The 57,671-nt window shown below is 39.4% G+C and carries 38 protein-coding genes (2 of these 38 cut by a window edge); 23 read left to right on the top strand and 15 right to left on the bottom strand.

The window, feature by feature from the left end; all coding sequences use genetic code 11:
* Positions 1–1,068: the 5' portion of a DEAD/DEAH box helicase gene (locus HWV03_RS12205; RefSeq protein WP_211671815.1), read on the bottom strand. It extends 273 nt beyond the left edge of the window; only the first 1,068 of its 1,341 coding nucleotides appear in the window; it begins with the start codon at positions 1,066–1,068; the stop codon falls past the left edge of the window.
* A 208-nt stretch (positions 1,069–1,276) separates the two neighbouring features.
* Here HWV03_RS12205 and HWV03_RS12200 point away from each other — a divergent pair, with 208 nt between their 5' ends.
* From HWV03_RS12200 to tamB, 3 genes are all read left to right on the top strand, one after another.
* Positions 1,277–1,915 (top strand): deoxynucleoside kinase, encoded by a 639-nt coding sequence (locus HWV03_RS12200; RefSeq protein WP_211676154.1) that lies wholly within the window; start codon positions 1,277–1,279, stop codon positions 1,913–1,915.
* Between the two features lie 186 nt (positions 1,916–2,101).
* The gene (locus HWV03_RS12195; RefSeq protein ID WP_211676153.1) at positions 2,102–3,835 is read left to right on the top strand and encodes an autotransporter assembly complex protein TamA; all 1,734 of its coding nucleotides are present in this window, start codon (positions 2,102–2,104) and stop codon (positions 3,833–3,835) included.
* Positions 3,835–7,632: an autotransporter assembly complex protein TamB gene (gene tamB, locus HWV03_RS12190; RefSeq protein ID WP_211676152.1), complete on the top strand. Its 3,798-nt coding sequence runs from the start codon at positions 3,835–3,837 to the stop codon at positions 7,630–7,632. Before HWV03_RS12195 ends, tamB begins: the two co-directional genes overlap by 1 nt.
* A 68-nt stretch (positions 7,633–7,700) precedes the next feature.
* Here the strand turns inward: tamB and cspD are convergent, their stop codons facing one another.
* Positions 7,701–7,922, bottom strand: a complete 222-nt coding sequence (gene cspD, locus HWV03_RS12185) for a cold shock domain-containing protein CspD (RefSeq protein WP_045110286.1) — start codon at positions 7,920–7,922, stop codon at positions 7,701–7,703.
* Between the two features lie 263 nt (positions 7,923–8,185).
* Between cspD and clpS the strand changes: the two genes are divergently transcribed.
* The 3 genes from clpS (at position 8,186) to HWV03_RS12170 (ending at position 11,278) form a co-directional block, all read left to right on the top strand.
* Positions 8,186–8,500, top strand: coding sequence for an ATP-dependent Clp protease adapter ClpS (clpS, locus tag HWV03_RS12180; protein ID WP_019440075.1), 315 nt, complete (start codon positions 8,186–8,188; stop codon positions 8,498–8,500).
* Positions 8,501–8,548: 48 nt separating this feature from the next.
* On the top strand, positions 8,549–10,825 hold the full coding sequence (gene clpA, locus HWV03_RS12175) for an ATP-dependent Clp protease ATP-binding subunit ClpA (RefSeq protein ID WP_211676151.1): 2,277 nt from the start codon (positions 8,549–8,551) through the stop codon (positions 10,823–10,825).
* Positions 10,826–10,912: 87 nt separating this feature from the next.
* Complete coding sequence (locus HWV03_RS12170; RefSeq protein WP_211671810.1) at positions 10,913–11,278, top strand: hypothetical protein; 366 nt, start codon at positions 10,913–10,915, stop codon at positions 11,276–11,278.
* Positions 11,279–11,390: 112 nt separating this feature from the next.
* Here the strand turns inward: HWV03_RS12170 and HWV03_RS12165 are convergent, their stop codons facing one another.
* The gene (locus HWV03_RS12165) at positions 11,391–12,239 is read right to left on the bottom strand and encodes a CvfB family protein (RefSeq protein ID WP_211671809.1); all 849 of its coding nucleotides are present in this window, start codon (positions 12,237–12,239) and stop codon (positions 11,391–11,393) included.
* Positions 12,240–12,500: 261 nt separating this feature from the next.
* On the opposite strand from HWV03_RS12165, the gene rluF reads away from it, so the two are divergent.
* Entirely contained in the window at positions 12,501–13,697 is a 1,197-nt protein-coding gene (gene rluF / locus HWV03_RS12160) for a 23S rRNA pseudouridine(2604) synthase RluF (protein WP_211676150.1), read from the top strand.
* Positions 13,698–13,705: 8 nt separating this feature from the next.
* Entirely contained in the window at positions 13,706–14,362 is a 657-nt protein-coding gene (locus HWV03_RS12155) for a hypothetical protein (protein ID WP_211676149.1), read from the top strand.
* Between the two features lie 98 nt (positions 14,363–14,460).
* On the opposite strand, the gene HWV03_RS12150 is transcribed toward HWV03_RS12155, so the two are convergent.
* Complete coding sequence (locus HWV03_RS12150) at positions 14,461–15,513, bottom strand: hypothetical protein (protein WP_211676148.1); 1,053 nt, start codon at positions 15,511–15,513, stop codon at positions 14,461–14,463.
* Positions 15,514–15,516: 3 nt separating this feature from the next.
* Complete coding sequence (locus HWV03_RS12145) at positions 15,517–15,996, bottom strand: hypothetical protein (RefSeq protein ID WP_211676147.1); 480 nt, start codon at positions 15,994–15,996, stop codon at positions 15,517–15,519.
* Between the two features lie 95 nt (positions 15,997–16,091).
* Here HWV03_RS12145 and HWV03_RS12140 point away from each other — a divergent pair, with 95 nt between their 5' ends.
* A complete protein-coding gene (locus HWV03_RS12140) occupies positions 16,092–18,761 on the top strand; it encodes a hybrid sensor histidine kinase/response regulator (protein ID WP_211676146.1) in 2,670 nt (889 codons plus the stop codon).
* Between the two features lie 7 nt (positions 18,762–18,768).
* Here HWV03_RS12140 and HWV03_RS12135 read toward each other — a convergent pair whose 3' ends face one another.
* Positions 18,769–19,557, bottom strand: coding sequence for a potassium channel family protein (locus tag HWV03_RS12135; protein WP_211676145.1), 789 nt, complete (start codon positions 19,555–19,557; stop codon positions 18,769–18,771).
* Positions 19,558–19,676: 119 nt separating this feature from the next.
* Here HWV03_RS12135 and HWV03_RS12130 point away from each other — a divergent pair, with 119 nt between their 5' ends.
* A complete protein-coding gene (locus HWV03_RS12130) occupies positions 19,677–20,000 on the top strand; it encodes an NGG1p interacting factor NIF3 (protein ID WP_211676144.1) in 324 nt (107 codons plus the stop codon).
* Between the two features lie 19 nt (positions 20,001–20,019).
* Here the strand turns inward: HWV03_RS12130 and HWV03_RS12125 are convergent, their stop codons facing one another.
* The 3 genes from HWV03_RS12125 to HWV03_RS12115 all read right to left on the bottom strand — a co-directional run bounded on the left by HWV03_RS12125 (position 20,020) and on the right by HWV03_RS12115 (position 23,003).
* Positions 20,020–20,757, bottom strand: a complete 738-nt coding sequence (locus HWV03_RS12125; RefSeq protein WP_211676143.1) for a copper homeostasis protein CutC — start codon at positions 20,755–20,757, stop codon at positions 20,020–20,022.
* Positions 20,758–20,876: 119 nt separating this feature from the next.
* Positions 20,877–22,688 (bottom strand): long-chain-acyl-CoA synthetase, encoded by a 1,812-nt coding sequence (locus HWV03_RS12120; RefSeq protein ID WP_211676142.1) that lies wholly within the window; start codon positions 22,686–22,688, stop codon positions 20,877–20,879.
* A gap of 63 nt (positions 22,689–22,751) precedes the next feature.
* The gene (locus HWV03_RS12115) at positions 22,752–23,003 is read right to left on the bottom strand and encodes a hypothetical protein (protein ID WP_255546794.1); all 252 of its coding nucleotides are present in this window, start codon (positions 23,001–23,003) and stop codon (positions 22,752–22,754) included.
* 189 nt (positions 23,004–23,192) lie between these two features.
* Between HWV03_RS12115 and HWV03_RS12110 the strand changes: the two genes are divergently transcribed.
* On the top strand, positions 23,193–24,197 hold the full coding sequence (locus HWV03_RS12110; RefSeq protein WP_211676141.1) for an AraC family transcriptional regulator: 1,005 nt from the start codon (positions 23,193–23,195) through the stop codon (positions 24,195–24,197).
* Between the two features lie 77 nt (positions 24,198–24,274).
* Here HWV03_RS12110 and HWV03_RS12105 read toward each other — a convergent pair whose 3' ends face one another.
* The gene (locus tag HWV03_RS12105; RefSeq protein ID WP_211676140.1) at positions 24,275–25,690 is read right to left on the bottom strand and encodes a 3-oxoacyl-ACP reductase; all 1,416 of its coding nucleotides are present in this window, start codon (positions 25,688–25,690) and stop codon (positions 24,275–24,277) included.
* 275 nt (positions 25,691–25,965) lie between these two features.
* On the opposite strand from HWV03_RS12105, the gene HWV03_RS12100 reads away from it, so the two are divergent.
* Positions 25,966–26,961, top strand: a complete 996-nt coding sequence (locus HWV03_RS12100; protein ID WP_211676139.1) for a zinc-dependent alcohol dehydrogenase family protein — start codon at positions 25,966–25,968, stop codon at positions 26,959–26,961.
* Between the two features lie 113 nt (positions 26,962–27,074).
* Here the strand turns inward: HWV03_RS12100 and HWV03_RS12095 are convergent, their stop codons facing one another.
* Positions 27,075–27,854, bottom strand: coding sequence for a DsbA family protein (locus HWV03_RS12095; RefSeq protein ID WP_211676138.1), 780 nt, complete (start codon positions 27,852–27,854; stop codon positions 27,075–27,077).
* 558 nt (positions 27,855–28,412) lie between these two features.
* Between HWV03_RS12095 and HWV03_RS12090 the strand changes: the two genes are divergently transcribed.
* The 3 genes from HWV03_RS12090 to HWV03_RS12080 all read left to right on the top strand — a co-directional run bounded on the left by HWV03_RS12090 (position 28,413) and on the right by HWV03_RS12080 (position 32,262).
* Positions 28,413–29,903, top strand: a complete 1,491-nt coding sequence (locus tag HWV03_RS12090) for an adhesion domain-containing protein (protein ID WP_211676137.1) — start codon at positions 28,413–28,415, stop codon at positions 29,901–29,903.
* A 247-nt stretch (positions 29,904–30,150) separates the two neighbouring features.
* Positions 30,151–30,669, top strand: coding sequence for a GNAT family N-acetyltransferase (locus tag HWV03_RS12085; RefSeq protein ID WP_211676136.1), 519 nt, complete (start codon positions 30,151–30,153; stop codon positions 30,667–30,669).
* 312 nt (positions 30,670–30,981) lie between these two features.
* On the top strand, positions 30,982–32,262 hold the full coding sequence (locus tag HWV03_RS12080; RefSeq protein WP_211671782.1) for an acetyl-CoA C-acetyltransferase: 1,281 nt from the start codon (positions 30,982–30,984) through the stop codon (positions 32,260–32,262).
* 107 nt (positions 32,263–32,369) lie between these two features.
* Here HWV03_RS12080 and HWV03_RS12075 read toward each other — a convergent pair whose 3' ends face one another.
* The 4 genes from HWV03_RS12075 to asnB all read right to left on the bottom strand — a co-directional run bounded on the left by HWV03_RS12075 (position 32,370) and on the right by asnB (position 38,117).
* Complete coding sequence (locus HWV03_RS12075; RefSeq protein WP_211676135.1) at positions 32,370–33,671, bottom strand: anaerobic C4-dicarboxylate transporter; 1,302 nt, start codon at positions 33,669–33,671, stop codon at positions 32,370–32,372.
* A 362-nt stretch (positions 33,672–34,033) separates the two neighbouring features.
* Positions 34,034–35,068, bottom strand: a complete 1,035-nt coding sequence (locus HWV03_RS12070; protein WP_211676134.1) for a M48 family metallopeptidase — start codon at positions 35,066–35,068, stop codon at positions 34,034–34,036.
* Positions 35,065–36,198 carry a YjgN family protein gene (locus HWV03_RS12065; RefSeq protein WP_211676133.1) on the bottom strand — a complete coding sequence of 378 codons (1,134 nt, stop codon included), beginning with the start codon at positions 36,196–36,198 and terminating at the stop codon, positions 35,065–35,067. Before HWV03_RS12065 ends, HWV03_RS12070 begins: the two co-directional genes overlap by 4 nt.
* 251 nt (positions 36,199–36,449) lie before the next feature.
* Positions 36,450–38,117, bottom strand: coding sequence for an asparagine synthase B (asnB, locus tag HWV03_RS12060; RefSeq protein WP_211676132.1), 1,668 nt, complete (start codon positions 38,115–38,117; stop codon positions 36,450–36,452).
* A 554-nt stretch (positions 38,118–38,671) separates the two neighbouring features.
* Between asnB and lpxM the strand changes: the two genes are divergently transcribed.
* The 8 genes from lpxM to HWV03_RS12020 all read left to right on the top strand — a co-directional run.
* A complete protein-coding gene (gene lpxM, locus HWV03_RS12055) occupies positions 38,672–39,613 on the top strand; it encodes a lauroyl-Kdo(2)-lipid IV(A) myristoyltransferase (RefSeq protein WP_211676131.1) in 942 nt (313 codons plus the stop codon).
* Between the two features lie 404 nt (positions 39,614–40,017).
* Positions 40,018–41,430 (top strand): pyruvate kinase PykF, encoded by a 1,413-nt coding sequence (gene pykF, locus HWV03_RS12050; RefSeq protein ID WP_211676130.1) that lies wholly within the window; start codon positions 40,018–40,020, stop codon positions 41,428–41,430.
* Between the two features lie 103 nt (positions 41,431–41,533).
* Positions 41,534–42,370 (top strand): patatin-like phospholipase family protein, encoded by an 837-nt coding sequence (locus HWV03_RS12045; protein ID WP_211676129.1) that lies wholly within the window; start codon positions 41,534–41,536, stop codon positions 42,368–42,370.
* Between the two features lie 65 nt (positions 42,371–42,435).
* Positions 42,436–42,654 (top strand): VF530 family protein, encoded by a 219-nt coding sequence (locus HWV03_RS12040; RefSeq protein ID WP_211671773.1) that lies wholly within the window; start codon positions 42,436–42,438, stop codon positions 42,652–42,654.
* A 262-nt stretch (positions 42,655–42,916) separates the two neighbouring features.
* Positions 42,917–43,318, top strand: a complete 402-nt coding sequence (locus tag HWV03_RS12035) for a thioesterase family protein (RefSeq protein ID WP_211676128.1) — start codon at positions 42,917–42,919, stop codon at positions 43,316–43,318.
* Positions 43,319–44,099: 781 nt separating this feature from the next.
* Positions 44,100–52,337 (top strand): type I polyketide synthase, encoded by an 8,238-nt coding sequence (locus HWV03_RS12030; RefSeq protein WP_211676127.1) that lies wholly within the window; start codon positions 44,100–44,102, stop codon positions 52,335–52,337.
* A gap of 164 nt (positions 52,338–52,501) precedes the next feature.
* Positions 52,502–55,072, top strand: a complete 2,571-nt coding sequence (locus HWV03_RS12025; RefSeq protein ID WP_211676126.1) for a PfaB family protein — start codon at positions 52,502–52,504, stop codon at positions 55,070–55,072.
* Positions 55,073–55,184: 112 nt separating this feature from the next.
* A protein-coding gene (locus HWV03_RS12020; protein WP_211676125.1) for a beta-ketoacyl synthase N-terminal-like domain-containing protein crosses the window boundary here: on the top strand, positions 55,185–57,671 show its 5' portion. It continues 3,399 nt past the right edge of the window; the window shows 2,487 of its 5,886 coding nt (coding positions 1–2,487); it begins with the start codon at positions 55,185–55,187; its stop codon lies off the right edge, out of view.

The raw sequence follows: 57,671 nt of genomic DNA, 5'->3' as shown, positions 1-57,671 counted from the left end.
CAGACCGTGTTCTTCTTCACGCGATACAAATGATACAGCATTACCTGTTTCGCCTGCACGGCCTGTACGACCGATACGGTGAACATAATCTTCAGCTAGGAATGGTAAATCAAAGTTAACTACATACTTAAGACCTTGAACATCAAGACCACGAGCAGCAACATCTGTTGCAACTAGCGCGCGGATTTTACCTTCTTTAAACTCACCTAATGCACGACGACGTGCGCCTTGGCCTTTATCACCGTGACAAACGTCAGCTTTAATACCATCAAGTTTTAATTCCTTAACGATGTTATTAGCCGCTTCTTTAGTGTTAACAAAAACTAATACTTGTTTCCAGTTTTTAGTACCGATTAACTCAGATAAAAGCTCTTGTTTACGGCGTTGCTCAACAGGGTGAATAACGTGTTTAATTGTTGACGCTGTCGAGTTTTCTTTTGAAGCAGAAACAACCACTGGGCTAGACAGTAATTCATTTGCTAGGTGCTTCATTTGTTGAGATAACGTTGCAGAGAAAAGCATTGTTTGGAAATCATTCGATATAGACTCTAAGATCTTACGGATATCGGTGATGAAACCCATATCAAGCATACGATCTGCTTCGTCTAGTACTAAGTGTTCAACGTTAGCAAGGTTGGTGTTGTTGAGTTGTAGGTGTTCTAATAAACGACCTGGCGTTGCAACTAAAACATCAACACCTTGTTTAAGCTGTTTAGTTTGCGTTTCCATTTTAACGCCGCCGTATACACTCACAACGTTAAGTTCCATGAATTGGCTGTATGCTTGAATGTTGTCTGTTACTTGTGCTGCTAGCTCACGTGTCGGTACTAAGATTAGTGCGCGTACGCTGCCTGAGTGGATGTCTTTTGGCGTATCTGCGATTTGCTGCAAGATAGGTAAAGCAAACGCGGCTGTTTTACCAGTACCTGTTTGTGCGTTAGCTAGAATATCTTTACCGCGACCAGCTGCTGGAATAGCTTGCTGTTGTACAGGCGTCATTTGGTCATAATTACAAGCATCTAGCGCGCGTAAAATTTCGGGAGTAAAACTATATGATGAAAATTTCATTGGATATCCTAGCAATTGGGCAATATGCCTCATTAAGGCGGCATATTATACAGTAATAAATAACTTAGGTGAATGTATGATTTACGTTAACAGGTAAAAAAATCAGACTTAATTTATTAAACTGCTTATATTTTAAACGTGCTTGAGCTTGGATAGAGTGGTCAATATGCTATAATATTCCGCTTGTATTGGCATGATAGGTTTTAAAATGAGTAATGAGCAAACGTTTAAGCTAGTCGCGATCGAAGGCAATATTGGTGTTGGCAAGTCAACATTATTACCCTTACTGGCTGAAAAATTAACTGAACATGATAATTCTGAGTGGCGATTAATTTTAGAAGACGTGGATTCAGATCCTGAATTTAAACGATTGTTACAAGCGTTTACGGTAGACTCGACACGCCGCATTGAATTTCAACGCTACATTACCAATAAAAGAGCGGATATCTGTAAAGATTTAGATCCTAAATTTAATTATATTATTGAACGTTCGTTGTTCTCTGATCTTGTTTTCTGTCAAGCCAACTTAGCAGAAGCGTGCCGTCCAGATGGTAAAGATCTTGATTATTATTATGATATTCAAACCAAATTAAAAGATTACCCGCGTGTGTCTGCCGTTGTTTATTTACGCTCTGACGCGGAAACTGCGTATACGCGTATGCTTTCACGTGCTCGTGATGCAGAGCAAGGTACATCTCGTGATTATCTACAATTAATATCTGATTGCCATGATACATTTTTACCACATATCTGCCGTAAATATGACACCGTTCTGTTAACGGAAAACTGGACACACTTTGGTTGTTCTAGCACATTAGCTAAACGTATCATTAGTGAAGGTATTTAGTTAATTTACCCAAACCATTTCAAGGTGTTGATTACGCAGCTTGAAGTAGTTTGGGTGTATACAATGGTGTGGTAAATATTGCGCCATTGAATTTATATTGTAATTAGACTAATCTGTTATTCATCATTTTCTTTTACATGGAAAGTACGATTCTATATTGAACTGTGCTAAGTAAGGTCTCAGTTAGTGAAACTATCAGTTTTATACGCATTTATTCTATTTTTATATTCTTCAGTTTTCTCTCCTTCCGCGTTTGCTGTTTCAAGTGTTGCTTTCGATATTAATGGTGTTTCAGGTGATATCAAAGATAACGTTAATTCTTACTTATCGACGATCTCTATTCCTAAAGGTAACAATTACAGTTATTTTGAATCTAAAGTACGTAAAAACCTTATCGAGTCGCTCCAAGTTTTTGGTTTTTATCGCCCCGAAATTACGGTCCACCTGACTGTTGATGATGATGAACTTCTCGTCTTTATTGATATTCAATTAGGGGAAAGGGTGACGTTATCCGTTGTTAATGTGGAAATTAATGGTGGTGCAAAAAATGATACGGCTTTTATTCATTTATTGAATGAAATACCATTGCACAGAGGTGACAATTTATCACATGCGGACTACGACAAATTTAAGGCGGATATCAGTAAACTTGCGCTAGCGCGGGGTTATTTTGATGGTAAATGGCTAAAAAGTGAAGTGCGCGTTAGTGTTAAAAAAAATAGCGCAGAAATCGATCTTATTTTTGATAGTAAGCAGCGTTATGTTTTCGGAGAGAGTGTTTTATCCAATCCAACCAAATCTGAATTTATAGTCACTGAACTAGCAACATTTGAGGAGGGACAAGCGTATGATTCTTATTTAGTCGCTGAATATAGTTTAGCATTATTTAATAGTCGGTATTTCCAGTCTGCATCTGTTGTGCCTAATATTAATGGCAGAGCAGATGGTAAAGTCCCAATGGTAATAACAGTCATAAATCATCCTAGCAACACGTATGAAGTTGGTATTGGCTATCTCAGTGATGTGGGTGTTAGAGGCACGTTAGGCTGGAAAAAACCTTGGATCAATAGTCGTGGTGATAGTGTTTCCGCAAAATTTGAATATTCAAAAGTACAGCAGGAGTTTACTGCTAACTATGATATTCCGATCGAAGATCCCATTACCAACATAGCTAAAATCCAATTAGGTTATCAGCGTAAAGATAGCAAGGATACAAAGAGTGATTTGTACACTTTACAGTTACAACGTCAATTTGAATTAGAATCTAAGTGGTTGCGTACTTGGTTTATAAAATTTGAGCAAGAAAATTTCACCCAGGCTAGCCAAAAAGGTAATACCATCATGGTATTACCTGGTGTTAGTTTTGCGAAAACAAATCAACGCGGCGGTGTTGATCCTTATTGGGGGAATCAGCAGCTTTTTAGTTTTGAGGTCGCGAGTCGTGGTTGGGGGGCTGACATTAATATGGCTAAAATACAGAGCCGGACAAAGTATTTACGCTCTATCGATAGAACTCACTTTTTCACAACGCGTTTTGATTTAGGCGCTATTTATGTCGATAAAATAGAGAGTGTGCCAGCATCAATGCGTTTTTTTGCTGGTGGTAGTCAAAGTATTCGAGGTTATCAATATGAAACGGTTACAGCTGTTGATGATAATAAAAAATATATAGGTGGTCGCTATTTAACGGTTGGCTCGTTTGAGTACGGTTATCAATTTGCTGAAAAATGGCGTGTTGGACTTTTTACCGATGCGGGTACATCAACCAATGATTTTTCTGAACCTATTAGTGTGGGTGTTGGGACTGGTCTCCGTTGGATGACTCCTATTGGCCCTGTCAAAGTTGACTTTGCTGTACCTGTTAATTCAGATACAGATACTAAGTATACTTTTCATTTGTATATTGGGCCTGAATTGTAATGCGGCTTATTCAATTGTTTTTTGTAAGTTTAATTCTGCTTGTTAGCAGCTTAACAGCCTTACTCGGCAGTCATGCCGGAAACCAGTTCATCATTAATCAATTAAATAACACAGAATTACCGCTACATCTGGTTCTGGAAGAAGGCACGGTTTTTAATCAAGCACATTGGAAAACAATTGATTGGCAAGGGGAACTATTTCAACTTTCAATTTCAGACTTAGCATATGACATTGATTTAAGTTGTTTATTTAGTGCAGAAGTCTGCATTAATAAACTGGATTCTAGCGCAGTATCTTTCAATATGCCTCTAACGGAAGAACTTAGTACACTTCTCGGTATTGATTTGAATGACACACTATCACGTATCGCTAAGCTCGATGATAAAATTGAAAATGATACTTGGCAATTAAATATCCCTATTTTAATCAGCGCTTCAAATATAGATATTCGAGATATTAATGTTATTGTTGCTAATACCAGTGTGACTGCTGATCGTCTTGAGGCTGTAGCTAATTTATCAGGGCGAGATATTACTGTTACCAAGTTGATAACACATAATGTAGATGTTCAAGTATCAACTGAATCAGCAGGAAATAAGGTAGCAAGTGGCGCTATAAGCTCGAAACCTACCACCTTGGTTGAAGAAACAAATAAACAATTAGATATCGTTACTGATCTATTAAATGAGTTCGAACTTTATCAGGTTTCAATTCCACTACGTGTAGATGTGCATGATGCAAAGCTTATTCAGTCTAAACTTCAAGTAAATGATTTATCCCTATTTTTCAATTCGATAGACTTAGTCGGTTATATTGATTCTGGAGAAGTTGGGATCGAAAAGCTTATCGTTAATATGCCGCAGGCTGATACCAGTATTAAAGGACAAATTGTATTACAAAAAGATTACCCCTTGTATGCGACGGTTAACACAACATTAAAAAAACCAACGTTGTTAAAGCAACTTGCTGTCAATATCAACGCGACGGGTAGCCTTGATAGTATGAATTTAGCTATCAATACATCAGGGCCGATTAATACGCATATCGATGCATTACTCGCGCCGTTACGTCCAGCCTTACCCTTTACTATCAATGCTAATTGGCAACAATTAAGCTGGCCATTACTGAAGCCTGCATATATCAACTCAGTGGATGGAAAGTTATCAATGCAAGGTAATCTTGATGCCTACACTATAGCCGTTTCAGGACTGTTAGATATTGATAATGCACCGTTGTTGGATCTTGATGCAAAAGGTAAAGGGAGTCTACAAGGTTTATCATTTTCTCGGATTAACGCTAAAACGCTGAGTGGACATGTTTCAGCATCTGGGCAACTAAAATGGACAGATGGTATTACGGTAAAAAGTAAAGTCGCAGCAGAAGGCATACGATTAGATCAATTTTGGCCAGATATAAAGTTACAGCCGCATGGAAGCGCTACGGTTAACTTTAACCTCAAACCCGAATTAGATAATGATTGGAAACTTGATATTGATGATATCGACGTCGTCGCCGATTTTAAAGGTTATCCACTCACTTTACAGGGAAGGATAGCACTCGATCAAGATCTGTATTGGAGTCTAGATGGTTTTTCACTTTCTCGTGGAGCAGACTCAATCAAACTAGACGGTACTATTAACGAGCAGTTTAAGATTGGAGGGGAAGTTGATATTGAATCTCTAACGGCTTATCTTCCAGAAAGTAAGGGGAGTGCGTTTGGTTATTTCACTATTATGGGTCAGAAGAGTAAGCCTTGGCTTAACTTTGATTTATTCACTGATAATGTTTTATTTGAAAATAATAAATTACAGCGAGCAGACCTTACTGGACTAATTAGCTTAACTGAAAGTCCGCAGGGAAACATATCGTTTACTGGTGAAAAGTTAATAATCGGCGAACAGGTCATTGATAAAATTGCTTTAGAATATATAGCGGGCCAAACTGACAGTAGTATTAGTTTAAGCCTGGATAATGAAAAAAATAATGCGCTATTAAAGCTAAGCGGTTTTTGGAAAGGTGATACCTTACAGGGAAAGGTGACTAAAGGGCGAGTTAATTCAGAATATGGTAATTGGGTCATTGACCCGAATGTTAATTTCACTTTCTCTAAAAAAGATTATTATCTTTCGATTGCGCAACACTGCTGGAATGAAAAGACAGCCACGCTGTGTCTAGGTTTTGACGGGAAAGTTGAAGGCGCAGGCAATTTTGAATTTAAACTGCAAGATTTCGATATAAATAAATTAGGTTTAGCAAGGGAAAAAAATATCAAGATCGAAGGTTTACTTAACATTATGAGTAAAGTAGCTTGGCGTAAGGACGAGTCATTGCAAATGACGTCTAAGATAGAGATCATTGATTCATCATTACTCATCTATAATGATGAAGAAAGTAGTATTGCTAATTTTGATAAGTTAGTAGCGGATGTAAGATTGGACGAATCGAATCTAACTACGAAGATTAATATCAACTCACATGAATTGGGTGGAATGACATCTGATATTCGTGTGGATGATATCTTTGGTAAGCGTGAATTGAGTGGTGATATCAATATCATCGATATGGAACTCGCCTTTATTGAGCCGCTTATTTATCAGGTAGATGTACTTAATGGTGTTGTATCCGGTGCTGGTATTGTAGATGGGACTTTAGACAAGCCTGAGTTCATCGGGCAGTTCAATGTCAACAATGGTTATTTAGCTGGAGATGAATTACCTGTCACGCTAGACAATTTTCAATTTAGTATAGAATCTAGTGGTCAAAAAGCGAGTATTACTGGTAGCGCTAATTCAGGTAAAGGGCTAGCTAAAATCGTCGGTAATATTACTTGGGGTCATGAATTTAACTATCAAATGCTTCTACAGGGTGACAACTTTGAGTTTGACGATAGTAAGGGGGTACATCTACATTTTAGTCCTAACATAAGCATTAAAGGCAACACTCTAGGGACTAAAATTAGCGGTGATATTGTAATACCGTATGCGCGAATTAAAGTAGAGAAATTGCCGCAAACCGCGATCCCAGTTTCTAATGATGTGGTTATTGTTGACGCTGATGACGTCAATGAAAAACAGAACTACCCACTCGATGTTGAAGTGAATATTAAATTATTAGACAATGTGAAAATAGATTCATTTGGTCTTAAATCTAATATTACTGGCGATGTAAATGTTATTCTTGATGGCGATGGTAATTTATTTTCTGATGGGATGCTTCAGTTTGAAAGTGGTCGTTACCGTTCGTTTGGTCAAGATCTCTATATTCGAAAAGGACAAATTGTATTTTCTGGCCCCATCGAAAACCCTTATATAAATGTAGAAGCTATTCGTAATTCAGAGGTGACAGAAGACAACGTTATTGTCGGTGTCCGATTAATAGGACCTGTTAAAAAACCGCTGTTTACGATATTTTCAGAGCCTGAAATGCCGCAAACCCGTATGATTTCCTATTTATTACGTGGACGTGATATAGACTCGGAAGATGAAACGAGTCAAGACGTTGTGATAAAGACAATGCTTGTTGGTTCGAGTCTTGGGCAAGGTAAAGACGTTATCAGTTTCTTGGGTGATACGCTGGGAGTTAAAGATTTTTCCATCGATACTAGTGGACAAGGTAATGATACTAGAGTCGAAGTGAGTGGGTATGTATTACCTGGTATACAAATTCGTTATGGTATTGGTTTATTCTCTGATCTAAGTGAGGTCATCGTACGATATGAGATTATTCCGAAGCTCTATATAGAATTAGTGTCTGGTGTAGATAAGGCGGTTGATTTATATTATAAATTTAGCCGTTAAGATCTTTAAATAATAGCCATAAAAAATAAAAGCAGCCAAGCTGCTTTTTATCAAAATAGGCCTACAAGCTATTTTATCTCGCTTGTTTCATGGGCTGAAATAGAAACAGCATGAGATCCTTTTGGGCCTTCATCTATTTCATAGTCAACGACTTGTCCTGCTTTTAATGTACGATATCCATCCATTTGTATAATAGAAAAATGAGCGAACACATCATCACCACCAGATTCAGGACAAATGAAGCCGAATCCTTTCGCGTTATTGAACCATTTAACCGTACCGGTTGCCATACCTCTGCATCCTTTCTGTAATTGCAAATTGTTTGATTACTGAACATACATCACCCATTTAACTCATGGGTTATAAGATGGTTATAATAATACATATCAAGGTAACTCAAATGTAAACTACTTTAACGCATCTTGTTAATAAATTTAGTTTATTCGCCACTATAGTCAAGTTAATATTCCTAAAAATGATTAAAATGAGGTAAACTTAGACGAAAGGTTGAAACTTATTAGCCCAAATCTGTGATAGGTACTAAGATAGAATTATGAGTAAGTTAGATGAACTGATTGATTTCAAAACAAGTATAGAAAGTGAGCAAGAACTAAAACCGCCTTCGTTTTACAAAGTGTTTTTGAATAATGATGACTATACTCCAATGGATTTCGTTGTAGATGTACTACAAAGGTTTTTTTCTATGGATATAGATAAGGCTAACCAAATCATGTTAACTGTTCATTATCGGGGCAGAGGTGTTTGTGGCGTATTTACGGCTGATATAGCCGAGACAAAAGTATCACAGGTAATGCAATATGCAAAAGACAACGAACAGTCCTTATTATGTACCATGGAACAAGCATAAACGTAATGCTGACAATATTACGCAACACGTAGTTATAGGGAGATGCCTATGTTAAGCAAAGATCTTGAAGTAACGCTAAATGAAGCGTTTAAAACTGCACGTGAAAATCGTCATGAATTTATGACGGTCGAACATTTGTTGGTTTCACTACTGAGCAATAAATCTGCTTGCGAAGCGATTAAAGGCTGTTCTGGTGATATCGATGCTATTCGCGATGAACTATTGCTTTTTTTAGAACAAACGACACCTATTTTACCTGAATCGGATGAAGAGAAAGAAACACAGCCTACGCTCGGCTTTCAACGTGTGTTACAGCGTGCTGTGTTCCATGTGCAATCTTCAGGAAATAATGAAGTGACAGGTTCGAATGTACTTGTTGCTATCTTCAGTGAGCAAGAATCACAAGCTGCTTATATATTGAAAAAAGCAGGTATGAGCCGATTAGATGTGATTAATTTCATTTCGCACGGGATTCGTAAAAATGATGAAGAACCGGGTGCTGAAGATAGTCATGACGCTTCGGAACAAGTCATTAATGATAGTGAAGATCAATCAACTCAACTTGAAAACTTCTCTACTAATCTCAATAAATCTGTTGTCGAAGGGCGAATTGACCCATTAATTGGACGTAATGAAGAACTAAATCGTACTATTCAAATATTATGTCGTCGTCGTAAAAATAACCCATTATTGGTTGGTGAAGCCGGTGTGGGCAAAACGGCGATTGCAGAAGGCCTTGCATACCGAATCGTCAATAAAGAAGTCCCTGATGTGATGAAAAATACGCAGGTATTCTCACTCGATTTAGGCGCTCTGCTTGCTGGTACCAAGTACCGAGGTGATTTTGAAAAACGTTTTAAATCATTATTGAAACAGTTACAAAAACACGATGATGCTATTTTATTTATTGATGAAATTCACACTATTGTTGGGGCCGGTGCCGCGTCAGGTGGTCAACTTGATGCCGCAAATTTAATTAAACCATTATTAAGTAATGGTACGTTACGTTGTATTGGTTCGACTACATATTCTGAGTACAGCCAAATCTTTGAGAAAGACAGTGCGTTAGCACGCCGTTTCCAAAAAGTGGATATTGTTGAACCCTCTATTGATGATACGGTTAAAATTCTGCAAGGTTTGAAGTCTCGCTACGAAGAACATCATGATGTACGCTATACGACTAAAGCGCTACGTGCAGCAACAGAGCTATCTGCGAAGTACATTAATGAACGTCAATTACCTGATAAGGCGATTGATGTGATGGATGAAGCGGGTGCTAAACAGCGCTTGTTACCGATAAATAAACGTAAGAAAACGATCGGTATTGGTGAAATTGAATCTATTATTGCAAAAATGGCTCGCATTCCAGAAAAATCAGTTTCTTCTAATGATCGTGATGTACTTCGAAACTTAGAACGTAACTTGAAAATGGTTGTGTTTGGGCAAGACCCTGCGATTGAAGTATTAACCGATGCGATTCGTTTATCGCGTTCTGGTTTAGGCGCTGAAACAAAACCAATTGGCTCTTTCTTGTTTGCTGGTCCGACAGGTGTTGGTAAAACAGAAGTGACTCAACGCTTAGCTAAAATTATGGGTGTTGATCTGATCCGTTTTGATATGTCGGAATACATGGAGCGTCATACTGTATCTCGTTTGATTGGTGCGCCTCCTGGTTATGTTGGTTATGATCAAGGTGGTCTATTAACGGATGCGGTTATTAAACAACCACATGCTGTTGTGTTATTGGATGAAATTGAAAAAGCACATCCAGATGTATTTAACTTGTTATTACAAGTGATGGATAACGGTACATTAACGGACAACAATGGCCGTAAAGCTGATTTCCGTAATATTATTTTAGTGATGACAACTAACGCTGGTGCAACGGAAACCGTTCGTCAATCCATTGGTTTTAAAGAACAAGATAATAATAGTGATGCGCTTGGCGAAGTGAATAAACTGTTTGCACCTGAGTTCCGTAATCGTCTTGATAACATTATCTGGTTTAATCATCTTGATATGAATGTTATCCATATGGTTGTTGATAAATTCTTGGTTGAATTAGAAGCACAGTTAGATGACAAACAAGTTACCTTACATGTATCAAACGATGCTCGTAAATGGTTAGCTAATAAAGGTTACGATAAAACGATGGGCGCCAGACCAATGGCGCGTGTTATTCAAGATAAAATTAAACGTAATCTTGCCAATGAGATCTTGTTTGGTAAATTGTCAAATGGTGGCGCTGTTGATATTCAATTGAAGGGTGATGAGCTCGCGTTTACGTTTACGGATGTGAAAGTGACAGCGACAGAAACAGAATAAGTTAATTTTTGAATAGAACTAGAAGGTTGTTTTTTTTCGTATTAGTGTTACTTTGTATCTATGCTTGACTTAAAGAGGGAATGCAAAATGGATATTTCCGCATTAACTAGGGTCGAAATTAGTATCCCAGATGGGATTAGTTTTGACTCCTTAGGACTTGAACTTGATTATGATGGCAGTATTTCCTTTGACATTGAAACATTGGAAGCAGTGGCATTAGAAAGTGGTATTGATGTAGCTTTATTAGATGAAGACTATGTATTACAAGTATTACTTATCAGTTTTTATCAGTGGCACAGAGTACAGAATGGTGACGTCAACGCGGTCATGGAAGATATTATTGAACAAGCTAACGATTTATCTGCTTATTCTGACGATGAGTTAATTATGATGTTGGGCTCTGCTGAGATGGACAAACAAGCTAATGTTGCTATTTCGCAAATTGTTCATTAATTTAAAATGACTAAGCATAAAAAATGGAAGCCAATTGGCTTCCATTTTTATTACTATTAGTTTGATTACTCTTTATATCTTATTGTTCGTAATCAACGACTGATAGTATACATTATTCACTGTCTTTAACTTGTAAGCCAACGTTACCTGTCTTAACGATATCAATGATACCTTTCTTGAATAGTTGGCCTACAGCGCTTTTGAATGTCTTTTTACTCACACCAAATAAGCGAGAGATTGTTTCAGGGTCTGTTTTATCTGTAACCGCCATGAAACCACCATTTTTATTCAGTTCTGATAATAGCACTTGGCTAAAATCAGATACTTTTCCATGACCAGGTTCATTAAGTAAGATATCAATTTTACCGTCTTCACGTACTTTTTGAATGTATGCTTTTTGTTTTTCACCACGGTTTAATTTCTTAAACATTTCATTTTTGTAAACAACGCCCCAATGGCTATTATTTACAATTACTTTATACCCAAGATCAGTTGGATCAACAGGGGTGATCTCGACTTCTTCGTGTATTTTGTAACGCGCAGGCGTGTTGTCAACGTGACGATCTAGTTTTGTTGTTGCTGTAATACGTCCGTGAATGCGATCTAAGTAAATAGCGACAAGGTATTCACGACCCACTTGTAATGGAATGCGCTGTTCACTGTATGGAACTAAAAGATCTTTGTCTAAGCCCCAATCAAGGAATGCACCTACATTGTTTACTTGCTTTACTTTTAGCATGACGAATTCGCCGACAGCACCAAGTACTTTTTGTGTTGTTGCAATGATACGGTCTTCTGAATCAAGGTAGATAAATACCTCAAGCTCATCACCGATATCGATATCTAATGGTGAGTTTGTAAAAGGTAACAGTATTTCACCTAATACACCGCCGTCCAGGTAGAAACCCGATCCAGTTTCTTTGATAATTTCTAGGGTATTTAACTTACCTAATTCTGCCATAGTTCTTTGCTCTGTCTTGAAATAATGAGGGTTATTATAGATCACCCAATAATGCGGGCAATGTACCACGAAGCGTGAAAAAAACCCAATATTTGCGGATGAATTAGTATTAATTACTTGAAAGGTTAAATATATACACTAATATTGCTTGATAATAATGCCTTCTGTTATACTCCACACACATAATTGCGGTCTTTCTGAAGTATAAGTTCTCAAAACCTTTCGCAATTCCTAATTCCCTTAATATTAGTATAAATTATCATGACGCAACAAGACATCAAACTAACACGACTTAATAAATATATCAGTGACACGGGTTATTGCTCTCGCCGAGAGGCAGACCGCTTAATTGAACAAGGTCGCGTAACCATTAATGGTAAAATTCCAGAGATGGGAACGAAAGTGTCAGATGGCGATATGGTTTCTGTAAATGGAAAACCCGTTAAAGAAAAACAAAAACGTATCTATATTGCCCTAAACAAGCCGGAAGGTATTACCTGTACGACAGAACGTCACATTCAAGGTAACGTGATTGATTTGATTGATTACAGTACGCGAATATTCCCAATCGGTCGTCTTGATAAACCATCAGAAGGTCTAATCTTTCTAACCAATGATGGTGATATTGTTAATAAAATTCTACGTGCTGGTAACGCGCACGAAAAAGAATACATAGTTAAAGTTGATAGTACCGTTACTGACCGATTTTTAAAGGATATGGCGCGCGGTGTGCCAATTTTAGACACGATCACTAAACCCTGTAAAGTGACGCGCGAAGGTCGTTTTGAATTCAAAATAATTTTAACGCAGGGTCTAAATCAGCAGATTCGACGCATGTGTGAGCATTTTGGTTTCCAAGTGAAATCACTAACGCGTACACGTATTATGAATATTGATATGAAAGGTTTAGCAACGGGTCAATGGCGTTTACTGACTGATAAAGAAATGGCTGAAATCAATAGCATGGTTGAAGGTTCAAGCAGTACAGAAGAAGCGTCTGACTATGGTCAAGAAAAGCCAAAAACCAAAGGTGTACATTCAAAACGTGGTGTTAACAGTGCTGCACGTCAGAAGCGTTTCGGCTACGGTGACTACGCCGCAACACCTGGTCAAGTTTTGAATGAAGAAGCAAGTTCAAATGTTTGGAATAAAGATGAAACAACCGCTGATCTAGATAAGAACGATGAGCCGACATCTAATTTCTGGACGCAAAATGCAGCATCGTCTGATGCTGATATGTCTTCAGAGATAGCCCAGCAAGATAAACCAGTGTCTTATTCTGATGAACAAATTGCATCAAGAGCGCGTTTTGACTCTGCTGAAAAGAGAAAAGAACGAAAAAAACCTGTTACTCGTTTCAGTATTATTGCGGAACGTGAAAAAGCGAAACTGGCTAATGTAAAGGCTACGTCCGCTACACCTCGTGTTAAAGGCACCTTATCGTTGAAAAAGAAGTAATTAGATAAATGTCTGTCGATAATTATCCTCAAATTGACATACCATTTGACGTTCGCTACACATGCTTGTTTTGTGGCGAACCATCAGATGCCACGATCAATATACCGTTCTCTGTGGATGATATAAATAAAGCGCCCCATGAGCCTTTATCTGTCCCAGCATGCGCAGAATGCCTGTCTTTTGTGAAAAAAGCCCGCAGCCAGTCTATCTATCAATATCGTAATGCCGTAAAAGCAGCACTAACACGGAAATATCAAAAAGCATTAAGTATTGGTTCAAATTGGACCGAGCAAGAGTTGCAAGAGTCTGAATTTGAAGGTGCTGCGTTTGAAGGTTTTAAGCGTAGTGCATGGATGATGTATACCATTGCAAAGGAAAGAATTAACTATTCTGGTTGGCCGTTATGTCTTGAGGGCGTCCCACTTGCTGCAGATGATGAGGCGGGTGGATTTACGTTTGATGGTACAGAGTTTGTCAGTGTTGAACACGCAATGGAACATTATATCAAAACCTTTCATCTTGACGATACGCTATTACCTGAACTTGTTAAACGATTAGGTACAGATAAGTTTGGTTATGCCATTCGCATTAGTCGTCTTTATTTAAATATATCGCCAGCAGAGCGAACGCAGATAATCGCTGATATAGTAGATAACCAGTCCTAATTTCTGATGTTAATAATTATAATAACTCAAAGCCGTGCTTGATTCCTTTTCATAACGACTTTGAGTTATTCAATTTTCTATTCAAATAACACAGTTTATCAGAAGATAAAATTAAGCATTATAGTATATAGTTGAGCATCAGTATCGCCATCGGCAGGACTTCTGATCAACTCACCATGACTCCCACCTTTTGCATTCGTGTATTTCCACTCTGTATTAAGTGATACAGTTGTCGTTAAATCATAACGTAGTCCGATTAACAGAGAGTTATTTTTTTGGCTGTGGTGTGATTCAGCATAGGTTACGTAAGGGGTAAATTTATCAATATTATAAGCTAAGCTTGAATACCAATTGAAATGCATCGTATCGATAAGTACTTCAGCCGTCAGTAGCCATTGGTCAAGTGAATATTCTGTGCCTAATGTGTAAATACTAATGTTGTCTGCAGGATGTTGCATAGTTCCTTGCGGTGTTGTTACATCGACTACATATTCGAAATACGCATAATTAAACATAATGCGATAATCAAATCCGCTTAATTCACTGTGCATACCTACAGTTTTCTCTATATTAAAAGCATATTGATTGTCACCTATGTCAACCTCACCATTACTTTCTATACCAATATAGGGTGTTACCGCTAAATAACTCTCATCATTTATTTCGATATCCCAAGTCCCAGAAAGTCCATCATAAGACGTGAGCCCTAAGGTCGAGTTATATACCTCTTGTGGAGGTCTCGCTGACGTATATGCTTGTCCAACATAGTAGTATTCAGAGCTTAGAAACAAGGGTAACCGTAACCGCCCAACTTTTAAGTTAAAATCTGATACGCTATAACCTACGTAGGCCCATTCTAACCTCGGTGATGACCAGCTATCTTGAGGTCGTTTTACAATCTGAACCGAAGTATTGAAGTTATCATTAAAGCGGATATCACCTTGCAACCCTAAAGTTGTATCACAATCGTAACAAGTGTTATCTGTGATCTCTCGGTTGACATAGAGTGGTGTTGCATTGCTAGACTGGACTATGGAAGTCGAGCCAAAACCACTTAACGAAATGTTATCGGTAAGATTTAGTTTTGCATTTACTGCGAATGTACTGATTGATAGTGTTGTTGCTATAAAGCAAATCTTTGATATATGCATGCTTTATTCCTCCGGGTCTAAAACGAATAAAACATTAACATCTTTTGGTAATGACTTTATGGTGGCGTAAGCAATGCCGTTTGGGTTTTCTTCCAACCAATCGAGTATGGATGTAATATCATTATTTGATATGGTGACGGGTAGGTTCCCTTTTCCCGAAAATGCTAAACTGGCTCTATAACCATTCATCTGGGAGAGCGATTTACCAAGTAGCTTTTGATAAAAATAGGCCTTGTCATCGCTATCTTCTGTTAAATCAACAAGTTCAACATTTTCATTGTTAATACGTTTTACCTTTCCTTTATATATCATTCTTACCTTGCTTTTACTCAACTTAGGAAAAGAATTATTCAATGAAAATACGGCAAAACTTCGTCCTTCATCTTTTCCGATTTCTTCTTCAGCTGAGATATTAAATGGGGGCGAGAGTGAAAAAATGAGTAGTCCAACGCAAAAATTACGTAAGTTTAATCCTTTAAACATGTTTACCTGCTAATTTTAGTTCTGTTACCTATCATTCAAGTTAGTAAGAAAAAGAGTAAATAACAAATTAATTTTTACATGGAAGTCAAAAACTTATGCTTAATACGTTATCGATCAAAAAACGGCTAATAATTTTATTGTTATGTCCATTATTGTTACTTACGTTGTTGATTGGCGATCGAGTCAGTGAGTCTGTGTTTACATTAAACCAACTAAATAAGCTTCAATATAGAATTGAACTACTCACTGAGTCGTTACACTTAAATACACTACTGCATAGTATAAGAGTCAACAAACTTTCGAATGATACGGTAGCCAATGAAGATGAACTTACTTCATTCACGAACGCTGTCAATAAATTAAAAAAATTAGCACCTTTAGCCTTGCAAAAGAGTAACAACGCGATTGATTTATTATCCGATTTAGACGGTGCTGCTGAAGAGCTTACGAGCCTTAGCGCCGAAGATGTTAATGATTGGTCTAGCTGGATCTCGGATTCTACGAGTCAACTACTCCTTATATTAGAAAAAAACAACCTCGATTTTAACGATAAAGAAATAGAAAGTAATATTGAGGTCTTGTATCAATTACAGTGGCTTTATTTTTGGGCTAATGAAGAAAACTGGTACATAAACCTTATTTTTTCAGGTGCTAGTGTTGATGTTAAATCCTTATTGCCCGCCATCGTTGAAAGGCAACAGCTGTTTATTGAACGGTTTATTGCGATTAGTGCCGATAACAGCCAAATCTCTCTTTTGCAAAGTACATTTTCTGATAAGGCATTTTTAGACAGTTATGCATTACGTAATTTGATTCAAAATGAGCACTTCAAAACAAACGCAAGTAATTACGACATATCAGTGTTAGACAAACGTTTAACATTAATTAGACAAGTTGTGTCAAATGTAGGTGCGAACTTATCAATCAAGATTAAAACAAAAGTCGCTGAAGCTAAAATGCATGTGATGGCATCGAGCATTTTCATTACGGCATTATTACTCTGTGCGTCTTACTTAGGTTGGATGCTGATTCAACGTATTCTTGGCAACTTGAAAGAAATTATTGCTACGTTAACGCGTATTGAAGATACTCATGACTATTCACTAAAAGTGAAAATCGATGGTAATGATGAATTTAGTGCGTTCGCTAAAATGTTAAATAAGCTAATTGAAGAGCGCTACACAAACGAAAGTCAGATAATTCAGGCTAAGGAGTTAGCCGAACAGGCAAACGTTGCGAAAAGTTCATTTTTAGCGAATATGTCACATGAAATTAGAACCCCGTTGAATGGTGTCATTGGTATGTCCGATATCTTAGCTAGCACTAAGTTAACACCGTCACAGCAGGAGCATCTTGCGATTATTGAAAACTCCTCGCAAACATTACTTATATTAATTAATGATATTCTGGATTTTTCTAAAATTGAATCTGGTCACCTTACCATTTCTAATCATAGTTGTAATCTACGAGAAGTTATTTACGATACTGTGGCAATTGTTATCCCCGCTGCAGCATCCAAGAATTTAGATATTATCGTCAATATAACTCCAGCGCTACCGACAGAGTTATTATTAGATGAGCATAGATTACGCCAGGTCTTGATGAACTTATTATCTAATGCTGTTAAATTCACCAATCGTGGTCAAGTTAGTTTATCACTCAGTTGTAAATTACTCTCAAATAAGCGATGTGAGTTGTCGTTCTCTGTTGCTGATACTGGTACTGGTATTGAAGGCAATAAGCAACAGAAAATTTTTGAACCTTTCACTCAAGAAGATGGTTCAATTACACGAGAGTTCGGGGGGACTGGGTTAGGGCTAGCGATTAGTAGCCAATTAGTTGAATTAATGGGTGGGGAAGTCGATATTGATTCCGTAAAAGGTGAGGGGAGTAATTTCTATTTTACGATTTACGTAGATTCAGTTACCGGTATTCGCGCTCAGCAGATGGTACCAACAAATACGAAGGTAACGGTTATTACTAATGAAATGGATTTTAGTCATGGTATTTGTGCGGAACTATCACGTAATAATTTTTCTGATATAACGACTGTGGCTTATACGCAAGATTTACCAAACAACGCGATGGATAAAGATATTAATCCGTTGCTCATTTATTGCCAAAATAGTGTTCCGCTAACGCTAAAAGACATAGATTTTTTAAGTAAACTAGCACTCAACTATACTTTTATTTTAGTACAGTCACATACAGATGAGAAATATGATTTTGATAATAGAATTGATGGTTTAGCTACCATACCATTACTTGGTAACCGATTACTTAAAACCATGAAATCAGCGCTGATGAACAAGGCTGAATCAGAGAAAAGCATAGCGCCGAGTTTGGATAATGAGGTAATGACTGAAGATATTGCAGTAGATAATATGCTTATCCTTATTGTGGAAGACAATTTGATTAATCAAAAAGTAGCCACCTTGCTATTAAAGCAGTGTGGTTATGATAGCCATATTGCTAATAACGGTGAAGAAGCAGTCGCAATAGTATCTTCTGGTAAACATAAGTATAAGGCTATATTAATGGATTGTATGATGCCTGTTATGGATGGGTTTACAGCGACAGAGCATATCCGGAAATGGGAAACGTCATTTTCGGTACCACAAACTCCCATTATTGCATTAACTGCAAGTGTGCTGGATGCTGATATCCAACGTTGTTTTGATGTGGGTATGAATGATTATGTACCGAAACCATTTAAAAAAGATCTACTTGTCGAGAAGATTGAGCGGCTAGCAAGCGCTGCTTAAGCAGATATTATCGCTCTTGTTTAGCCTCTGAAGTAGGACGTTGCTGACGTAATAACATTTTCAGCTCAGCAATATCCTGCTTTAACGCAATGACTTCTATATATAAGTTCTCTACATTGGGGGTTTGTTTTATTTTAGATTTTTTTCCACCATCAACAAACCACGAAGAAATAAATCCAGTAAATGTACCGAATAAACCAACACCGGCTGTCATGAGTAGTGCAGCGATAATACGCCCACCTGTTGTTACAGGATAATAATCACCATAACCAACCGTTGTTATGGTCACAAATGACCACCAAAGCGCATCCACACCATTGTTGATATTACTGCCTATTTGCGCTTGTTCTAGCAGTAAAATACCGACAGCACCAAAGGTTACAAGCACAAATGATATTGCAGACACTAAGGAAAACGTGGCTTTAAAGCGATGTTCAAAGATCATTTTAAGGACGAGCTTAGATGATCGAATATGCTGAATAGCCCGGAGGATCCGTGCAATACGAATGATACGTATAAATTGAAGTTGATCTACCATAGGAATACTAGATAATAAATCAATCCAGCCCCATTTCATAAATTGTAGCTTACTTTCTGCTTGATAAAAGCGAATGACAAAGTCGGTAAAAAAGAATAAACAAATGATATTATCCACACTGGTCAATATTTCGCTAACGTTACTAGACAGCGGGAATATAAGCTGAATAAGTGAGGAAGCAACAACATGCAGTGATAAGATGAGCATGAAAATTTGAAATGGATTCACATCATCATTAGTTTTAAGTTTTGTTTGCACAGGTTAGCAGCCTTGATTCATTGATTTTATTAATATAAACGTTACTGAGTAGTAAAACAAAATATTTTTATAATGCTTAGTAATCGGTGTGGTGACAGTGTAGCGTAGAGGTGTAAGTTATGTTTGTTATTATTTTTTATGTGCCACAAGAAAATGTGGAAGATGTTAAGCAAGCGCTGTTTAAAGCTGGCGCGGGTACTATAGGTGATTACGCACGTTGTGCCTGGCAATGTTTAGGTACAGGTCAATTTAAACCCTTACTTGGTAGCGAGCCACATATAGGCACGCTCAATGAGATAGAATTTGTCGATGAGTTTAGAGTCGAAATGGTTTGTAGTACGAGCAATGTAAGGGCTGCAATTAATGCATTGATTTCTGCCCACCCTTACGAAGAGCCTGCTTATCATATTTTACAAACACTCAATATTAATGATTTACCTTAGCGTAAATATAGAACCTATCTTAGTGATTGGCTGCACTGACAATATCGGAAATTATTTTTGCACAAGTTACAGTTATTAAACTGTCTGCATCTTGCTCTGTTCCCATTCTAACTGTTGAATGGGGCTTCATTGCACTTTTTCTTGTTGTCTTTCCCGATAAGTGTAATTCTTTTGCTTGCGTGATAGCGATGATATTTTCAGCATTTTGGGGGGTAACTCCTGCACCAGGCATGATACTAATTCTGCCATCAGCTTGAATGATTAATTCTTTGATCAGCTCGCAACCTTGTTCGGCGTCTGCTTGTTGGCCAGATGTTAAAACGCGTTCACAGCCTGCATTAATTAAGATTTCTAACGCTTGTTTAGGATCATTACATAAATCAAAAGCTCGATGGAAGGTTACGCTAATATCGCGAGAGGCCGCCATTAAACGTTTTAATGCGACCTCATCAATATCCCCCTCTGGTGTTAATGCACCGATGACTACACCTTCGATTCCCAGTAATTTCATGAATTTAATATCAGAAACCATGATATCAACTTCTTGTTCGCTATATATAAAATCACCTGCGCGAGGGCGGATTATTGTATAAAGGGGAATTGTTGCTAGATCGAGAGACTTTTGGACAAACCCTGCATTGGCGGTTAGTCCACCTAATGCCAAAGCTGAACACAATTCGATACGATCTGCACCAGCCTGCTGAGCCGTTTGAAGTGACTCTATATTATCGACACATACCTCTATTGTAATCGTCATAAACTTCCCTTTATTAAAAAAATAAAGTGATCATAGGCCGTTCTGCATTATATGAAAGTAAAAAAGACGACTAAGGTCGTCTAGATCAATCATTATGGTAAAAAACCACAATATTAGTGCTAGAAAGACAATTGTTTTTCATTAATCGCAGTTATCGTATTTTCGTCTAACGCCGTATAGCTATTTTGTTTAGGTTGCTTGATAAGAATTAGGTCTTCCGAAATGTTGGGGTAATATGATTCTTTTTTCAAATCTGTTTTCTTATATTTGAACGTACCTGTAATTTCCTGTTTTTCACGTAGACGTACAAATATAGGTTGTGCATAGCTTGGTAGTACAGATGTGACGTGTTGAAAGAAGTCAGCTGTTGAGAATTCATGTATTGGGCAATTCAAAGTAAGCGCAACCATGCCTGCTCGACCATCATGATGTGGCAGTTCGACACCGTAAGCAACAGTTTGGTCAACTTGATTAAACTCATTGAGTTGACCTTCGACTTGCGTAGTCGCCACATTTTCACCTTTCCAACGGAATGTATCACCTAATCTATCGACGAAAGAAATATGCCTGAATCCTTGATATTTAACGAGATCACCCGTATTGAAATAACAGTCGCCATCTTTTAGTACCGATTTGAATAGTTTTTTATTACTTTCTTTATCATCGGTATAACCATCAAAAGGGGATCGCTTGGTTATTCTTGTTAGCAGTAAACCCACAGCCCCCGTTTTTACTTTGATCATTTTCCCTTTTTCATTGTACAGGGGTTCGTCATTATCAATATCATATTCTACAACGGTAAAGGCAAGTGGCGTAATGCCTGCAGTGTGAGGTAAGTTCAATGCATTGGTAAAGACAAGGTTACATTCACTCGCCCCATAGAATTCGTTAATATGTTCGATACCAAAACGCTGTTGGAACTCGTCCCAAATCTCTGGGCGTAAACCATTGCCAATAATTTTTTTAATACCGTGTTGTTTATCCTTATCTTTTGTTGGTACATTCAGAAGGTATCGACATAGCTCGCCAATATAGGTAAATGCGGTTGCATTGTGGTCCCGTATTTCATCCCAAAATCGACTAGAGCTGAACTTTTCAGAAAGAGCAAGTGTGGCTGCATTACCAAACACTGCACTTAATGAAACAGTTAAGGCGTTGTTATGGTACAGAGGGAGTGATAGGTATAACACATCATCAGAAGTAAGGCGTAACGATGCCATCCCCATACCTGACATAGATTTAAACCAGCGATGGTGACTCATTTTTGCTGCTTTAGGTAATCCTGTTGTCCCTGATGTGAAGATATAAAATGCAGAATTTTTAAGTTGAATTTTAGGCGTTGTATCCGGATTTAACACCGAATAATTTGCGACCAATTTTGAGATGTCTTTAAACTTAATAGGGTGTTCTGCTGATTTCAATGCCGGGATATAAAAGATGTTTTTTTGTAACGCCGGCGATAAGTGTTCTTTAATGTCATTAATGGTCGAATGATAGATTTCATCTGCGATAATTAATTTTGTATCGACAACTGTTAGACTGTGTTCGAGGACCGCATTTTTCTGTGTTGTATTTATCATACAAGCAATTGCACCGAGCTTAACAACTGCAAGCGCGATAATAATTGTTTCAGGCCTATTATCGAGCATGATTGCCACTTTATCACTCTGGCTAATCCCATATTCATGTAAATAATTCGCATATTGATTTGCTTGATTGTTCAGCTCTTCGTAACTATAGCGTTGCTCTTTGAACTGGATTGCGATCAAACTAGAATTCTTAATAGCCTGCTCTTCAAGTAGTAAACCAATAGACATATAGCGTTCTGGTTTTGCTTTTTGTAAGTGCCATAGACCCTTTAAAATAGGCTTAGGTGTTTTTAGTATATTGATCGTGCTTTTGAATAATTGCTTACCGGTTATAACAGTCATAAGTTAATTCATTCTATTGAGTATAGGGAGTATGACGCCTGATAAATGGGTCACGCGTTGTTCTTAATTCATTAAATTAAAGGTAGCTTTTTGCTGTGATAATTTGACGTTCAAACACACTTTAGTAGGTAAATAGATAACATTTTTAAATTGAACATTAATACTAATGCGTTGAATATCAATAAGTGCTTCTAATTGTGCGAGGACACGCGCTTTGGCCAGCATGCCGTGCATGATTGTTGACTTAAATCCCATTAATTTTTCTGGAATATGGTGTAGGTTGTTTTTTAAAGTGTGAATTGACTTTGTCGTCATGATAAATAAATCGTGTAATGATATGTTGCAGTTATGTTAATCTCTTTGTTTGGTTGTTGAATTGGCGAGTGTGTAATCGGTTAATGGCAGCTCGGTCAAATATTTGACCTAAATTGTGTAACTCAATCCTTTGATAGTGGTAGAGTTAGTGGTTCAAATAAAGATTTAAAGTTAATAAATGGAATAATTATGCAAGATGCGGGCGTATTATTACGTATTGCTTATACAGCAATGAAAGAGTTAGATATCGATGTACTCGAAGTTCTCTCTCGTTGCAACATTAGTGAAGACGTGCTGAATGATAAAGACTTACGTACACCTAATCAGGCGCAAACACATTTTTGGCAGGTCCTTGAGGACATAAGTAAAGATCCAAATATTGGCATTTCTCTTGGTGAACGTATGCCTGTTTTTACTGGTCAAGTTTTGCAGTATCTTTTTTTGAGTAGTCCTACGTTTGGTACTGGTTGGGAGCGAGCCGCAAAATACTTTAGGTTGATTAGTGACGCGGCAAGAGCTTCTATTCATATTAAAGATGATGTCGCGAGGCTATCCGTTAATTTAGACGGGATGACTGAAGATGCTAATCGGCACTTGAATGATTGTTTAGTGATAGGTGCATTTAAATTTTGCCAGCATGTTACTGACGGTGACTTTAAAGCAAATAGAATTGCCTTTGCTCATCAACAGCCTGAAGACTTAACTGCCTATGCTAATGTTTTTCCTTGTCCACTTGAGTTTTCAGCGGCAGATAATTTTATTTATTTTGATGCTGATTTGCTAGATCGACCTTCAACTCATGCCGAACCGGAGTTGTTTGCATTACATGAGCAGTTAGCAAGCCGAAAAATTGCAAAATTAGAACTTAAAGACATCGTGGATAAGGTACGTGGCGTTATTGCGCAGCAACTTGAGTCGGGTGTTGTGACATTAGAGAGTATTGCAACCGAGCTTGATATGAAACCACGTATGCTACGGGCTAAGTTGGCTGAGATTGATTATAATTTCAATCAAATTCTAGCAGATTTCCGTTGTGAGCTGTCTAAAAAACTGTTGGCGAATACGGATGAATCAATTGATCAGATTGTATATCTAACTGGGTTTTCAGAGCCAAGTACTTTTTATCGTGCATTTAAACGTTGGGTACAAATGACACCCATTGAATATCGCCGAAGTAAGCAGGTTGACGATTAACAAATCTAGAAGCATTTAACCTAAAAAGAAGTAGCTGCGAGCCATCAATGTCGCAGCTATTCTTGTGCTACGTATCTTTAAGCGCCAATTAATGATTGTCCGCAAATTCGAATTGTATTCCCTGTCACACCTGCTGCTTGTGGTTGCGCAAAAAATGCAATAGCCTCGGCTACGTCAATTGGTTTACCTCCCTGTTTTAACGAATTCATTCGGCGACCCGCTTCACGAACGGTAAAGGGGATCGCAGCGGTCATTTTCGTTTCGATAAAACCAGGTGCTACGGCATTAATGGTTATATTCTTTTCAGCAAGCGGTTTTTGCATTGCATCGACATAGCCAATAACGGCAGCCTTAGAGGTCGCGTAATTTGTTTGACCAAAGTTTCCTGCGATACCACTCATCGAAGATACGCAAATAATTCGACCATATTGACTCAATAAGTTTTCACTTAGTAGTCGCTCATTAATTCTTTCCATGGCCGAGAGATTAATATCCATAAGTACGTCCCAGTGATTATTAGTCATACGAGCGAGGGTTTTATCTTTTGTTACCCCTGCATTATGTACTACGATATCAAGTGATTTTTCACGTACAAATTCGGCAATGATAGCTGGCGTATCATCAGCAGTGATATCTGCTACTATGGTACTGCCTTTTAAGCGATGGGCAATTTTTTCAAGATCCTGCTCCAGTGCCGGTATGTCTAAACAAATTACATGAGCGCCATCACGAGCGAGTGTTTCAGCAATAGCTGCACCAATCCCACGAGATGCGCCAGTAACAAGCGCGGTTTTTCCTTGTAAAGGTTTACTCAGGTTAACCGTTCCGTGTATTGTCCCTGGTTTCACATTAATCACTTGTGCTGATATATAGGCCGATTTCGTAGAGGTCAGAAAACGGAGTGGGGCGTTAAGTAATGATTCACTGCCTGCTTGCACATACATAAGTTGGCATGTGCTGCCATTTTTACCGATTTCTTTTGCTAGGCTACGACAAAAGCCTTCTAAAGATCGCTGTACAGTTGCGTAGCTCACATCCTCAAGGTGCTCACTCGGACGACCTAACACGATAACTCTGCTACATTTTGATAGTTTTTTAATTACAGGTTGGAAAAAACGGTGTAATGCACTTAATTGTTGACTGGTTTTAATGCCTGATGCATCGAAGATAATACCGTTGAATTTATCTGATTTGCTTATCGTATTTAAGCTAATTGGTGTTGCACTGAGTGAGGTATTATTGAACAGGTGATTAAGGTCTGCTAACTCCTGCGTGCTATTCGGATAAGAGATCGCGATACTTGCATTGTTAAATGTTTCTATTACAGGCTTAATCAGGTCACTATTCGTCGCAGCCCCGATAAGTAAACGACCAGAAATAAGATCTGGACCGTGAGAAAAGCGCGTTAATGTAACGGGTTGTGGAAGATTAAGTTTTTTGAATAAGGCTGAGGTCCACTTACCATTGGCGATCTTTGCATACGTATCCGTCATTATTTAATCCTTGTTTTTATGAGCTGTATTAATCTAGCAATTGAGCATGTGTTAAAAGTTACTGTATGACTATGAGTTATTTGCCAAAGATTGGTAATAAATAGACCAGTTCATTGCAGTATAAATGGGTATAGTATAACTAAATAATACGCGGAGTTTGATTTTGTAATCATTATTCTGTTCACAACTAGATTTTAGTTCAATTCCTTATCCTGAGTTCAGGTTAATTAGGGGGGGAGCTAATTATTTCATCAATGGATTAAAGTGGTATCTCGATGAGCACAGACACATTAAACACGCGCGTTCAGCAACTTAGCTTTGGCCAGCCTAAAGAGTCCTTATTGTTGGATAGTATTGCCTTAGAGCCACTTCAGGAAAGTAAAGTTCGCGTTCGCATCGAAGCTACAAACATCAATCCTAGCGATCTATTATCGATTCACGGTGTGGGCCAATATCGTCGAACGCATGTTCCACCGCGAGTGCCGGGCTTTGAGGCGGTAGGTAGAGTTGTTGAGTTCAACGCTCCTAATCAGTCAGTACTTCAAATCGGACAGAAAGTTCTGGTGGCAACGAGTGGCACTTGGCAAACCTATGTCGATGTGTTGCCAGATAATTTATTCTATCTTCCTGAAGATCTTGATAATGGCTACGCTTGTCAGCTGTACATCAATGCCTTAACGGCTTGGGTGATCACAACCAAAATTACTCAGCTGGGCGAAGACGATGTGGTGATCATCAATGCGGGCTGCTCCGCTATAGGAAAGATCTTTGCACAGCTTTCTATGACTCTTGGTTTCACCTTAATTGCGGTAACGTCAAAACCACAGCGTTACCCGTATGGCTCTATTGCTGTTTTGGATGCTAAACAAGATTTAAACTCTCAGATTCAGTCACTTAAATTACGAACGCCGAGCGTAGCGTTTGATGCGATTGGTGGAAAGGAAGGCTTTGACCTCATCAATACATTGAGTAAAACTGGCACCTACATCAACTACGGTACACTCTCGCTAGGGCCTTATGAAACCGCATTTTTTGAAAGTATGAGGCGCAATAATATCGACTTCATGACGTTCTTTTTACGTTGTTGGGAAGAGTCGGTAGGTAAAGCGGCGAGAAAGGAAGTGTTCTATGAGATGCTAGCGCATTTTATTGAAAATGAGGTTTCACTTAATGTGGATCGTTATCTGCCTTTAGAAGACTTCCATACTGCGCTAGAGTTGGTTGAAATTGAATCCTCGTCGCTTCAAGGAAAAATAATTCTAACAATGTAAACGGTTTCATTGTAAATAGCGGCTTTCGGTACGATACCCAATCATTGGTTTTCCAACAACTGGGTGGATTTATTAGGCCTTAGCGTTATCTATAATAGAATTATCGTCGACAATTATTGTGTTATAGATGCTTTTACTTTTCTGATCGCATTTTTGATGCCTTCAGGGTCATAACCCGGTAGCATAACTACGTTATCTTGATTTGCTCCTTTGCTTGGCATTATAACCACAGCTGGTGTACCACGTAGCCCGAGTTTAGCAAATAACTGAAAGTTAGCTGCGTAACGCTCATTAGGTTTGAATTCATTAACGTTTACACCTGCTTTTTTAGCCGCTTTTTTAACGTCTTCTTTTGTTAATTTACCTTCGTCATGACCTGTTGCGAAGATTGCGTTATGGTAAGTTAAGTAAGCTTTACTGCCTTTTTCAGAAAAAACCCATTGTCCCATGTCAGCTGCGTAACCAGATACTTCCCAGCGTGTAGAAAAAATAGGTGTTTCTTTAAAAATGAATTTAGCATCAGGGTTTTCTTTTATTATGCTATCAAATTCAGGGCTCAATTTGGCACAGTATGCACATTGATAATCAAAGAATTCGATAATACTTACAGCTGCATCACTCGGGCCGATGAAAGGACTTTTTTTGTCTTTAAGTAGTGCATCTTGATTGTCTACGATTGCTTTAGCGCTTGCGGCTTGTTGTAATTTCATTTGTTTTAATTGCAGGTTTTTTGAAGCTTGTACCAAAATTTCTGGATGGTTTACTATGTATTCAGCTGCAATTTTCCCGATTTCATCTTCTTGTTCTTTATTAAATGTTGAATTCGAAGCCATGCAATTAAGGCTGATAAGTGTGCTCAAAGCAACTGCAATAGAAAGAGATGATTTTTTCATTTTAAAACTCATTTAATGTAAGTAGTGTGGTATGTGTAAGCATAATGAAAGAAAAGTTCATTAAAAGAGCATTAAAAGTTCATTAAAATTAAATTCGTACCATGAATTTTAAGCTTGTCGTCCTGCTCAAATCTTTCTTGTGGCACATCCTTGCTAAGCCCCCGCTTAAAATATTATGAGCTCTCGCGGATAGAAATGTCGCCTTTGGTGTCAATGTGATATATGAAACAACAAGTACACTTAATTAGATGTACCACTTATGGGAGGGCTGTATGACGTGTGTTATGTAAGATCTGAGTCTAGTAATGGTTCACTACGTATAAATAATATTATGTAATAAATTGATTTTACATTGGTTTATGCTTTTCCTTTCCCCTTTAGGATGATTTCAAAATGCAATACAAACTACGATTCTTGATTCCAGCAGCATTGACCTTGGTACTCAGTGCTTGTGGCGGGAGCGGGGGCACAGAAACACATTCGAAAAACCTGTCATCTTTGACCATATACCCGTCTCATTCGCAAACACCAGCTGAACAACTCGAGGTTCATCAGGGGATGTCTCAGGATCTAAGGACTATCGCACACTACACAGATCCGGAGTATTATCCTGATGAGGATGTAACCCAGCATGTTAAGTGGCTGCAATCCGCCCCCGAAAATTTCGAGCAGTCTCAGGGACACTTTTTGGCTAAAGCTTTTCCCGGAGCCGAAACTGATATTAACGTGGTTATGGATGGCGTATCCAGTCAACATGTACAGCTTTTGATTATTCCTGGAACCCTGACAAAGCTTGAAGTGATTGCTGAAGACGCTAATGATGATTTGGTGGTTCCGAGAGGCCAATCAATTATACTTAGTGCTTTGGCTACGTTTGAAGGCGATGACGGTCAGAACCATGTTTATGATGTCAGCAGTGATGCACTGTGGACCCTAAGTAACCCTGAGGAGTTTGTTGTTGAGGGTAATACTTTTAGGGCGATAGGAAAAGCGGGTTCGGATATTAGTGCAAGCTTAGTAGGGAGCTACGATACATCAAGTGAAGCGAGGAAGTTGACAATCACGAATGGGGAATTAACAGGAATCCATATCAAACTGGAAGACAATCAGAGTCACACGGTTGCCAAGGGTTACAGTATCAGCTTGCACGTGTACGGTACCTTTAAAGGGTCAACTGCTTTAAGAAACTTCGAACAAGATATTACTGAAGAAAGCTATGTGAAATACTCGGGGGGCAATGGTAGTTTCTCCCATAACAGAAATGTGTACCACGCAAAAGGTGAACCTGGCAGTGTCGAAACTATTTCTGTGAGAGCGTTAGATGAATATAGCTATCATGAATTCTCTGACGAGATTACTCTCACTGTGGGTAATCCCGTACTCGACGATTTGATTATTACTGAAAGACTCGAACTCGGAGATAGTATTCCACTTGCTCAATCTCGAGAATTTATAGCGACTGGGCATTTCGGTTCTGACTATGGGGAGGACTTCAATCAGCTGGTAACCGACGATGTATCATGGACTACGAATGAACCATTTGTATTAAGTCAGAAAGAAAACATATTCTTCGCTGAGACGACTGGACGAGCTGTGGTTACTGCTACTGACAATAATGCAAAAGTAAGCGCACATTATAATACGGAGGCGATAAAATTCAGCGACAGTGCAGAGAACAACGGTAATACATTTTTCCATCCAGTGACCAAAGAAGAGGCTGAGGTTGAAGGGATGGATGACGGTGTTTATAAACCAGTTCCGACAGTTGAATGGGCACTGTTGACTTGGTCTGATGCGAACAGTTATTGTAGTCTAAAAGGCTTTAAACTAGCGACAGTCGATCAACTCATTAGTTTATCCTATGGTTATGACAAATATGAAAATATAAACTACGCCAATGGTTGGCCAATTTTAAAGCGTTATTGGACACATAATTTGGCTAATGGTAATCAACATTTTGCCTATAATATGGGCGGCAATGCGGATTATGACAAAGAAGACAATGATACTCCTCTGCTCGCGATTTGTATTCAGCACAGCGGGGATTAGTGAACAAAGAATCTTCAAAATACGATTATGGTAAGGCGTTTCAATATTCCTTACCATAAAGGGAATCTGGCACTATACAAATATAACTCTTGTTTATGTTTTGATTTTATTTGATAAATTCTGAATGTTTTCCTATATCCATTTGTAATACATGACAATTTTGATATTGTTGAAGACACATTAATTAAAGTGTCTTCACATATACGTTTCAAGCTTAGCTTGGCGTTATCAAAATTAAGGGATAAGCGTGCAGTTATCAGGTCAAAGAATAAAACTATCACCATTAGATGAAACGGATAAGCGTCTTTTTATTGAAATATCAATGTGTCCCAAAATGATGGAACATGTTTATCAAGCATTTACATATGAAGACGCTGCAGCCGCGTTCGCAGCTAAATCACAGCCTTGGACTATTGAAAGTGACGGATGGCTATCATTAGGCATATCTGAAACCGCAACCGGTGAAAAACTAGGGAATATTGGACTTAAAATTGTTAACCATGAAGCCAAAATTGCTGTGGTTGGCTATATGATTAAGCAGGGCGCTCAAGGAAAAGGGTTTGGAAGTGAAGCATTGAACTTGCTTAAAGACTATGCGCTCAATGGATTGGCACTTAATAAGCTAACAGCTACATGTTCAGTTCATAATATGGGTTCATTTAAACTGCTCGAAAAAATTGGCTTTATTCGTGAGGGCCGTTTACAGCAAAACTCTTTAATTAGTAACAAGTATGTAGATGATTATATCTATGGTTTGTGCAAATAGTTTTATAACAAACCGCTCTAAGCTGTTTTTATCCATTGTGATCCAGCCTTGGTCAGATTAGATGCTTATTCATTTTTTATTAATCTAACAACAAGCTAAGAACATAACGGATGTTGGTTAATGGGGAGAGGGTATAAGTTAGGCTCTCATACCATGTTCATATTAGTTTGCCATATATTATTAAAATAGCGGTGAACAAACAACCACGTTAGAGTTTTTATTTTAAACTTGTTTCAACAATGTTACATTGATGTATCTAAAGCCTAATGTGCTGCGGGCATATATAAGTCATTTTAATTAAAGGAATAAACCATGACAGGTCAAACAATAAGAAGAGTTGCAATTATCGGCGGTAACCGTATCCCGTTTGCACGTTCAAACACAGCATATTCGAAACTAAGTAACCAAGACATGCTTACGGAAACGATCCGTGGTTTAGTGGTTAAATATGGTCTACGTGGAGAACAACTTGGTGAAGTTGTTGCGGGGGCGGTAATTAAACACTCTCGCGATTTTAACTTAACGCGTGAAGCGGTATTAAGTGCAGGCCTAGCACCTGAAACACCTTGTTATGATATTCAACAAGCATGTGGTACTGGTCTAGCTGCTGCCATTCAAGTAGCAAACAAGATTGCACTGGGTCAAATTGAAGCGGGTATTGCTGGTGGTTCTGATACAACATCTGACGCACCGATTGCAGTGAGTGAAGGTATGCGCAGTGTTTTACTTGAGTTGAACCGCGCTAAAACGGGTAAACAACGCTTAAGTGCACTTTCTCGTTTACGTCCTAAACATTTCGTGCCACTTACGCCAGCGAATAAAGAACCTCGTACAAAAATGGCGATGGGTGATCATTGTCAAGTGACAGCGAAAGAGTGGAATATCTCACGCGAAGCACAAGATGAATTAGCATGTGCAAGTCATCAAAAATTAGCGGCTGCATATACAGAAGGTTTCTTCGATACATTAGTATCGCCTATGGCTGGTCTAACTAAAGATAATGTATTACGTGCAGACACGACAGTTGAAAAACTAGCTAAATTAAAGCCTTGTTTTGATAAAGTAAATGGCACTATGACGGCGGGTAACAGTACTAACCTTACGGACGGTGCATCTGCTGTATTACTAGCAAGTGAAGAGTGGGCTGCTGAACACAACTTACCGGTTCAAGCTTATCTAACATTTGGTGAAACAGCGGCTGTTGACTTTGTTGATAAAAAAGAAGGTCTGTTAATGGCTCCCGCATATGCAGTGCCAAAAATGCTTAAGCGTGCAGGTCTAACATTACAAGATTTCGATTTCTATGAAATTCATGAAGCATTTGCAGCACAAGTATTATCAACGCTAGCTGCGTGGGAAGATGAGAAATTCTGTAAAGAGAAACTTGGTCTTGATGCACCGCTTGGTTCAATCGATTTAACTAAATTAAACGTGAAAGGTAGTAGCTTAGCAACGGGTCATCCTTTCGCAGCTACAGGTGGTCGTGTTATCGCAACACTGGCACAACTGCTTGATCAGAAAGGTTCAGGTCGTGGTTTAATCTCGATTTGTGCTGCTGGTGGTCAAGGTATTACCGCTATTTTAGAAAAATAAATACTTCGTTTATTCTTTATTAAATAAACGCCAATACTGCAGAGTATTGGCGTTTTTTTAATAACTAAGTGTACTAATGGATGCCATCATTTCAACCTCTAATTGGATTAGAGCACAGCGCCTCCAATTAGAAACCCAAGTGCTACGGATGTAGTGATTGTGACAACACCTGGAATGAAGAAAGGGTGGTTAAATACTAAATTACCAATGCGAGTTGAACCTGTGTCATCCATTTCTACTGCTGCAAGAAGTGTTGGGTAAGTTGGCAATACAAACAGCGCACTCACTGCAGCAAATGAAGCTATGGCCGTTATAGGGGCAACCCCAATGGCTAATGCGGCTGGCATCAAGGCTGTCGTGGTGGCACCTTGTGAGTAGAGCAGCGTTGAGGCAAAGAATAGAGTTACAGCAAGCATCCATGGGTATTGCTGAAGTATGTCCGCAGAAAAAGTTTTGATCTCTTCAATATGGCTTGATACGAAAGTATCACCGAGCCAGGCCACACCAAGAACGCAGATGCAGGCGCTCATGCCTGATTTGAATGTTGCTGCGTTCGCGATCTCTGATGCATCAATCTTAGTGAAAGTTACAATTGCGGTAGCGGCAGAGAGCATAAATACCATAATGGCATCATTACGGCTTAACGCTGGGTTTTCAATGATATTTACCGCGTCTGAAATCAGGGTTGCATAGATGATCACCCCTATGATTGCAGTTACAAAGATACCGGTTGCTAATTTAGCGCTTGGCAATATCTCTCTTTGCGTCTTTCCTTTAAGTATGATCTGGCCTTTGGCTAACTTTTCTTGATAGATAGCATCATCTTTTAGTTCACACCCTAAAAAATTAGAAACGAATGCTCCAACCATACAAGCGGCAAATGTTGAAGGAATACAGATCGCTAGCAGTGTAAGATAGCCCACTCCGAGCGGTTCTAAAATTCCAGAGAAGAAGACTACCGCTGCAGATATTGGAGATGCTGTGATAGCGATTTGTGATGCGACAACCGAGATGCTTAATGGCCTTGACGGGCGTATTCCTTGCTCTTTAGCTACCTCAGCAATAACGGGTAATGTTGAAAATGCAGTGTGCCCAGTTCCTGCAAGTAGGGTCATAAAATAGGTAACCATTGGGGCGTAAAAGGTAATTCTCTTTGGATGTTTACGGAGGAAGTGTTCTGAGAGTTCAACTAGCCAGTCCAACCCTCCCGCTACTTGCATTGCTGCAATTGCAGAAATCACGGACATGATAATCAATATAACATCAATGGGAATATTCCCGGTGTCGACGCCTAGAAACAGGCTAAGAACCAATACACCGGCACCACCCGCAAGACCTATACCAATACCACCGATACGAGCGCCAAGATAGATAAAAGTAAGCACAATAATAAACTCTACAACAATCATAAGTTTTCCTTATTTGAGGTATTGTGGTGTAAACGTCTGCCTTTTGGTTGAAATGGTAGTGCAAGGGACTGTGTACATCGCCTTGTGTAGGGTTATATTACACCGGAGTGGTATGGGTAATGGAAGGGGGGGGCGTTATTTTTTAAAGTTGAGAGGCGGTTCATGTATTGCTGGCTTCTATCCTGTGCCGATTCACAAAATCAGTTGTTTTCCATCAAGACTACATCTATCTTCTTGATTACAGAATGCCGTTTGCTTATCTCTGGGGGAACGTAACTAAATTGGAGAGGTTAAGGGCTTACTATATTGGGTGTAGTCTCGATTTGTGATCCAGCACTTATTAAGGGCCGGATCTTAGGGGGTTACAAAGGATCAATAAGGTTTATCGCATTAATACGTTCACCTATGCCTGGATGCGAACGTAACCAAGTTGGAGAGGTTAAGGCTTCACTTTCTAGCCGTATCAATATATCTTCTAGCGCCTGCACAGAACCATATTCGGACAGCAATACTTTTGCTGCGAATTTATCTGCTTCAAGTTCATCCTGCTGAGAATAGTCTAGTGATAGTAATAACACACTGGCACTAGCCAAAGTATCGCCGATACCCGTCGCATCACCCACAATATAATTTGCCAGTACAGATAGTATCGATAATTCAACAAGTCGTTTTAAAAGATGATTATGATACTGATGTCCTATCTCATGCAATAATACAGCGCTTAATTCTCGATCATCTTGTGCAAGCATAACGAGTTCATCCGTTAGAATAATCGTGCCATCAGTTAACGTAAACGCATTGGCGGTGTCAGTTAAGGAGCGAAATAATAACTTGGGTTTTTGGTTATCAGTTATCGTTGTTGAACTGATACTACTTAATCGGCTAGTCAGTTCATCTTGTCTTTTTATCGATAGCTTAGATGGAGTGAAGTCGTGTTCGTCTAAATATTCTAGACTATAGTCGGCTAGATGTTTTCCCACTACAGGAGGGATCGACTGTGCGATCACGCCACTGATAGCGGGGATCCCTGAGTTAATCACATACCAAGCAGATAAACTACTTAGTAATATACTGGTAATAATGGTGATGCTATTTTTTTCCAGTCTATGTAACCAGGACTGTTTATTCTGTTGACGTAGCCAGATGTCAATTTTCGCATTATCATCGGCAGTAAATGTCCAACCGTTAACGAATGTAAAGCTACGAGGAATAGCGCCTAAAGCACGAGATATAGTTATGTTACCTATATCAGTTTTTAATGCCGAATCTGCAGCGGTTAAAATGTTAGCCTCAACACTGCTGAGCACACACTCAATACCGCCATCGGAATTAAGTATTAGCTCAGCGGCTATCGTAATGGCTGATGCGGGTGCAACAGCCTTACCTTTAATTATCATATAGCGCTAATGTTTAGATCGAACGCTTGGGATAATTCATCTGCAATAGCACCTGATTCATTTGTAATTTGGTCTGTTGCACTAGTGAGGGAAAGGTCACCGTCAACCTGAGTCACGGATGCGATATAATTTGCATGTCGAATCATTGTAAATGGTCGAGCTAAACCAAGGGTACAAACGATCAGTAATAGGTTTGTTAATAGTAGTAAGCTATAAGACATAACCGTCATTGTCGATTTTGGTTGTAACTGATTATCAAGTTTAGTCGCAGACAGTATATAGTTACGAATTCGGACATGGAAATAGACCTGAGTAAATATCATACCGAGTATCATACCAATGTACGCAATCACAAAGACTGCCATTTTACTTGAGTCTCCGGTTAAATTACTGACGTCATTTGTGCTGACACCTGCAATAATTAGAAATGCTGCAAAGACCGCAATGATAAGTACCATCAGTAACATGAACTTAGCGAGTACCTTAAATATATAGGTAGTTTGTAACGTCGCAGCGAAAGTGAGATTACCATAACGTGTATTATTGATAATGAACTGATTCATGGCGGCTATAACCCAAGAGAATAACAAGGGTAGGATAAGTAAGCATGTTACGGCCATAATAATGATGCCAAGTATTTTCGATGCAGGCATAATATAAGTGAGGGTGATGGCTATGGATATACCAATTGAGATATAAGCGGCTAACGGTTTTACGAGCATGACTTTATATGCATTTTTGTAAGAGCCGATAAAGTTGAAACGTACATTTCTAAATTGTGTCATTTTCATATCGAAGCGGAGATTACGCACGACTAAAACTGGATAGATAAGTACGAATATTAACATAACAAGTACAGCTAATTGTGGTGAAAATGCATTTAAAGCAGCCCATATACTAACGGCAATAACGGCAATAACGGCAATAATTCGACCAATCAAGATCTGTTTAGGCTGCGCTAGGTAATCAAATCGATCTCCGCTAAGCTCAGTATTACCATAGAAGTATTTGTTGGTACGAACTTTAGCCCATGCTGAGTAGATCCCTAGCGTTATAATACTTAATAGAATATTTACGATCCAAATACCAAAATATTCCTTTCCTTTACCATGAAATTTAAACTGGTGCATTTCTGTTCCTTTGAAATGATGTAAATGAGAATTATTGTCATTATAGTATCATGCTAAGTGTGTACTCAAAATGGGATATGTAATATTAAGAAGAAAATGAGGAACTAATCACGATATTTTTGTCGTAGTTTATACTGGCATCACTTAAGCGCAATATAATACAGTGGCATCGGTGAGCCTGCTTGTAAGGAAACAAAAAAACAGCACCGAAGTGCTGTTTAAATAGAGGTTTAACGAAAAATCAAACTAGATTAGTCTTCGTATGCTTCGTTATGTACGCCAGCTGCACGACCCGATGGATCTGCATTGTTTTGAAAACTTTCATCCCAAGCTAGCGCTTCTACTGTTGAACATGCCACAGATTTACCAAATGGTACGCATTTAGCCGCTGAGTCACCAGGGAAGTGATCTTCAAAGATGGCGCGATAGTAGTAACCTTCTTTGGTATCAGGTGTGTTAATCGGAAATTTAAATGCAGCGCTTGCTAACATTTGGTCCGATACAGCTTCTTCAACGTGAACTTTTAGCTGGTCAATCCAAGAATAACCTACACCATCAGAGAATTGCTCTTTTTGACGCCATACAATTTCTTCTGGCAATAAATCTTCAAATGCTTCACGAATGATGTTTTTCTCAATTCTGTCACCAGTGATCATTTTTAATTCAGGGTTTAGTCGCATTGACGCATCTACAAACTCTTTATCTAAGAATGGTACACGTGCTTCAATTCCCCATGCCGCCATCGACTTATTCGCTCGTAAGCAATCAAACATATGAAGTTTAGAAACTTTACGTACCGTTTCTTCATGGAACTCTTTTGCATTTGGTGCTTTGTGGAAGTACAAGTAACCACCGAATAGTTCATCAGCACCTTCACCAGAAAGCACCATTTTGATACCCATGGCTTTAATTTTACGCGCCATCAAATACATAGGTGTTGATGCTCGAATAGTCGTTACATCGTATGTTTCAATGTGATATATAACGTCACGTAATGCGTCGATACCTTCTTGTACGGTAAATTCAATCGAGTGATGGATAGTGCCTAAGTGATCAGCCACTTTTTGTGCCGCAGCTAAATCTGGAGAACCGTTTAAGCCTACAGAGAAAGAATGCAATTGTGGCCACCATGCTTCTGTTTTGCCATCGTCTTCGATACGACGTTTTGAATACTGTTGAGTGATCGCAGAGATAACAGAAGAATCTAAACCACCTGACAGTAATACACCATAAGGTACATCACACATTAGTTGACGTTTAACGGCGTTTTCTAAACCTTGCTTAACAACTTCTTTATCACCGCCGTTTTGTGCTACCGCATCAAACTCTGTCCAGTCACGTTGATAATACGGTGTTACTTTACCGTCTTTACTCCACAAGTAATGACCGGCTGGGAATTCTTCAATTTGTGTACAAACAGGTACTAACGCTTTCATTTCAGATGCAACATAAAAGTTACCGTGTTCATCATAGCCTGTGTATAGCGGAATAATACCGATATGATCTCGACCGATAAGGTAAGCGTCTTCGTCTTCATCATATAAAGCAAAAGCAAAGATACCATTCAGGTCATCTAAAAACTGCGTTCCTTTCTCTTTGTATAGAGCAAGGATAACTTCACAATCAGACTCTGTTTGAAATTCAAAATCTACATTTAATGTTTTTTGTAAATCTTTATGGTTATAAATTTCACCATTAACAGCAAGTACGTGAGTCTTTTCTTCATTGTATAAAGGTTGTGCACCATTATTAACATCAACAATTGCAAGGCGTTCATGAACTAAAATAGCATTATCATTGGTATAGATACCTGACCAATCTGGGCCTCGGTGACGCAGTAACTTTGATAACTCTAATGCTTGTGCACGAAGAGGTTTAATGTCTGACTTGATGTCTAGAATTCCGAATATTGAGCACATAACTAATTCCTTCTAATGCTGCGTATGCAGCTAACTTTCTAAATAGTGAGTCTAATTTGCCACATTGTAGATTTAATGCAAATAAAAATGATAAAACAATTACAAAAAATGCATTTCAATGTGGAATCGATAATTTTAAGGTGTTAAAAGTAACAATTCAATAATATTGGTGGCGAGGTAATAGACTAATATGGATCTTAATGAATAAGTAAGCATGATTGAATCCATTCAACGCAACGTGGTACTAAGTAAATAATTTAAATACAATAATGATCTACTTGCGTTAAATTTATCATGATAATTAACTATAGCTCAATGGCAATTTGGCATAACTATAAAATATATTTTAAATTAATGGGTTAGTAGAGTATTTAAACTTTAAATGGGTACTTTCTGGCGTTATTGGTTTATTGGTATTGAGCCATAGCGCGTTAAAGCGATTAAAATAGTACCGTAAATATAAAAAATAGTTGGTTTTGGCGAGATAACTGAATAAACTGATTGACTTGTTATCTCGTAATATTTTGTAATTTAAACAGGTTCGATAAAATTATATGTCTGATAAATATAAACCGTATGACCTTTCTTTCAAAAAAACATTTTTGCTACCTAAGTTTTGGCCAGTGTGGTTCGGCGTCTTTGTATTATACTTATTAGCTTTTGTGCCAGTGAAACCGCGCGATAAGTTTGCGCGTTTCATCGCGACTAAATTATTTAATTTAAAAGCGATGAAAAAACGCAAGAAGGTTGCAAAAATTAACTTATCTATGTGTTTTCCTGAAATGGATGAGGCAGAAAAAGATCGAATTATCATGGGTAACTTAGTTACTTTTTGCCAAACGATTTTAAGTTATGCTGAACCAAGTGCACGAAGCCTAGCTTACAATCGAAATCGTATGATTGTTCATGGTGGTGAGAACCTTTTTCCATTATTAGAGGAAGGGAAGGCATGCATCTTACTAGTACCACATAGTTTTGCCGTTGATTTTTCAGGTTTACATGTTGCGTCTTACGGTGCACCATTTTGTACCATGTTTAATGATTCTGGAAACGAACTTTTTGATTGGTTGATGACTCGCCAGCGTGCTAAATTTGGAAATACGATTTATCACCGTAAAGCCGGATTAGGTGCACTTGTACATTCTCTTAAAAAAGGTGAAAGTTGTTACTATTTACCTGATGAGGATCATGGTCCTAAACGTAGTGTATTTGCGCCGTTATTTTCGACACAAAAAGCAACTTTACCTGTATTAGGGAAATTAGCAGAAAAAACAGGCGCATCAGTTGTTCCTATCTATGCTGCATATAATGAAAAACGAGGTAAATTCGAAACATTTATCCGACCAGCGATGCAAAACTTTCCGTCCGAAAGTCCTGAGCAAGATGCGGTGATGATGAATCAAGAGATCGAAGCGTTGATTGAGTGTGGTATTGATCAGTATATGTGGACGTTAAGATTATTAAGAACACGTCCAGATGGTAAAAAAATCTATTAGTTGTCGCCATCCCTTTATTCAAGCGCTATATATTTAACTTAGATATAGCGCTTCCTTTAACGTAAAATCCCGCCTGACGAACCACTCTTAGATGCTCTTTCAATTATATTTAATGACAATTTGGCTTGTTCTTGCTTTGTTTTTAGCCTAATGAGTGAAACAAACTTGATCTAGGTATCTATTCTGTCTTTCTTTATGCTTATCACTCTATGCTTTTAAACTTATACTTGTTACAATTGGTTTCATATGAAAGGGATGTGGTTTCAATAAAAGCTATTTCGGTTTCAATAAAAATTTTGGTTTATAGTCGCATTCAGAGTAAATCGAACAACTTTCTCATCTAGACTATGAATAAGAAAACAAGATCTAAAAGAATATAAAATATCCCATACGGAGCTATAAGAATGAAAAAGACTAAAATTGTTTGTACAATTGGTCCAAAAACTGAATCAGTAGAGAAACTAACAGAGCTTGTTAATGCAGGCATGAATGTTATGCGTTTAAACTTCTCTCATGGTAACTTTGCTGAGCATTCAGGTCGAATTCAAAATATCCGTCAAGTAAGTGAAAACCTGAATAAAAAAATCGCAGTATTATTGGATACGAAAGGTCCAGAAATCCGTACCATTAAATTAGAGAATGGTGAAGATGTTACATTGACAGTAGGTCAGTCATTCACATTTACAACAGATATTAATGTTGTAGGCAACAAAGAGTGTGTTGCTGTCACGTATGCTGGTTTTGCTAAAGACCTAAGCCCTGGCGCAATCATTCTTGTTGATGATGGCTTGATTGAAATGGAAGTGACTGAAACAACAGATACTGAAGTTAAGTGTAAAGTATTAAACACCGGTGCACTTGGTGAAAATAAAGGCGTTAACTTACCAAATATCAGTGTCGGTTTACCTGCATTATCTGATAAAGATAAAGCTGACCTTGCGTTTGGCTGTGAACAAGAAGTTGATTTCGTTGCTGCATCCTTTATCCGTAAAGCTGATGATGTAAGAGAAATTCGCGAAGTGTTATTTAATAACGGTGGCGAAAACATTCAGATTATCTCTAAAATTGAAAACCAAGAGGGTGTTGATAATTTTGATGAGATCCTAGCTGAATCTGACGGTATCATGGTTGCTCGTGGTGATCTGGGTGTTGAAATCCCTGTTGAAGAAGTGATCATGGCTCAGAAAATGATGATCAAGAAGTGTAACAAAGCAGGTAAAGTTGTCATTACAGCAACACAAATGCTCGATTCTATGATCAGTAACCCTCGTCCAACTCGTGCTGAAGCGGGAGACGTAGCCAATGCTGTTCTTGACGGTACTGATGCGGTAATGTTATCTGGCGAAACTGCGAAAGGTAAATATCCAGTTGAAGCTGTTTCAATTATGGCGAATATTTGTGAGCGTACTGATAACTCTATGTCTTCGGACCTAGGTGCTAATATTGTAGCTAAAAGCATGCGTATTACAGAAGCGGTATGTAAAGGTGCGGTAGAAACAACTGAAAAATTATGTGCACCACTGATAGTTGTTGCTACTCGTGGCGGCAAATCGGCGAAGTCTGTACGTAAGTATTTTCCGAAAGCTAACATTCTTGCGATTACAACGAACGAGAAAACTGCGCAACAATTATGTCTGACTAAAGGTGTTAAATCTTGTATTGTTAAACAGATTGATAGCACTGATGAATTTTACCGTAAAGGTAAAGAGCTAGCGATTTCAAGTGGACTAGCTAAAGAAGGTGATATTATTGTTATGGTTTCAGGTGCGCTTGTACCATCAGGTACAACAAACACCGCATCAGTTCACCAACTTTAAGTTGTTAAATTGATATTGTAGAAAAGAGAGCGCATGCTCTCTTTTTTTATACCTATATTTAATATACAGTTAGTAAAAAGTTAATTGGGGATTAATCAAAGAGATGGGTAGCACTAAACACAATATTGGCTTGGTACTTTCTGGTGGCGGAGCGAAGGGGATTGCTCACCTTGGCGTATTAAAATACCTGTTAGAGCAGGGGGTAAGACCGAGTTTAATTGCGGGCACGAGTGCCGGTTCTATGGTTGGTGCACTTTACTGTTCTGGATTAGAGATCGATGAAATACTGCAGTTTTTTATAGATGTGAAACCATTTTCTTGGAAATTTACTCGAGCGACTGCGGGTTTTATTGATCCTGCTAAATTGTATCCTGAGTTTTTAAAGTATATCCCGGAAGATAATTTTAAACATCTTGATCCTGAGTTGCGTATTATTGCTACCAACATGCTACTTGGAAAAGAGCATATTTTTAAAGACGGTTCCGTTATCAATGCCTTGTTAGCATCGGCAAGTTATCCTTTAGTATTCTCGCCTATGATCATTGATGGCCAAGTTTACTCTGACGGTGGTATCGTTAATCACTTTCCACTGAGTGTTATCGAAGCTGATTGTGATAAAATAATCGGTGTGTATGTATCGCCAATACGTCAAGTTGAACCTGAGGAATTGTCGAGTATCAAAGACGTTGTATTACGCGCATTTACGTTGCAGGGAAGTGGCGCTGAATTAGAGAAACTATCTCAATGTGATGTGCGCATTTATCCCGAAGCATTAGTCAATTACAATACATTTACAACCGACGAAAAATCATTACGAGAAATCTTTAAGATTGGCTACGAAGCAGCAAAAGAGCAATGTGATAGTATTATTGAATTAAAGGAAAGTTTAGTTACCAGTAGCCCGAATAAGAATCCCTTTACAAGGTGGTTCGGTCATTAATACTGTTAGTAACTCTTGTGTTATACTCATCAGCAATTAATCTTAAATAATTTATCACGGTAAACATGACTCAAATAAATAACCCGCTTCACGGGATGACACTTGAAAAAGTAATTAACAGCCTTGTTGATAAATATGGTTGGGATGGCCTTGGTTACTACGTTAACATTCGCTGTTTTACCCATGATCCAAGTGTTAAGTCTAGTCTTAAGTTTTTACGAAAAACACCTTGGGCGCGTGATAAAGTTGAAGCGTTATACGTAAAAATGGTCACTGAAGACTAAATTTTATTACGGCACGTTGGTCCTTGTTTACTATTGATTATGCATCATTAACAATGATAAATAAGGACCTGTGAATTGAAAGACGGTATTAACTTTGATTATCGATCTCATTCCTCAGTTATAACGATAAGCAAACCCGTGCTTATTCTAAGTGTTACTACCTTTAATGCGTGACATCTTCTCCAATATTACACTGTCATTTCTCAAATTTATCTATATGCTATGTATTATAAATACGTGATCAAATAGGTTAATTTCAGTAATGACGAAGATATACCATCACCCAGTACAAATTTATTATGAAGATACCGACCACTCAGGTGTTGTTTACCATCCTAATTTTTTGAAGTATTTTGAACGTGCACGCGAACATGTTATCAATAGCGATTTATTAGCGACATTGTGGAACGAACGCGGGTTAGGTTTTGCGGTTTATAAAGCCAATTTAACGTTTCTGGATGGCGTCGAGTTTGCTGAAGTTTGTGATATCCGTACCTCTTTTACACTCGATGGTAAATATAAAACGATCTGGCGTCAGGAAGTGTGGCGTCCTAATGCGAGTAAGGCTGCCGTCATCGGCGATATTGAAATGGTGTGCTTAGATAAAGAAAAACGCTTACAGCCCTTTCCTGATGATGTATTAACCGCAATGGTAAATGCATAATATATGGTGTTAGCCAATTTGAGTACGAAAAAACCACAATGAAATAATGAGGTATCTAATGCCTCACTTTACGTTTATATGACTTCCCGTCACGATTAAAACATCGCTAATAGCGACGTTTTCACATGTACTTACTCGTTATATCAGGATTAAATATGGCCATTGGTGCATCAAAGATGCTGAGCATTTAGTCTATTAATCATTATTTATGATTGAATTCTGACTGCGTCGCAGCGGTTATGTAATTTAATGTAAGCTTCTGCTTATTTATTACGGCGTTTATTCTAAAAATACATGCTAATAATGAGAGGTTACGCAGATTTAAAATTAATTATTTGCCACCGGTGTATTTTAGAAAAATAGGTTTTTAGCTTAAAAGAGATGTTTATTACTGAATATCTAGTTAAAATTGGGTAAATGTGAATAAAGATGCATTATTTTATAATGCTAAATCTGCTATTTTCAGTTATCCCCTGATCTGATGAGTCTGACTTAAGTGAAATAGAGTATATTTGAGTTGGTTTTTAATCCTGTGTATATTATTGCAGATGTAAATAATACTATGCTGGCGTTGGACGATTAAGTTCAGTGCTGACTATTGGGATAAAATTTAAAACAATTAACTCTACCGAATTTATTTTATGTGAAATGAAATGACGGTAGATTTTTTTCGCACTTTAAGAGTACACTTGTACGCTCAAGTGGTTAGCTTAGTGTCCAAATGGACGTTTAATGAGCATTGTTTTTAGTGCAGGAAGATCCTTACAGGAGCAATAACACAATGGCTAAAAAGAACACCACATCGGTTAAGCACGGCAAGGATGTGTTAAATAGTGACGAGCAACAGTTAAATTCACGTTTGCAAGAATGCCCAATTGCAATCATCGGTATGGCATCGGTTTTTGCTGACGCTAAAAATCTGGACCAATTCTGGGATAATATCGTTGATTCCGTTGATGCCATTATCGATGTGCCTAGCGACCGCTGGAATATTGACGACCATTATTCGGCAGATAAAAAAGCAGCAGACAAGACATACTGCAAACGCGGTGGTTTTATTCCTGAATTAGATTTTGATCCGATGGAGTTTGGCCTGCCGCCAAATATCTTAGAGCTAACTGATATCGCTCAACTGCTGTCGTTAATCGTTGCACGCGATGTATTAAGTGATGCTGGCATTGGTAGTGATTATGACCATGATAAAATTGGTATCACTTTAGGTGTTGGTGGTGGTCAGAAACAAATTTCACCGTTAACCGCTCGCCTGCAAGGCCCAGTGTTAGAAAAAGTATTAAAAGCCTCAGGTATTGATAAAGATGATCGCGAAATGATCATCGAAAAATTCAAAAAAGCTTACATCGGTTGGGAAGAGAATTCATTCCCTGGTATGTTAGGTAACGTTATTGCTGGTCGAATTGCTAATCGCTTCGACTTTGGCGGTACTAACTGTGTGGTAGATGCGGCGTGTGCTGGCTCCCTCGCAGCAATTAAAATGGCGATTTCAGACCTACTGGAATACCGTTCAGAAGTGATGATCTCGGGTGGTGTATGTTGTGATAACTCACCATTCATGTATATGTCATTCTCAAAAACACCTGCGTTTACCACCAATGATGATATTCGTCCGTTTGATGACGATTCGAAAGGTATGCTGCTGGGTGAAGGTATTGGCATGCTGGCGTTTAAACGTCTGGAAGATGCTGAACGAGATGGCGATAGAATCTATTCTGTATTGAAAGGTATCGGTACGTCTTCTGATGGCCGTTTCAAATCGATTTACGCACCGCGCCCAGATGGTCAAGCTAAAGCGCTTAAACGTGCTTATGAAGATGCGGGTTTCGAACCTGAAACATGCGGTCTTATTGAAGGTCACGGTACGGGGACGAAAGCTGGCGATGTGGCGGAGTTTAGTGGTCTAACTAAACACTTTGGTGCAGCGAGTGATAAGAAACAGCACATTGCATTAGGTTCGGTTAAATCGCAAATTGGCCATACTAAATCTGCGGCTGGTTCTGCAGGTATGATCAAAGCAGCATTAGCACTGCATCATAAAATTTTACCCCCTACTATTCATATCGATAAACCAAGTGAAGCCTTGGATATCAAAAATAGCCCGATGTATTTAAACAGTGAGACGCGTCCTTGGATGCCACGTGAAGATGGTATCCCACGCCGTGCGGGTATTAGCTCATTCGGTTTTGGTGGTACTAATTTCCATATTATTTTAGAAGAGTATCGTCCGAGTCATGATAGCGCATATCGCTTAAACTCAGTCTCGCAAACAATACTTATCTCTGCGACTAACCAACAAGGTATTATCGCAGAATTAAATAATTGGCGTACTAAACTGGCGGTAGAGGCTGACCTTCAGGCATTTGCGTTTAACGATTTAGTGACTACCTGGCCGTTGAATACGCCATCAGTAGATCAAGCGCGTTTAGGTTTTGTTGCACGTAATGCAAACGAAGCCATTGCTATGATTAATGCGGCGTTGAAACAATTCAGCGAGAATGGAGATAAAGCAACATGGTCAGTACCAACGGGGATCTATTATCGCCAAGCGGGTATTGATGCCAATGGTAAAGTTGTCGCGTTATTTTCCGGACAAGGTTCGCAATATGTGAACATGGGCCGTGAGTTAACTTGTAACTTCCCAAGCATGATGCACAGTACAGCTGCAATGGATAAAGAATTCAGTACTGCTGGTTTAGGTCAGTTGTCTGCAATCACTTATCCGATACCAGTGTACACTGACGCTGAACGTAAGTTACAAGAAGCGCAATTGCGTTTAACTCAACATGCACAACCTGCGATTGGTTGTTTGAGCGTTGGTCTGTTTAAAACGTTCCAACAGGCAGGTTTTAAAGCTGACTTTACCGCTGGTCATAGTTTCGGTGAATTAACGGCATTATGGGCTGCTGACGTATTGAGCGATAGTGATTACATGATGTTGGCACGCAGTCGTGGTCAAGCAATGGCGGCGCCAGAGCAACAAGATTTTGATGCTGGCAAGATGGCGGCTGTCGTGGGTGACCCACTGCAAGTTGCGGAGATCATCGACGCGATTGATGATGTGTCTATTGCTAACCACAACTCTAATAATCAAGTGGTCATTGCTGGGCCGAGTGAGCAGGTGGTTGTTGCTATTACAGCGCTCGGTAATACTGGTTTCAAGGTTGTTCCACTGCCTGTATCAGCTGCGTTTCATACTCCATTAGTCGGTCACGCTCAAAAGCCATTTTCCAACGCGGTTGATAGCACTAAGTTTAAAGCGCCGACAATTCCAGTTTTTGCTAACGGCACAGGTTTAGTTCATTCAAGTAAACCGAACGAAATTAAAAAAAGCCTGAAAAAACATATGTTGGAACCTGTCCATTTCAATCAAGAAATTGACAATATATATGCAGACGGTGGCCGTATATTTATCGAGTTTGGTCCGAAGAATGTGTTAACCAAATTGGTTGAGAATATTCTTAATGATAAATCTGATGCTGTAGCTATCGCTGTAAATGCGAATCCAAAACAACCTGCCGATGTGCAAATGCGTCAAGCTGCCCTGCAGATGGCCGTTCTTGGTGTTGCGTTAGAAAATCTTGACCCGTACGATGCGGTTAAGCGTCCATCAACTGCGCCTAAAGTGTCACCTATGTTGATGAAACTGTCTGGTGCATCGTATGTGAGTCCGAAAACTAAAAAAGCATTTACTGATTCGTTAACTGATGGCTGGACGGTGAAACAAGCAAAGGCTACTCCTGTTGCTGTTCCACAGCCTAAAGTGATTGAAAAGATCGTTGAAGTCGAGAAAATAGTAGAAAGAATCGTTGAAGTCGAGAAGATTGTCTACGTTAATGCTGATGGTTCACTTGCATCTAAAAATAATAGCAACGGTGTTAACGATCATGTTAACAGCGCTGTTATTAACAATACTGATGCCGATCTTGTTGCTTCTATCGAGCGCAGTGTTGGCCAGTTTGTTGAACACCAGCAGCAATTATTAAATGTGCATGAGCAGTTTATGCAGGGACCACAGGACTATGCTAAAACAGTTCAATCGGTACTTGCAGCGCAAACTAGCAACGAATTACCGGAAAGTATAGACCGTACACTGGCTATGTATAATGAGTTCCAATCTGAAACTCTGCGTGTGCATGAAACTTATCTGAACAATCAGACGAGCCATATGAATACCATGCTCACTGGTTCTGAATCTAGCGTTATAGCAACGTCTGTTACTCCTGCATTGAATACGCCACAACAGCCAGTACAAACTGCATCGCTAATAACTCCGGTTGTTCATGACAAAGTGGCAAGTCCTGTTGCTGTAAATACAGTGACAAATGTTGCATCTAATGTTGCATCTAATGTTGCATCGAATGCAGCAAATAGTGCAGCCGTTGCAGTGCAAACTGTGGCATTAACGCCTGATCCTGTGAGTTCTCCTGCGGTTGCTGCTACACCTGCACCTGTATTGGTTGCTGTCGTGGCTGAATCAGTTCTTATACCTGAGGTTGTCGTTCAATCGAGTATCGATGTAGCAACGATTAACAAGGTGATGTTAGACGTTGTGGCTGATAAGACTGGTTATCCAACAGACATGCTTGAACTAAGCATGGATATGGAAGCTGACTTAGGTATTGATTCAATCAAACGTGTAGAAATCTTAGGTGCAGTACAGGAAATTATCACTGATTTACCTGAGCTAAATCCTGAAGACCTAGCTGAATTACGCACCTTAGGTGAAATCGTTATTTATATGCAGAGCAAGGCTCCTGTAGCTGAAAGTGTAGCTGCGGCAACGATAGAATCTATAGACGCTGTAGCTCCAAGTTCAACGTCAGCTATCGATTTAAACCACATCCAAACAGTAATGCTGGATGTTGTGGCTGATAAGACTGGTTATCCAACAGACATGCTTGAACTAAGCATGGATATGGAAGCTGACTTAGGTATTGATTCAATCAAACGTGTAGAAATCTTAGGTGCAGTACAGGAAATTATCACTGATTTACCTGAGCTAAATCCTGAAGACCTAGCTGAATTACGCACCTTAGGTGAAATCGTTATTTATATGCAGAGCAAGGCTCCTGTAGCTGAAAGTGTAGCTGCGGCAACGATAGAATCTATAGACGCTGTAGCTCCAAGTTCAACGTCAGCTATCGATTTAAACCACATCCAAACAGTAATGCTGGATGTTGTGGCTGATAAGACTGGTTATCCAACAGACATGCTTGAACTAAGCATGGATATGGAAGCTGACTTAGGTATTGATTCAATCAAACGTGTAGAAATCTTAGGTGCAGTACAGGAAATTATCACTGATTTACCTGAGCTAAATCCTGAAGACCTAGCTGAATTACGCACCTTAGGTGAAATCGTTATTTATATGCAGAGCAAGGCTCCTGTAGCTGAAAGTGTAGCTGCGGCAACGATAGAATCTATAGACGCTGTAGCTCCAAGTTCAACGTCAGCTATCGATTTAAACCACATCCAAACAGTAATGCTGGATGTTGTGGCTGATAAGACTGGTTATCCAACAGACATGCTTGAACTAAGCATGGATATGGAAGCTGACTTAGGTATTGATTCAATCAAACGTGTAGAAATCTTAGGTGCAGTACAGGAAATTATCACTGATTTACCTGAGCTAAATCCTGAAGACCTAGCTGAATTACGCACCTTAGGTGAAATCGTTATTTATATGCAGAGCAAGGCTCCTGTAGCTGAAAGTGTAGCTGCGGCAACGATAGAATCTATAGACGCTGTAGCTCCAAGTTCAACATCAGCTATCGATTTAAACCACATCCAAACAGTAATGCTGGATGTTGTGGCTGATAAGACTGGTTATCCAACAGACATGCTTGAACTAAGCATGGATATGGAAGCTGACTTAGGTATTGATTCAATCAAACGTGTAGAAATCTTAGGAGCAGTACAGGAAATTATCACTGATTTACCTGAGCTAAACCCTGAAGACCTAGCTGAATTACGCACCTTAGGTGAAATCGTTACCTATATGCAGAGTAAAGTGGAGTCTCCGGTTGTAGCTGACATTACTAATACAACGGCTAATACTGTAATAACTGCCGAGATTGATTTAGACCGTATTCAAAACGTGATGATGGACGTTGTTGCGGATAAGACGGGTTACCCTGCCAACATGCTAGAGCTTGCAATGGACATGGAAGCGGACCTTGGCATTGACTCAATTAAACGCGTTGAAATTTTAGGTGCAGTACAAGAAATCATTACTGATTTACCTGAACTAAACCCAGAAGATTTAGCAGAGCTGCGCACACTAGAAGAAATTGTTCTTTATATGCAGAGTAAAGCCATGCCAAGCAAGGTGACTGGCAGTATCGATTCTGAAAATGCTGTTTCGGATGCATTTATGCATGACAGTGTTGCAACGATTACTGCAGCGTTAGAGCCGAAAGCTGAATTTCAACCAGCACCGAGTGCTACGGTTGCGATTACACGATTAAGCTCAGTCACTAAAATCAGTCATGATACTAAAGGTGCTAACGCCCTAATCGTCGCTGACGGTAGTGATAATGCGGTGCAATTAGCGGATGAATTAATTAAATCTGGCTGGAATGTAACTGCATTGCAACCGAGTTGGATCACAACTGACAGCACAAAAACGTTTGCTAAGTCAGTGAGTGTGGTTACGTTAAACGCCGTTGATGAAACTGAAATTGACAATATCATTACTGAAAATGCGCAACTTGATGCGGTTATCTACCTGCATGCAAGCACTGAGATAAGCCACATCGAATACCCGCAAGCATCTAAGCAAGGCTTAATGTTAGCGTTCTTATTAGCTAAATTGAGCAAAGTAACTCAAGCAGCTAAAGTACGCGGCGCTTTCATGGTTGTTACTCAGCAAGGTGGTTCATTAGGCTTTAGTGATAAACCTGAGCGAATAAAAAGTGACTTAGTGCAAAGTGGTTTAAACGGCTTAGTTAAAACACTATCACACGAATGGGATCACGTATTCTGTCGTGCGGTAGATATGCCTACGTCATTAACTGCAAAGCAAGTGGCAAAAATTGTTAGTGATGAACTGCTTGATGCTGACACCACTTTAATTGAAGTTGGTTATCAGCCTGCAGAGAAAAATGGCGTTGAACGTGTCACTTTAACTGACGTTGTTACTGATAGTTACGGATTAACCGCAGGTAATAACATTGATGCTAATTCGGTATTCTTGGTTAGTGGTGGTGCTAAAGGTGTGACTGCACATTGTGTTGTTCGTATTGCTAAAGAATATCAAGCTAAGTTCATCTTATTGGGACGTTCGAAGTTCTCAACTGATGAGCCTAATTGGGCACAGGGTATTAGCGATGAAGCTGCGTTAAAGAAAGCCGCGATGCAGTCTTTGATTGCTGCTGGTGATAAACCAACACCGGTGAAGATCGTACAATTGCTCAAACCTATCCAAGCTAATCGTGAAATAGCACAAACTTTAACAGCCATTACCGCAGCGGGTGGTCAAGTTGAGTATGTTTCTGCTGATGTAACCAATGCAGTAAATGTACAGGCCGCTGTGAAACCAGTTATTGCTAAATTTGGTGATGTTACAGGTATTATTCATGGCGCAGGCGTTTTAGCCGACCAATTTATTGAGCAAAAAACACTGAGCGATTTTGAGTCTGTTTACAGCACCAAAATTGACGGTTTGTTATCACTGTTATCAGTGACCGAAGCAAGTAACATCAAGCAATTGGTATTGTTCTCGTCAGCCGCGGGTTTCTACGGGAACCCTGGGCAGTCTGATTACGCAATGGCCAATGAGATCTTAAATAAAACTGCCTATCGTTTTAAATCATTGCACCCACAAGCGCAGGTCCTGAGCTTTAACTGGGGTCCTTGGGATGGCGGCATGGTCACGCCAGAGGTGAAACGTATGTTTGATCAACGTGGTGTATATATTATTCCACTTGATGCGGGCGCGCAGTTGTTACTGAGTGAGTTAGCAGCGAATGATAATCGTTGTCCACAAATTCTAGTGGGTAATGATTTATCAAAAAATGTTGAGAATGATGTAGAGAGTAATACTGTAAAAAAGCCACGAGTTAGTTGTTTATCAGATGCTTTCGTCATTAAAAGCATCAAAGCAACTAACAGTGATTTTCAGGCTAATAGCTATAATTTTCAGGTGAACGATAATCACTTTTTAGCTGACCACATGATCAAAGGCAATCAGGTATTACCTACGGTTTGCGCGATTGCCTGGATGAGAGATGCGGCACTGGCGACTTATAGTAAACGAGACTGTACATTAAAATATGTCGGTTTCGAAGACTATAAATTGTTCAAAGGGGTGGTTTTTGATGGCAGTGAGGCGGCGGATCACCAAATCCAATTGTCGCCTGTGACGACTGGTTCCGAGCTGGAAGGTGTAGTCCGTATTGCGGCAAAAACCTTTAGCCTGAAAAGCGATGGTAAACCTGTGTTTCACTATGCAGCGACGATATTATTAGCGACTCAACCGCTAGACGCTGTGAGGGTTAATCTGCTGTCATTAGCGACGGATGTTGGTAACAACGCTGTTAGCAACAAGTCGGTTGATGAAGCACAAGCATTATATAGCAATGGCACTTTGTTTCATGGCGACAGTCTGCAGGGTATTAAGCAGATATTACGTTGTGATGAGCAAGGACTATTACTGGCGTGTCAGGTCACGGACGTTGCAGCTGCGAAGCAGGGGGCATTCCCCTTGGCAGCTAACAACATTTTTGCTAATGACTTGGTTTATCAGGCTATGTTGGTATGGGTGCGTAAGCAATTTAACTTAGGTAGCTTACCTTCTGTAACCGCAGCTTGGACAGTATATCGTGAAGTGGCTGTTGATGAGCTGTTTTATTTGCAACTTAAGGTTGTCGAGCATGATCTGTTGACATCTCGAGGTAGTAAAGCCTGTTGTGATATTCAATTAATCAGTGCCGATATGCAATTACTTGCAGAAATTAAATCTGCACAAGTCAGTGTGAGTGACATTTTGAATGATATGTCTTGAGCCTGTAAATAAATAATCTTAATTGTAGGCGTCATAGTTATCATGGCGTCTACTTTTATTAATTAGTTTCATTATTAAATATTAATAGCTAAAAGCGGTTGGCTTAAATTCCAGTTTCCAGCGTTTTTAGCTATTACTATTCGAAATAGGATATTACAAAGAATATGACGGAATTAGCTGTTATTGGTATGGATGCTAAATTTAGCGGACAAGATAATATTGATCGTGTTGAACGTGCTTTCTATTTAGGCGCTAGTATCGGCAATAACGCCAGTATTAGCACCAGCGGCATTAGCGATGCTGATAAGAAAAATAGCACTTCGGCGACAGTGTTAACGTCTGTGGCGTTATTAGCAGAAACTAATCAGTTGCAGATGGCGAATATAGCGGTATTGCTTATTGCTGATACCAACAGTTGTGTTCACGAGCTGATTGTTGAACAAGTCGCGCAGCAGTGCGCGAGCTGTGTTGTTATTACCGAACTAGGCCAAGCACTGAAGCAAGCAACTGATTTAGTCAATAACCAAGACTGCGCAGTCGCTGTGATCGGTATTAATAATGCCACTGCTGTTGGTCATGGCTGTGTCAGAATTGATACTGCAGAAGCACCCGTGGCGACAATCAGTTTTGATGAAACATTTAGTGGTTATGCCAGTGTTACAGGGGTCGCCAGTTTACTTATCTCCTCAACAGATTTCGCTCGTGTTAATCAATGTTATGTTTATACCAACATTAAAGGCTTCGCTCAGTTGGCTGTAAACAGTGAACTAAATGTTCCAAACATTGCTAATACCGCACGCCTCGCATTACAGAAAGCTCAAATCAAAGCAGAGCAGGTTGGCCTATTAGAAGTCACAGCAGACTCTAAATCTGAATTGGCGTTATTTGAAAGCCAGGGGTTAATGTCTGCTTATAGTAATACGCAAAGTTTACATACTGCATTAAGCTGTGCGCGCAGTGTGACTGGTGAAAGCAGCTATTTCTCACAGGTTGCGGGTTTATTAAAAGCAGTTATTAGTTTACATCAGCGCTATATACCAGCTATTAAAGACTGGCAACAACCTATCCAAACACAAATGTCACAGTGGCAGCGTTCGCCATTCTATATACCAGTTGATGCTAGACCTTGGTTTCCACATGAAGATGGTAGCGCTCATGTCGCCGCTTATAGTTGCGTTGCTCACTCCTTATCAAAACAGGGCTACTGTCACGTAATTCTACAAGAAAACAAGGTCAAGATTGCAGGCCAAGACCATCCGGTTAGCGATGTGCGCAGTAATGGTTTTTTTGCCGCCAGTGACTTAGCTCTGGTTATTATTCAAGGTGATGACGAAGCGCAATTACGCAGTGAATTAGAGCGTGTTGCCGGTCAATCAATGACGACCGGTATTAAGAAAATAGCGACGGGTTGTTATGTTCGTAGTGATAGCAACAAAGTTTATAGCGCAGTGCTCATTGCTGAGACAGCCGAAGAGTTGAGTAAAGAGATCACGCTTGCGTTCGCTGGCATTAGCAGTGTATTTAATGATGCGAATGTCAGTGAATGGAAAACCCCTAAGGGCAGTTATTTTACTGGGCAGCCAGCTAACCGCGGAACAGACCACTGTACACAAGGTGGTATTGCATTTTTATACCCTGGGATTGGCGCTACTTATGTTGGTTTAGGCCGTGATCTATTTCATTTATTCCCACAAATTTTTCAGCCCGTTGCGGCCTTAGCGGATGACATAGGTTCGAGTCTTAAAGATACCTTACTTAATCCACGTAGCATTAGTCGCCATAATTTCAAACAGCTTAAACAGCTGGATCTAGATCTACGCGGCAACCTAGCCAATATTGCCGAAGCAGGTGTTGGTTTTGCTTGTGTGTTTACCAAGGTGTTTGAAGAAGTATTTGCGGTTAAAGCAGATTTTGCCACGGGTTACAGCATGGGTGAAGTGAGTATGTATGCAGCATTAGGATGCTGGCAACAACCGGGGCTGATGAGCGCACGTCTTGCACAGTCAAATACCTTTAATCATCAGCTTTGTGGTGAATTAAGAACCCTACGCCAGCATTGGTGTATGGATGATGTTCCAGACGGTACTTTTGAACAGATCTGGGAAACGTATACCATCAAGGCGACTATTGAACAGGTAGAGATTGCAGCTGCAGATGAAGATCGTGTGTACTGTACCATAATCAATACGCCAGATAGTTTATTACTGGCTGGTTATCCAGAAGCTTGCCAGCGGGTGATCAAAAAATTAGGCAAACGGGCGATGGCATTAAATATGGCCAACGCGATCCACTGTGCCCCAGCTTATGCCGAATATGACCATATGGTTGAGTTATATCATATGGATGTCACTGAACGTATTAAAACCAAAATGTATTCAAGCTCATGTTATTTACCTATTCCACAACGCAGCAAAGCGATCTCACACAGTATTGCTAAATGCTTGTGTGATGTGGTGGATTTTCCGCGCTTAGTGAATACCTTACATGATAAAGGCGCGCGGGTATTTATTGAGATGGGGCCTGGACGCTCGTTATGCAGCTGGGTAGATAAGATCCTAACCCATGAGAAAGATGATAGTCGCCATGTATCCGTCCCTGTGAATGCTAAGGGCACCAGTGATGAACTGACTTATATTCGCGCGATTGCTAAATTAGTTAGCCATGGCGTGAATTTGGATTTAGATAGTTTGTTTAACGGGTCAATCCTTGTTAAAGCTGGCCGCCTCGATTGTTAATACATGACGCTTTGCTAGTGCGGGCTGATAATTAAAAAATCAGTAAAACAAGGTAGACAGTCCAGGCGGGGTGTTCTCCGTCAGTTGAAATATGGATTTAAAGAGAGTAATTATGGAAAATATTGCAGTAGTAGGTATTGCTAATTTGTTTCCGGGCTCACAAGCTCCGGATCAATTTTGGCAGCAATTGCTTGAACAACAAGATTGCCGCAGTAAAGCGACAGCTGTTCAGATGGGCGTTGACCCTGCTAAATACACCGCTAACAAAGGTGATACAGATAAGTTCTACTGTGTTCACGGTGGTTATATCAGTGATTTTAATTTTGATGCATCTGGTTATCAACTCGATAGCCGCTATTTAACGGCATTAGATGATCTAAATCAGTGGGGGCTTTATGTTACTAAACAGGCGCTTGCAGATGCAGGTTACTGGGGTAGTGATGCGTTGGCAAATTGCGGGGTTATTTTAGGCAATCTGTCATTCCCAACCAAGTCATCGAATCAGCTGTTCATGCCGTTATATCATCAAGTTGTTGATAATGCGTTAAAGTCAGTATTACATCCAGATTTTCAATTAACCCATTATACGGCACCGAAACAAACACATGCAGATAATGCCTTAGTCGCTGGTTATCCAGCGGCTTTGATCGCCCAAGCTGCGGGTTTAGGTGGTTCACACTTTGCACTGGATGCGGCTTGTGCGTCATCTTGTTATAGCGTTAAATTAGCTTGTGATTACCTGCATACCGGTAAAGCTGACATGATGCTAGCTGGTGCGGTATCAGCAGCAGATCCTATGTTTGTGAATATGGGATTCTCGATTTTCCAAGCTTATCCAGGCAATAACGTTCACGCCCCGTTTGATAAAAATTCACAAGGTTTATTTGCCGGTGAAGGCGCGGGCATGATGGTATTAAAACGTCACAGTGATGCAGTACGCGATGGTGATAATATTTACGCCATTATTAAAGGCGGCGCATTATCGAATGATGGTAAAGGTGAATTTGTATTAAGCCCAAACACCAAGGGTCAGGTATTAGTTTATGAACGCGCTTATGCGGATGCCGGTGTTGACCCTGCGGCTGTTGATTATATCGAGTGCCACGCTACCGGTACCCCGAAAGGTGATAATGTTGAATTACGCTCGATGGAAACCTTCTTTAGTCGGGTAAATAACAAACCGCTGTTGGGCTCGGTTAAATCAAACCTTGGTCATTTGTTAACGGCAGCTGGTATGCCGGGCATGACCAAAGCTATGTTAGCACTGGGTAAAGGCCTTATTCCAGCCACGATTAATCTGAAAGAACCACTGCAGTCTAAAAATGGTTACTTTACTGGCGAGCAGATGCCGACGAGTACTGTGCCTTGGCCTACTTCTCACGGGTCAAAAACGACTGGCCCACGAACAGCTGGTGTCAGTGTCTTTGGTTTTGGTGGCAGTAACGCCCATTTGGTATTACAACAACCAACACAAGCGCTTGAATCTAACTTTGGGGTTGCTAAGCCCCGTGAGCCACTGGCTATTATTGGTATGGACAGCCATTTTGGCAGTGCGAGTAACTTAGCGAAGTTCAAAACCTTATTAGATAATAACCAAAGCACCTTCCGTGAGTTACCTGAGCAACGCTGGAAAGGGATGGAAAGTAACGCTAACGTTATGCAGTCGTTACAGTTAACCAAAGCGCCTAAAGGTGGCTATGTTGAACAGCTAGATATTGATTTCTTGCGCTTCAAAGTGCCACCAAATGAAAAAGACTGCTTGATCCCACAACAATTAATGATGATGCAAGTTGCTGACAATGCTGCGAAAGATGCAGGACTCGTTGAAAGTAGTAACGTTGCCGTGTTAGTTGCTATGGGTATGGAACTGGAATTACACCAGTATCGTGGTCGTGTTAATTTAACAACACAAATTGAAGACAGTTTATTACAACAAGGCATTAACTTAACGGTTGAGCAACGTGAAGAACTGACTAATATTGCCAAAGATGGTCTCGCCTCTGCCGCGCAGCTAAATCAGTACACCAGTTTTATTGGCAATATCATGGCGTCACGTATTTCGGCGTTATGGGATTTCTCTGGCCCTGCTATTACTGTATCGGCTGAAGAAAACTCGGTATATCGTTGCGTCGAATTAGCTGAAAACCTATTTCAAACCAGTGATGTTGACGCGGTTATTATTGCTGCCGTTGATTTGGCCGGGTCAATTGAAAACATTACTTTACGTCAGCACTATGGACCTGTAAGTGAAAATGGGCCTAATAGTAAAGATGTAACCAGCAACAACATACTTGATGAGCAGCAATGGCTGGTGGGTGAGGGTGCTGCTGCTATTGTAGTGAAACCTGTATCTCAAGTTGCATCACAACAAGTTTATGCCAGCATTGATGCGGTTAGTTTTGCATCAGGCTGCGATGCTCAAGCCATTGCGAGTGCAGCGGATAAGGCCTTAACGTTAGCAGGTATCAGTGCTGCGGATGTGGTGTGTGTAGAAGCACACGCCAGTGGTTTCAGTGCCGAAAACAGTGCTGAGAAAGCCGCGTTTTCTCAATTATATCCAAATGTTAATATTAGTTCGGTAAAATCTAATATTGGGCAT

It is taken from the genome of Moritella sp. 36 (assembly GCF_018219415.1).
Lineage (GTDB): Bacteria > Pseudomonadota > Gammaproteobacteria > Enterobacterales > Moritellaceae > Moritella.
Note: the sequence above shows the minus strand (reverse complement) of the source record. Positions and strands in the feature narration are given on the sequence as shown.

Excerpts from the sequence above, each read along its gene's own strand:
- HWV03_RS12125 (WP_211676143.1), bottom strand. The coding sequence starts at position 20,757 with ATGACGATTACAATAGAGGTATGTGTCGATAATATAGAGTCACTTCAA.
- clpA (WP_211676151.1), top strand. The coding sequence starts at position 8,549 with ATGTTAAGCAAAGATCTTGAAGTAACGCTAAATGAAGCGTTTAAAACT.
- HWV03_RS12035 (WP_211676128.1), top strand. The coding sequence starts at position 42,917 with ATGACGAAGATATACCATCACCCAGTACAAATTTATTATGAAGATACC.
- HWV03_RS12100 (WP_211676139.1), top strand. The coding sequence starts at position 25,966 with ATGAGCACAGACACATTAAACACGCGCGTTCAGCAACTTAGCTTTGGC.
- HWV03_RS12170 (WP_211671810.1), top strand. The coding sequence starts at position 10,913 with ATGGATATTTCCGCATTAACTAGGGTCGAAATTAGTATCCCAGATGGG.
- HWV03_RS12045 (WP_211676129.1), top strand. The coding sequence starts at position 41,534 with ATGGGTAGCACTAAACACAATATTGGCTTGGTACTTTCTGGTGGCGGA.
- HWV03_RS12040 (WP_211671773.1), top strand. The coding sequence starts at position 42,436 with ATGACTCAAATAAATAACCCGCTTCACGGGATGACACTTGAAAAAGTA.
- HWV03_RS12030 (WP_211676127.1), top strand. The coding sequence starts at position 44,100 with ATGGCTAAAAAGAACACCACATCGGTTAAGCACGGCAAGGATGTGTTA.
- HWV03_RS12150 (WP_211676148.1), bottom strand. The coding sequence starts at position 15,513 with ATGCATATATCAAAGATTTGCTTTATAGCAACAACACTATCAATCAGT.
- HWV03_RS12130 (WP_211676144.1), top strand. The coding sequence starts at position 19,677 with ATGTTTGTTATTATTTTTTATGTGCCACAAGAAAATGTGGAAGATGTT.
- HWV03_RS12090 (WP_211676137.1), top strand. The coding sequence starts at position 28,413 with ATGTCTCAGGATCTAAGGACTATCGCACACTACACAGATCCGGAGTAT.
- HWV03_RS12105 (WP_211676140.1), bottom strand. The coding sequence starts at position 25,690 with ATGACGGATACGTATGCAAAGATCGCCAATGGTAAGTGGACCTCAGCC.
- HWV03_RS12145 (WP_211676147.1), bottom strand. The coding sequence starts at position 15,996 with ATGTTTAAAGGATTAAACTTACGTAATTTTTGCGTTGGACTACTCATT.
- HWV03_RS12065 (WP_211676133.1), bottom strand. The coding sequence starts at position 36,198 with ATGCACCAGTTTAAATTTCATGGTAAAGGAAAGGAATATTTTGGTATT.
- HWV03_RS12070 (WP_211676134.1), bottom strand. The coding sequence starts at position 35,068 with ATGATAATTAAAGGTAAGGCTGTTGCACCCGCATCAGCCATTACGATA.
- HWV03_RS12095 (WP_211676138.1), bottom strand. The coding sequence starts at position 27,854 with ATGAAAAAATCATCTCTTTCTATTGCAGTTGCTTTGAGCACACTTATC.
- pykF (WP_211676130.1), top strand. The coding sequence starts at position 40,018 with ATGAAAAAGACTAAAATTGTTTGTACAATTGGTCCAAAAACTGAATCA.
- clpS (WP_019440075.1), top strand. The coding sequence starts at position 8,186 with ATGAGTAAGTTAGATGAACTGATTGATTTCAAAACAAGTATAGAAAGT.
- HWV03_RS12025 (WP_211676126.1), top strand. The coding sequence starts at position 52,502 with ATGACGGAATTAGCTGTTATTGGTATGGATGCTAAATTTAGCGGACAA.
- HWV03_RS12110 (WP_211676141.1), top strand. The coding sequence starts at position 23,193 with ATGCAAGATGCGGGCGTATTATTACGTATTGCTTATACAGCAATGAAA.
- HWV03_RS12075 (WP_211676135.1), bottom strand. The coding sequence starts at position 33,671 with ATGATTGTTGTAGAGTTTATTATTGTGCTTACTTTTATCTATCTTGGC.
- HWV03_RS12140 (WP_211676146.1), top strand. The coding sequence starts at position 16,092 with ATGCTTAATACGTTATCGATCAAAAAACGGCTAATAATTTTATTGTTA.
- HWV03_RS12080 (WP_211671782.1), top strand. The coding sequence starts at position 30,982 with ATGACAGGTCAAACAATAAGAAGAGTTGCAATTATCGGCGGTAACCGT.
- HWV03_RS12115 (WP_255546794.1), bottom strand. The coding sequence starts at position 23,003 with ATGACGACAAAGTCAATTCACACTTTAAAAAACAACCTACACCATATT.
- asnB (WP_211676132.1), bottom strand. The coding sequence starts at position 38,117 with ATGTGCTCAATATTCGGAATTCTAGACATCAAGTCAGACATTAAACCT.
- HWV03_RS12120 (WP_211676142.1), bottom strand. The coding sequence starts at position 22,688 with ATGACTGTTATAACCGGTAAGCAATTATTCAAAAGCACGATCAATATA.
- lpxM (WP_211676131.1), top strand. The coding sequence starts at position 38,672 with ATGTCTGATAAATATAAACCGTATGACCTTTCTTTCAAAAAAACATTT.
- HWV03_RS12165 (WP_211671809.1), bottom strand. The coding sequence starts at position 12,239 with ATGGCAGAATTAGGTAAGTTAAATACCCTAGAAATTATCAAAGAAACT.
- HWV03_RS12155 (WP_211676149.1), top strand. The coding sequence starts at position 13,706 with ATGTCTGTCGATAATTATCCTCAAATTGACATACCATTTGACGTTCGC.
- HWV03_RS12200 (WP_211676154.1), top strand. The coding sequence starts at position 1,277 with ATGAGTAATGAGCAAACGTTTAAGCTAGTCGCGATCGAAGGCAATATT.
- rluF (WP_211676150.1), top strand. The coding sequence starts at position 12,501 with ATGACGCAACAAGACATCAAACTAACACGACTTAATAAATATATCAGT.
- tamB (WP_211676152.1), top strand. The coding sequence starts at position 3,835 with ATGCGGCTTATTCAATTGTTTTTTGTAAGTTTAATTCTGCTTGTTAGC.
- cspD (WP_045110286.1), bottom strand. The coding sequence starts at position 7,922 with ATGGCAACCGGTACGGTTAAATGGTTCAATAACGCGAAAGGATTCGGC.